General features: G+C 66.7%; 54 protein-coding genes (2 of these 54 cut by a window edge). 35 read left to right on the top strand and 19 right to left on the bottom strand.

Annotated features, from left to right (window positions below; all coding sequences use genetic code 11):
- Window positions 1-291, bottom strand: partial view of a helix-turn-helix domain-containing protein gene (locus BR47_RS0111990; RefSeq protein ID WP_029119669.1) — the start only. The gene continues 585 nt to the left of window position 1, outside the view; the window shows 291 of its 876 coding nt (coding positions 1-291); the start codon lies at window positions 289-291; its stop codon lies beyond the left edge, outside the window.
- 200 nt (window positions 292-491) lie between these two features.
- Window positions 492-2,255, bottom strand: coding sequence for an acyl-CoA dehydrogenase (locus BR47_RS0111985; protein ID WP_036427176.1), 1,764 nt, complete (start codon window positions 2,253-2,255; stop codon window positions 492-494).
- 124 nt (window positions 2,256-2,379) lie between these two features.
- Here BR47_RS0111985 and BR47_RS0111980 point away from each other — a divergent pair, with 124 nt between their 5' ends.
- The 3 genes from BR47_RS0111980 to BR47_RS0111970 all read left to right on the top strand — a co-directional run bounded on the left by BR47_RS0111980 (window position 2,380) and on the right by BR47_RS0111970 (window position 6,769).
- Window positions 2,380-2,964, top strand: a complete 585-nt coding sequence (locus BR47_RS0111980; RefSeq protein WP_029105473.1) for a TetR/AcrR family transcriptional regulator — start codon at window positions 2,380-2,382, stop codon at window positions 2,962-2,964.
- A 124-nt stretch (window positions 2,965-3,088) separates the two neighbouring features.
- A complete protein-coding gene (locus BR47_RS0111975; protein ID WP_081831269.1) occupies window positions 3,089-5,287 on the top strand; it encodes an adenylate/guanylate cyclase domain-containing protein in 2,199 nt (732 codons plus the stop codon).
- 3 nt (window positions 5,288-5,290) lie between these two features.
- Window positions 5,291-6,769, top strand: coding sequence for a mechanosensitive ion channel domain-containing protein (locus tag BR47_RS0111970; RefSeq protein ID WP_029119666.1), 1,479 nt, complete (start codon window positions 5,291-5,293; stop codon window positions 6,767-6,769).
- 6 nt (window positions 6,770-6,775) lie between these two features.
- Here BR47_RS0111970 and BR47_RS0111965 read toward each other — a convergent pair whose 3' ends face one another.
- The 3 genes from BR47_RS0111965 to BR47_RS0111955 are packed head-to-tail and all read right to left on the bottom strand — an operon-like array spanning window position 6,776 to window position 11,297.
- The gene (locus tag BR47_RS0111965) at window positions 6,776-8,272 is read right to left on the bottom strand and encodes a class I adenylate-forming enzyme family protein (RefSeq protein WP_029119665.1); all 1,497 of its coding nucleotides are present in this window, start codon (window positions 8,270-8,272) and stop codon (window positions 6,776-6,778) included.
- Complete coding sequence (locus tag BR47_RS30325) at window positions 8,269-9,747, bottom strand: FadD3 family acyl-CoA ligase (protein ID WP_036427120.1); 1,479 nt, start codon at window positions 9,745-9,747, stop codon at window positions 8,269-8,271. Before BR47_RS30325 ends, BR47_RS0111965 begins: the two co-directional genes overlap by 4 nt.
- Window positions 9,744-11,297, bottom strand: a complete 1,554-nt coding sequence (locus BR47_RS0111955) for an AMP-binding protein (protein ID WP_029119664.1) — start codon at window positions 11,295-11,297, stop codon at window positions 9,744-9,746. Before BR47_RS0111955 ends, BR47_RS30325 begins: the two co-directional genes overlap by 4 nt.
- 56 nt (window positions 11,298-11,353) lie before the next feature.
- Between BR47_RS0111955 and BR47_RS0111950 the strand changes: the two genes are divergently transcribed.
- Window positions 11,354-12,118, top strand: coding sequence for an enoyl-CoA hydratase/isomerase family protein (locus BR47_RS0111950; protein WP_029119663.1), 765 nt, complete (start codon window positions 11,354-11,356; stop codon window positions 12,116-12,118).
- On the opposite strand, the gene BR47_RS0111945 is transcribed toward BR47_RS0111950, so the two are convergent.
- From BR47_RS0111945 to BR47_RS0111925, 5 genes are read right to left on the bottom strand one after another with little or no spacing between them, the layout of a single operon-like run.
- On the bottom strand, window positions 12,110-13,576 hold the full coding sequence (locus tag BR47_RS0111945; RefSeq protein WP_036427172.1) for an AMP-binding protein: 1,467 nt from the start codon (window positions 13,574-13,576) through the stop codon (window positions 12,110-12,112). The two genes, BR47_RS0111950 and BR47_RS0111945, sit on opposite strands and share 9 nt — an antisense overlap.
- Entirely contained in the window at window positions 13,573-14,340 is a 768-nt protein-coding gene (locus BR47_RS0111940; RefSeq protein WP_029119661.1) for an SDR family NAD(P)-dependent oxidoreductase, read from the bottom strand. Before BR47_RS0111940 ends, BR47_RS0111945 begins: the two co-directional genes overlap by 4 nt.
- Complete coding sequence (locus BR47_RS0111935) at window positions 14,331-15,785, bottom strand: AMP-binding protein (RefSeq protein WP_029119660.1); 1,455 nt, start codon at window positions 15,783-15,785, stop codon at window positions 14,331-14,333. Before BR47_RS0111935 ends, BR47_RS0111940 begins: the two co-directional genes overlap by 10 nt.
- A gap of 7 nt (window positions 15,786-15,792) precedes the next feature.
- A complete protein-coding gene (locus BR47_RS0111930; protein ID WP_029119659.1) occupies window positions 15,793-16,524 on the bottom strand; it encodes a GntR family transcriptional regulator in 732 nt (243 codons plus the stop codon).
- Window positions 16,521-18,104, bottom strand: a complete 1,584-nt coding sequence (locus tag BR47_RS0111925) for an SMP-30/gluconolactonase/LRE family protein (RefSeq protein WP_029119658.1) — start codon at window positions 18,102-18,104, stop codon at window positions 16,521-16,523. The genes BR47_RS0111930 and BR47_RS0111925 overlap by 4 nt, the downstream gene beginning before the upstream one ends.
- Before the next feature lie 138 nt (window positions 18,105-18,242).
- On the opposite strand from BR47_RS0111925, the gene BR47_RS0111920 reads away from it, so the two are divergent.
- Genes BR47_RS0111920 through BR47_RS0111870 form a run of 11 tightly spaced genes read left to right on the top strand, consistent with a single transcriptional unit; the run spans window position 18,243 to window position 31,604 of the window.
- Complete coding sequence (locus BR47_RS0111920) at window positions 18,243-19,094, top strand: SDR family NAD(P)-dependent oxidoreductase (protein ID WP_029119657.1); 852 nt, start codon at window positions 18,243-18,245, stop codon at window positions 19,092-19,094.
- Entirely contained in the window at window positions 19,094-20,434 is a 1,341-nt protein-coding gene (locus BR47_RS0111915; RefSeq protein ID WP_029119656.1) for an aromatic ring-hydroxylating oxygenase subunit alpha, read from the top strand. Before BR47_RS0111920 ends, BR47_RS0111915 begins: the two co-directional genes overlap by 1 nt.
- The gene (locus tag BR47_RS0111910) at window positions 20,431-22,278 is read left to right on the top strand and encodes a flavin-containing monooxygenase (RefSeq protein ID WP_029119655.1); all 1,848 of its coding nucleotides are present in this window, start codon (window positions 20,431-20,433) and stop codon (window positions 22,276-22,278) included. Before BR47_RS0111915 ends, BR47_RS0111910 begins: the two co-directional genes overlap by 4 nt.
- Window positions 22,279-23,190, top strand: a complete 912-nt coding sequence (locus tag BR47_RS0111905) for an SDR family NAD(P)-dependent oxidoreductase (protein ID WP_029119654.1) — start codon at window positions 22,279-22,281, stop codon at window positions 23,188-23,190.
- Window positions 23,183-24,313, top strand: a complete 1,131-nt coding sequence (locus BR47_RS0111900) for a CaiB/BaiF CoA transferase family protein (protein WP_036427118.1) — start codon at window positions 23,183-23,185, stop codon at window positions 24,311-24,313. The genes BR47_RS0111905 and BR47_RS0111900 overlap by 8 nt, the downstream gene beginning before the upstream one ends.
- A gap of 2 nt (window positions 24,314-24,315) precedes the next feature.
- Window positions 24,316-25,464 (top strand): acyl-CoA dehydrogenase family protein, encoded by a 1,149-nt coding sequence (locus BR47_RS0111895; RefSeq protein ID WP_029119652.1) that lies wholly within the window; start codon window positions 24,316-24,318, stop codon window positions 25,462-25,464.
- Window positions 25,461-26,351 carry an acyl-CoA dehydrogenase family protein gene (locus BR47_RS0111890; RefSeq protein ID WP_029119651.1) on the top strand — a complete coding sequence of 297 codons (891 nt, stop codon included), beginning with the start codon at window positions 25,461-25,463 and terminating at the stop codon, window positions 26,349-26,351. Before BR47_RS0111895 ends, BR47_RS0111890 begins: the two co-directional genes overlap by 4 nt.
- Window positions 26,348-27,505, top strand: a complete 1,158-nt coding sequence (locus BR47_RS0111885) for an acyl-CoA dehydrogenase family protein (protein WP_020102550.1) — start codon at window positions 26,348-26,350, stop codon at window positions 27,503-27,505. Before BR47_RS0111890 ends, BR47_RS0111885 begins: the two co-directional genes overlap by 4 nt.
- Window positions 27,502-28,449, top strand: a complete 948-nt coding sequence (locus tag BR47_RS0111880; RefSeq protein WP_029119650.1) for an acyl-CoA dehydrogenase family protein — start codon at window positions 27,502-27,504, stop codon at window positions 28,447-28,449. The genes BR47_RS0111885 and BR47_RS0111880 overlap by 4 nt, the downstream gene beginning before the upstream one ends.
- Before the next feature lie 13 nt (window positions 28,450-28,462).
- Window positions 28,463-30,175, top strand: coding sequence for a thiamine pyrophosphate-binding protein (locus BR47_RS0111875; protein ID WP_029119649.1), 1,713 nt, complete (start codon window positions 28,463-28,465; stop codon window positions 30,173-30,175).
- A 10-nt stretch (window positions 30,176-30,185) separates the two neighbouring features.
- Window positions 30,186-31,604 (top strand): aldehyde dehydrogenase family protein, encoded by a 1,419-nt coding sequence (locus BR47_RS0111870; protein WP_029119648.1) that lies wholly within the window; start codon window positions 30,186-30,188, stop codon window positions 31,602-31,604.
- Window positions 31,605-31,685: 81 nt separating this feature from the next.
- On the opposite strand, the gene BR47_RS0111865 is transcribed toward BR47_RS0111870, so the two are convergent.
- Window positions 31,686-32,876: an amidohydrolase family protein gene (locus tag BR47_RS0111865; protein ID WP_029119647.1), complete on the bottom strand. Its 1,191-nt coding sequence runs from the start codon at window positions 32,874-32,876 to the stop codon at window positions 31,686-31,688.
- A gap of 85 nt (window positions 32,877-32,961) precedes the next feature.
- Complete coding sequence (locus BR47_RS0111860) at window positions 32,962-33,552, bottom strand: TetR/AcrR family transcriptional regulator (protein ID WP_020102555.1); 591 nt, start codon at window positions 33,550-33,552, stop codon at window positions 32,962-32,964.
- Window positions 33,553-33,697: 145 nt separating this feature from the next.
- On the opposite strand from BR47_RS0111860, the gene BR47_RS0111855 reads away from it, so the two are divergent.
- Window positions 33,698-34,984, top strand: coding sequence for a cytochrome P450 (locus BR47_RS0111855; protein ID WP_020102556.1), 1,287 nt, complete (start codon window positions 33,698-33,700; stop codon window positions 34,982-34,984).
- A 202-nt stretch (window positions 34,985-35,186) separates the two neighbouring features.
- On the opposite strand, the gene BR47_RS0111850 is transcribed toward BR47_RS0111855, so the two are convergent.
- Entirely contained in the window at window positions 35,187-36,392 is a 1,206-nt protein-coding gene (locus tag BR47_RS0111850) for a CaiB/BaiF CoA transferase family protein (protein WP_029119646.1), read from the bottom strand.
- Between the two features lie 246 nt (window positions 36,393-36,638).
- On the opposite strand from BR47_RS0111850, the gene BR47_RS0111845 reads away from it, so the two are divergent.
- From BR47_RS0111845 to BR47_RS0111825, 5 genes are all read left to right on the top strand, one after another.
- Window positions 36,639-37,340 (top strand): SDR family NAD(P)-dependent oxidoreductase, encoded by a 702-nt coding sequence (locus tag BR47_RS0111845; RefSeq protein ID WP_020102558.1) that lies wholly within the window; start codon window positions 36,639-36,641, stop codon window positions 37,338-37,340.
- Window positions 37,341-37,366: 26 nt separating this feature from the next.
- Complete coding sequence (locus BR47_RS0111840) at window positions 37,367-38,227, top strand: mycofactocin-coupled SDR family oxidoreductase (RefSeq protein ID WP_020102559.1); 861 nt, start codon at window positions 37,367-37,369, stop codon at window positions 38,225-38,227.
- Window positions 38,228-38,239: 12 nt separating this feature from the next.
- Window positions 38,240-38,434: a ferredoxin gene (locus BR47_RS0111835; RefSeq protein ID WP_029105477.1), complete on the top strand. Its 195-nt coding sequence runs from the start codon at window positions 38,240-38,242 to the stop codon at window positions 38,432-38,434.
- 43 nt (window positions 38,435-38,477) lie between these two features.
- Window positions 38,478-39,821, top strand: coding sequence for a cytochrome P450 (locus tag BR47_RS0111830; protein WP_029119645.1), 1,344 nt, complete (start codon window positions 38,478-38,480; stop codon window positions 39,819-39,821).
- 77 nt (window positions 39,822-39,898) lie between these two features.
- Complete coding sequence (locus BR47_RS0111825) at window positions 39,899-40,660, top strand: MerR family transcriptional regulator (RefSeq protein ID WP_029105478.1); 762 nt, start codon at window positions 39,899-39,901, stop codon at window positions 40,658-40,660.
- Between the two features lie 21 nt (window positions 40,661-40,681).
- Here BR47_RS0111825 and BR47_RS0111820 read toward each other — a convergent pair whose 3' ends face one another.
- Complete coding sequence (locus BR47_RS0111820) at window positions 40,682-41,860, bottom strand: acyl-CoA dehydrogenase family protein (protein WP_020102563.1); 1,179 nt, start codon at window positions 41,858-41,860, stop codon at window positions 40,682-40,684.
- Complete coding sequence (locus BR47_RS0111815; RefSeq protein WP_020102564.1) at window positions 41,844-42,842, bottom strand: acyl-CoA dehydrogenase family protein; 999 nt, start codon at window positions 42,840-42,842, stop codon at window positions 41,844-41,846. The genes BR47_RS0111820 and BR47_RS0111815 overlap by 17 nt, the downstream gene beginning before the upstream one ends.
- A gap of 102 nt (window positions 42,843-42,944) precedes the next feature.
- Between BR47_RS0111815 and BR47_RS0111810 the strand changes: the two genes are divergently transcribed.
- The 4 genes from BR47_RS0111810 to BR47_RS0111795 are packed head-to-tail and all read left to right on the top strand — an operon-like array spanning window position 42,945 to window position 46,458.
- Window positions 42,945-44,024, top strand: a complete 1,080-nt coding sequence (locus tag BR47_RS0111810) for an amidohydrolase family protein (protein WP_020102565.1) — start codon at window positions 42,945-42,947, stop codon at window positions 44,022-44,024.
- Between the two features lie 16 nt (window positions 44,025-44,040).
- Window positions 44,041-45,183 (top strand): amidohydrolase family protein, encoded by a 1,143-nt coding sequence (locus tag BR47_RS0111805; RefSeq protein WP_020102566.1) that lies wholly within the window; start codon window positions 44,041-44,043, stop codon window positions 45,181-45,183.
- A 1-nt stretch (window position 45,184) separates the two neighbouring features.
- Entirely contained in the window at window positions 45,185-45,574 is a 390-nt protein-coding gene (locus tag BR47_RS0111800; protein ID WP_029119644.1) for a Rieske (2Fe-2S) protein, read from the top strand.
- Entirely contained in the window at window positions 45,571-46,458 is an 888-nt protein-coding gene (locus BR47_RS0111795; protein ID WP_029119643.1) for an alpha/beta fold hydrolase, read from the top strand. The genes BR47_RS0111800 and BR47_RS0111795 overlap by 4 nt, the downstream gene beginning before the upstream one ends.
- A gap of 2 nt (window positions 46,459-46,460) precedes the next feature.
- Here the strand turns inward: BR47_RS0111795 and BR47_RS0111790 are convergent, their stop codons facing one another.
- Window positions 46,461-46,922 carry a hypothetical protein gene (locus tag BR47_RS0111790; RefSeq protein ID WP_029119642.1) on the bottom strand — a complete coding sequence of 154 codons (462 nt, stop codon included), beginning with the start codon at window positions 46,920-46,922 and terminating at the stop codon, window positions 46,461-46,463.
- Here BR47_RS0111790 and BR47_RS0111785 point away from each other — a divergent pair.
- The 10 genes from BR47_RS0111785 to BR47_RS0111735 all read left to right on the top strand — a co-directional run bounded on the left by BR47_RS0111785 (window position 46,921) and on the right by BR47_RS0111735 (window position 56,458).
- Window positions 46,921-48,192: an NADH-ubiquinone oxidoreductase-F iron-sulfur binding region domain-containing protein gene (locus tag BR47_RS0111785; protein WP_029119641.1), complete on the top strand. Its 1,272-nt coding sequence runs from the start codon at window positions 46,921-46,923 to the stop codon at window positions 48,190-48,192. The genes BR47_RS0111790 and BR47_RS0111785 overlap by 2 nt on opposite strands.
- Complete coding sequence (locus BR47_RS30320; protein WP_029119640.1) at window positions 48,189-48,446, top strand: ferredoxin; 258 nt, start codon at window positions 48,189-48,191, stop codon at window positions 48,444-48,446. Before BR47_RS0111785 ends, BR47_RS30320 begins: the two co-directional genes overlap by 4 nt.
- Before the next feature lie 5 nt (window positions 48,447-48,451).
- The gene (locus tag BR47_RS0111775) at window positions 48,452-50,095 is read left to right on the top strand and encodes a thiolase C-terminal domain-containing protein (RefSeq protein WP_177127320.1); all 1,644 of its coding nucleotides are present in this window, start codon (window positions 48,452-48,454) and stop codon (window positions 50,093-50,095) included.
- Window positions 50,092-50,973, top strand: coding sequence for an alpha/beta hydrolase (locus BR47_RS0111770; protein ID WP_029119638.1), 882 nt, complete (start codon window positions 50,092-50,094; stop codon window positions 50,971-50,973). Before BR47_RS0111775 ends, BR47_RS0111770 begins: the two co-directional genes overlap by 4 nt.
- Entirely contained in the window at window positions 50,973-51,791 is an 819-nt protein-coding gene (locus tag BR47_RS0111765; RefSeq protein ID WP_029119637.1) for an NAD(P)-dependent oxidoreductase, read from the top strand. Before BR47_RS0111770 ends, BR47_RS0111765 begins: the two co-directional genes overlap by 1 nt.
- Window positions 51,788-52,591 (top strand): NAD(P)-dependent oxidoreductase, encoded by an 804-nt coding sequence (locus BR47_RS0111760; protein WP_020102575.1) that lies wholly within the window; start codon window positions 51,788-51,790, stop codon window positions 52,589-52,591. Before BR47_RS0111765 ends, BR47_RS0111760 begins: the two co-directional genes overlap by 4 nt.
- Window positions 52,588-53,799: a cytochrome P450 gene (locus BR47_RS0111755; RefSeq protein WP_020102576.1), complete on the top strand. Its 1,212-nt coding sequence runs from the start codon at window positions 52,588-52,590 to the stop codon at window positions 53,797-53,799. The genes BR47_RS0111760 and BR47_RS0111755 overlap by 4 nt, the downstream gene beginning before the upstream one ends.
- Window positions 53,796-53,999, top strand: a complete 204-nt coding sequence (locus BR47_RS0111750; RefSeq protein WP_020102577.1) for a ferredoxin — start codon at window positions 53,796-53,798, stop codon at window positions 53,997-53,999. Before BR47_RS0111755 ends, BR47_RS0111750 begins: the two co-directional genes overlap by 4 nt.
- A 256-nt stretch (window positions 54,000-54,255) precedes the next feature.
- The gene (locus tag BR47_RS30315) at window positions 54,256-55,617 is read left to right on the top strand and encodes an NAD(P)H-dependent amine dehydrogenase family protein (protein WP_029119636.1); all 1,362 of its coding nucleotides are present in this window, start codon (window positions 54,256-54,258) and stop codon (window positions 55,615-55,617) included.
- A gap of 85 nt (window positions 55,618-55,702) precedes the next feature.
- Window positions 55,703-56,458: an SDR family NAD(P)-dependent oxidoreductase gene (locus BR47_RS0111735; RefSeq protein WP_029119635.1), complete on the top strand. Its 756-nt coding sequence runs from the start codon at window positions 55,703-55,705 to the stop codon at window positions 56,456-56,458.
- Between the two features lie 23 nt (window positions 56,459-56,481).
- On the opposite strand, the gene BR47_RS0111730 is transcribed toward BR47_RS0111735, so the two are convergent.
- The 3 genes in view from BR47_RS0111730 to BR47_RS0111720 are tightly spaced (at most 14 nt apart) and all read right to left on the bottom strand, a layout consistent with a single transcriptional unit that may run on beyond the window.
- On the bottom strand, window positions 56,482-56,772 hold the full coding sequence (locus BR47_RS0111730) for a DUF1330 domain-containing protein (RefSeq protein ID WP_020102581.1): 291 nt from the start codon (window positions 56,770-56,772) through the stop codon (window positions 56,482-56,484).
- Between the two features lie 14 nt (window positions 56,773-56,786).
- Window positions 56,787-56,981, bottom strand: a complete 195-nt coding sequence (locus BR47_RS0111725) for a ferredoxin (protein WP_020102582.1) — start codon at window positions 56,979-56,981, stop codon at window positions 56,787-56,789.
- Window positions 56,978-57,671: the 3' portion of a cytochrome P450 gene (locus BR47_RS0111720; protein ID WP_029119634.1), read on the bottom strand. Its footprint extends 596 nt past the window's final position; the window shows 694 of its 1,290 coding nt (coding positions 597-1,290); its start codon lies beyond the right edge, outside the window; it ends in the stop codon at window positions 56,978-56,980. Before BR47_RS0111720 ends, BR47_RS0111725 begins: the two co-directional genes overlap by 4 nt.

Raw genomic sequence — 57,671 nt, 5'->3', positions numbered from 1 at the left:
CTCGGCCGCGACGCTCTGAGCTACAGCATGCGCCGCATGCACAACAGACGACGGTTGATCAATCTGCGCGGCCAACCTCGCGAGTGCCATGCCGACCGTAAATGTCTTGTCAATCGGATCACGCGTCGCCCACCCCGCAGCGACAAGCTCTTTCATGATCATGTGTGCCGTCGCCTGATTAAGGTCCAATGCACTCACGATGTCACTGAGGCGAGCAGGCGCACCACCGCGTTCGATCAGCAATTCGACGATATCGATAACCCGGCGGGTGGGCGGCGAGGAACCCGGCACGACATGCACTCCCTGACATGGAAAGTTGAATATTCGAATAGTAGCCGGTGGCATTCCGAAGAGGTCGGCCAAACGGCGATACCCGCCAATGAATCCGAGTCCGAAGCAACCGCACTCGTCCGTCAGGGATCCCGGAACCAAAAACGTCGGACCCGAGGAAAACCTCGGGTCCGACGTCTACTTGCGGTTGATTCAGCGGATCAGAACCAGTCGACCTGCGCCTCGACGGTGGTGCGGTCCAGGCTCGCCAGCAGGTCCAGCTGGGTCGTCACCTTCGGCAGCTCGTAACGGAAGAAGTACTGCGCGGCAGCACGTTTCCCGTCGTAGAAGTTGCCGGTGTTGCCGCCGGCGGCAACCAGCTGCTCCAGCCAGATCCAGGCCATCACGATGTGGCCGGCGGCTTCCAGGTAAGCGGTCGAGTTGGCGAGCGTGGTCTCGGGATCGCCCGCGGCCCACAGCACCGCGGTGACCTCGGCGAGGCGGTCGGTCTGCGCCTGCAGGTCACGCGCGTAGCCGGCCGTCGCCTCCGACTGCAGTGCGGTCTGGACGGTGTCACCGATCCGGCTCTGCAGCAGCTTCAGGCCGGCGCCGCCCTGCATGACCACCTTCCGGCCGAGCAGGTCGATGCCGTGAATGCCATGCGTGCCTTCGTGAATGGCGTTGAGGCGGTTGTCGCGGTACTGCTGCTCGACGTCGTACTCGGTGGTGTAGCCGTAGCCGCCGTGAATCTGGATGCCGAGGTTGTTGGCTTCCAGGCACCACTGCGACGGCCAGCTCTTGGCGATCGGCGTGAGGACCTCGAGCATCAGCTCGGCCTCGTCACGCTCGGCCCCGGTGAAGATCTTGATCTGGTCGACCAGCCGTGCGCAGTACAGGCCGAGCGCCAAAGCGCCTTCCACGTAAGACTTCTGGGCCAGCAGCATGCGCTTGACGTCGGCGTGCTCGATGATCGCGACCTGTGCCCGCGACGGATCCTTGTCGCCGACCGGACGGCCCTGGGTGCGCACCTTGGCGTACTCCAGCGACGTCAGGTAACCGGCGTAGCCGATGGCGGTAGCCATGGAGCCGACGGCCACGCGGGCCTCGTTCATCATGTGGAACATGTAGGCCAGACCGCGGTGCTCCTCACCCACGAGGTAGCCGACGGCGCCGGGCTCGTCGGTGGGATGGTGGCTGCCGTCACCGAAGTTCAGCAGGGCGTTGGTGGTGCCGTGGTTGCCCATCTTGTGGTTGAGGCTGACGAGCGCGACGTCGTTGCGGGTGCCGTCGGTCAGGAACTTCGGCACGATGAACAGCGAGATGCCCTTCACGCCGGGGCCGCCGCCGGGGACCTTGGCCAGGACCAGGTGCACGATGTTCTCGGACAGCTCGTGGTCACCACCGGTGATCCACATCTTGGTGCCGGTGACGCGGTAGGTGCCGTCGGCCGCCTTGGTGGCCTTGGTGCTGATGTCGGCGAGCGACGAGCCGGCGTCCGGCTCGGAGAGGCACATGGTGCCGAAGTAGCGACCCTCGAGCATCGGGCGGACCCAGGTGTCGATCTGCTCTTCGGTGCCGTACTCGGTCAGCAGGTTCGCATTGCCGACGGTGAGGAACGCGTACGAGAAAGTGGCGGGGTTCGCGGCACGGAAGAACGCGGCCGACGACTGCGCAACCACGTTGGGCAGCTGCATACCGCCGACACGCTCATCGAACGAGCTGGCCATCAGGCCCGCGCCGTTGAAGTCGTCCAGCGCCTGCTTGATCTCGTCGATCAGCACGACCTTGCCGCTCTCGTCCACGAACGGCGGGTTGTGGTCGGCCTTCTTGTTGTGCGGCGCGAAGCGCTTGGTGGCGATGTCGGCGCTCAGATCGAGGACGGCATCGAAGGTGTCCCGCGAGTGCTCCGCGAAGTGCTCGTGCTTGGTGAGCTCGACGACGTCAAGCCACTCGTACAGCAAGAAGTCCAGGTCGCGCCGAGACATGAAATCAGTCACTGGGTTCTACCTTCCAATGCAGCCAGACATTAGCAGTCGCTCATTTCCTAAGCGATTGCTAATATCGCCTATCGGTCAGGCCTGTGTCAACTGTGTGTACGATCACGTGCACATGAAGACCGACCGGACGACCGACTCGGCCGCAGCCGAGCGCATCCGGCGGGCGGCCATCGAGGCGTTCGCGGAGTCCGGCTACGGCGGCACCTCGACCCGTCAGATCGCCAAACGCCTCAACATGAGCGCGACGGCCATGTACCCGCATTACCGCTCGAAAGAAGAACTGCTCTACGCCATTGCCCTGGAAGGGCACGGCAGCCTCCTGGCGACGCTGCGCGCCACCGATGATGCCGCCGCACCGAGCGCCGAACGCTTCCACACGGTCGTCGCGGCCTTCGCCACCTGGCATGCGGAAAACAGCAAGCAGGCCAGGGTCGTGCAATACGAACTCCACGGCCTGACCCCGGCTCACTACCGCACTATCGCCCCACTGCGGCACCAGGTCACCGCCGTCATCGCCAACATCATCGAAACCGGCATGGCGACAGGCGAATTCCATGTCGACAACCTCGACGACGTGGTGATGGCGATCTCGTCGCTGTGCGTCGACGTGTGCCGGTGGTTCCCCTCGCGCACGCACCGCGACCCCCACAAACTGGGCGAGATCTACGCCCAGGTCGCCGCCCGTCTGGTGCGCTGACCGCACTCTGCGGAGTTCCGCCGGAAGCGCCGTCGCGCCCCCGATTTTTCGGGTTCTACCTGCCATAACCAGCCAGTGACCGGCGGCCGTCGTGATGTACTTGCTGCCGACGACAGGAGGCCCGATGGTCAACCCTCCACCGGAGGACCGCGAAGAGGTCGCGACGGCGGCCGACGACAGCCCGTCCACCACGGGCGACGCGCCAACGACCGAGGTCCGGTTGCGCCGCGTGCGCGGCAGATTCAGCATCCAGTCGAAGCTCATCACGATGTTGTTGGCCGCGAGCATCGTCTCGGCCGCCATCGTGGGTTTCATCGGATATCAGACCGGGCAGGCCTCGTTGCGCAACGCCGCCTTCGACCGGTTGACGCAGGTCCGTGAGACGCAGGCCCGGCAGTTCGCCGTCCAGGTCACCAATCTGAAGAACGCGCTGCTCATCTACACCAGCGGGCCCGCGATGGCCGAAGCCGTGCAGGCCTTCAGCACCGGATTCAACGAATTGGCCAATGCCACAATCGATCCCGCTGAGCAGAACGCAATCGTCGATTACTACAACCAGGAACTGATCAACCCGGTCGAACGCGCGACGGGCGCCAAGTTGAACCTGAACGTGCTGTTGCCGTCGTCCAACGCGGCCAAGTACCTGCAGGCCCGGTACACCGTCGCCGCGGCTCGGCCGAACGGCCCGCCGCCGCCGCCCGATCCCACCGCCTGGGGCGCCGCCGCCAACCGCTACAACCTGTTCTTCCAAGAGGTCGTGCGGTTGTTCGGCTACGGCGACGCCCTGTTGATCGATGCCGCCGGCAATGTCGTCTACTCAGCCAAGAAGCACGCGGACCTCGGTACGAACGTCCTGTCCGGCCCGTACCAACAGGGCAACCTGCACGACGCCTACGCCAAGGCGATGGGCGCCGACCGCGTCGGGTACGTCGCCATCACCGACTACCAGACCTATCACCCGGCCGCCGACCACCCCATCGCCTGGATGGCAGCGCCGGTCGTTTCGGGCGGGCGCACCGTGGGAGTGGTGGCACTGCAGTTCCCGATCTCCGGGCTGAATGACCTGATGACCTTCAACGGCAAGTGGCAGGCGAACGGTCTGGGCGCCACTGGCGAAACCTATCTCGCCGGGACCGACGACCTCATGCGGTCGAATTCGCGCGTCTTCGAGGAGAATCGGCAGACCTATCAACGCGACGTCGTCGCGGCCGGGACACCGGCCGAGCTGGCGGAGCGGGCCGTCCGGCTCGGCGGTACCACGCTGATACAGCCCGTCGGTGGAGCCGCCACCCGCTTGGCGCAGCGCGGCCAGTCGGGGGTCCTCATCGCCACCGACTACCTCGGCCAGGAGACGCTGCAGTCATATGCGCCCGTGACCGTCGGTCCCGACGTCAATTGGTCGATCGTCGCGAAGATCAACACCGCGGAAGCCTTTGCGCCCGAACGTGTCTTCACCCGGACCATGGGCGTGGCCGTGACCGCGATCGTCATCCTGGACTGCCTGGCCGCCATGGCGCTCGCGCAACTGTTCGTACGGCCCATCCGACGGCTCGAGGCCGGTGCCCAGAAAGTCAGCCGGGGCGACTACGACGCGATGATCCCGGTGCGGACGCGCGACGAATTCGGGGATCTGACCAAGACATTCAACGACATGAGCCGGCTGCTCGGCATCAAGGACGACCTGCTGCGCCGCGAACGCCGGGAGAACGCCCAGCTGCTGCGCTCGCTGATGCCCGAATCGGTCATCGAGCGGTACCGCAACGGCGAGGAGACCATCAGCGAGAACCACCAGGACGTCGCGGTGCTCTTCGCCGACATCGACGGCCTCGACGCGCTCTCCAGTGCGCTGCCGGCCGACGAATTCCTCACCGTGGTCAACGAATTGGTCCGCCAGTTCGACGACGCCGCCGAACGCAGCGGGGTCGAGCCGGTGCGCATCCTGCGCAACGGCTACACGGCGAGCTGCGGTTTGAACGTGCCCCGGCTGGACAACGTCGAGCGCATCGTCAACTTCGCGATCGAGTTGCAGCGCATCGTGGCCCGCCTCAACGACGAGGACAATCTGCAGCTCGGTTTCCGGGCCGGCATCGACACCGGCACCGTCACCAGTGGCCTGGTGGGCGGCGCCACCATGATGTACGACATGTGGGGCAGCGCAGTCGATTTGGCCTATCAGATTCAGGCCGGCGGCGCCGAGCCCGGGATCTACATCACCGGGCGGGTGTACGACGCCGTGCACGACACCCACCGGTTCACACCGGCCGGGCAGCACACGGTCGACGACGTCGAAGAGCCCATCTGGCGACTGGCCGGGCGGCGGTAACCCGTGTACTCCTCCGGTTCGTCATGGTTCCTGTGGGTCGCAGCCATCGCCATCGGGCTACCTGTCGGCCTGATCATCCTGACCGAGTGGCGCCGCTCCCTGATCCGCCGGCGCAGCCCGCTAGCCGCGCCCGTCGGGCTCCTGCGCACGTATCTGCTGCCGGTGATCGCCGTGCTGCTGTTGATGCTCAAGGTCGCCGTCGTCCCCGCCCGCGACGTTCCCATCCGGATCGTGGCGACCGTCCTGGTGTTCCTGGTGCTGCTGCTGGTGCTGTCCGGCTTGAGCAACACGATGTTCGCGAACGCCCCGGAAACCTCGTGGCGCAGCCGCATCCCCCGCATCTTCCTCGACGTGGCCCGGATGGTGCTCATCATCCTGGGCTTGGCGGTGATCTCCCGCTATATCTGGGGCAGCAACGTCAAGGGCGTCTTCACCGCGGTCGGCGTCAGCTCGGTGGTCCTCGGCCTCATGCTGCAGCACTCCGTCGGGCAGATCGTGTCCGGGTTGTTCATGTTGTTCGAGCAGCCGTTCCGGATGGGCGACTGGCTGGACACCGCCGCGGCGCGTGGCCGCGTCGTCGAAGTCAACTGGCGCGCCGTGCACATCGAGTCCAGCACCGGCGTGCAGATCACCCCCAACTCGGTGCTGGCCGGCACGTCGTTCACCAACCTGAGCCGGCTGGCCACCTCGCACACGACCGTCACCACCACGTTCGCCGCCACTGACCCGCCCGATCAGGTGTGCGCGATGCTCACCCGGATTGCGGCCGCCCTGCCCAACCGCGGCGACGACGTCGAGCCCAGCACGGTGCCCATCGGCGATCACAAGTACCGCACCACCATCGGTCTCAAATCGCCCGGGGACGACGACGCCGTGCAGGCCACCTTCCTGCGCTGGGCCTGGTACGCGGCCCGGCGCGACAAGCTGCACCTCGACGGTGTGGCCGACGACTACTCCACCCCCAAACGTGTCGACGAAGCGCTCGAGGAGGCGGCGGCGGCCGCACTCCGGCTGAACAAGGCCGACCAGCAGGCTCTCGCCCCGTACGCACGCCTGATCCGGTACGGCACCGGCGAGCTCATCCAGGCGCCCGGCGAGGTCCCGAAAACCATCAACGTGGTGGTGTCAGGCCGGGTCCGGTTGACCGTGCCGACGGCCGATGGTTCGGTCGCCGGCGTGCGCAGCCTCGACAAGGGGGCGCTCATCGGCGTCGCCGCGTTCACCCACCAGGCCAACCTCGCCTACGTGCACGCCCTCGACGAAGTCACCCTGCTGCAGATCGAGCACGACGAAATCCAGCGCCTGCTCACCGACCGGCCCCAACTGTCCCGGGAGTTCGGCCGCCTCATCGACGAACGGCGGAGCGAGGCCAGGGCAACCATCAGATCCGCGGGGAAAGCGGACCGCGCCAAGGTGATTCGTGATGCCGGGGCCGCACAACTCGGCACTGCCGGTGGAGCCAAGGGGTTGGATTCCCCTTAGCCCCCGTCACGCGGTGCCGGCGGCGACGCTCAATTCACCGGCCAGCTCGCGCCGCAGCACCTTGCCCGTCGGCGAGGTCGGCAACTGGTCGCGGAACACCACGCGGTCGGGGGTTCGGGAGCCACGCAGGGCCGCCCGTACGTACTCGCGTAGTTCCTCGGGGTCGGGTGAGGTGTCCGCTTCCGGGACGACGACCGCGACCATGATCTGCCCCCATTCGGGGTCCGGCACACCGACCACCGCGACGTCGCACACGTGGGGATGTTCGACGAGGACGTCCTCCAGCTCGGCGGGCGCGATGTTCTCTCCCCCGCGGATGATGGTGTCGTCGGACCGGCCGTTGATGAACAGGAAGCCCTCGGCGTCCAGCCAGGCGAGGTCGCGCGTCGGGAACCAACCGTTCTCGTCGAGCACCGACCCGATGCCGGTGTACTTGCCCGACACCTGCTCACCCCGGATGAACAGCTCACCGATCTCGCCGTGGCCCAACGGCTTACCGTCTTCGGCGCGGATCTCCACCTCGATACCCGGCACCGGCCTGCCGACCGAACCCAAGCGCCGCTTGACGTCCGGGTCCGGTGATTCGTGGGCGTTGCGGTGGTCCTCGGGGGTCAGGACGGCGATGGTCGAACTCGTCTCGGTCAGCCCGTAGGCGTTGACGAATCCGACGTCGGGCAACAGGTCGAGCGCTCGCCGGACCAGTGGCAGTGGCACCTTCGACCCGCCGTAGGCCAGGTTGCGCAGGGAACTCGGGGCCGGCGCGCCGCGCACGAGTTCGGCGACGATGCGGTCCAGCATCGTGGGTACCACGGTGCCCGACGTGACGCTTTCCGCGTTCGCCAGGCGCAGCCATTCGGCGGCCTCGAATTTGGTCAGGTACACCATCTTTCGGCCCGCGTACAGGTTCGACAGCGCCGCGCTCACGCCGGCGATGTGATACGGCGGCACGCAGATCAGCGCGGCATCCTGCGCGTCTGCAGAATCGAATTCCACAGTCCCGGTGATGTAACTCGTCAGGTTGTGATGGGAGAGCTCGACGGCCTTCGGCTTGTTGGTCGTGCCGGAGGTGAACAGCACGATGGCGACGTCGTCCGGGTCCGCGAATTCGGCTGCGGGGTCCGCGGTGGTCGCCGCGTCGACGAAGGCCTTCGATTCCATTGCGCGACCGAAGGTCTCGGCGACATCGGCGAATTCCTCGTCATAGATCACCAGCGGATCGGGCAGGCGTGCGATGAGTTCGCGCAACGCGCCCGGGCTGAGCCGGTAGTTCAGCGGCGTCAGCGGACGGTTCGCCCGCGCCGCGGCGAAGATGAGCAGGGGCAGCATGGCGCCGCCGGTCCCGATGTACGCGACGCTGCCGGCGCCGGACTCGGCGACCACGCCACCACCGCCGTCGGCGAGGCGGTTCAATTCAGCTGTGGTCCAGCGGGTTTCGCCGGAGACGACGGCGGCACGGTCCGAATTGGCCGATGCCGCCATGTCGAGCAGGATCGCGAGACTCAATGAACACTCCTTGTCGTACGACGCGCCAACAGCGGCCCGGCCCGCGCAACCAGGGCATCCTTCGTGACCTTCCCGGTGGCGTTCTGCGGCAGCTCGGCGACGAACTCGACGAACCGCGGCGCTTTGAACCCCGCCATCCGCTGCCGGCTCCACGTCACCAACTGCTGCTCGGTGACCGGCGACGCCGGGACCACGAAGGCCATACCGACCTGCCCCAGTCGGTCGTCGGGAACGCCGATGACCGCGACCTGATCCACCGCCGGATGCTCGAGCAGATAGCCCTCGATCTCCGCCGGATACGCATTGAAGCCGCCGACGATGAACATGTCCTTCTTGCGGCCGACGATGCGCAACCGGCCACCGTCGTCGAACGATCCGAGATCGCCGGTGTGCAACCAACCATCGGCGTCGATGGCCTCCGCAGTGGCGATCGGATCGTCAAAGTAGCCGGCCATCACGGTATAGCCGCGAACCAGGACCTCCCCGTCATCAGCGATCCGCACCTCGACGCCGTCCGACGGTCGGCCCACCGTGGTGGCGATGTCTTCGAACGAATCGCCCGGCCGTGACATCGTGGCCGTGCCGCATTCGGTCAGGCCGTACCCGGTGGCGAGCGCCTCGAACGGCAACTCGTGCAGCACGCGGCGCACCAACTCCACCGGGATGTCGGCGGCTCCCGTGACGCCGGCCCGCAATGTCGCGAGCCTGGACTTGTCGGGTACGGCGAGCAGTGAGTGATACAGCGTCGGCGGTCCGGGCAGTACCGTGACGCGTTCCCGCTCAACGAGTTCCACCACAGTATCGACATTGAATACGGCCATGGGCAGCATCGTCGCGCCGCGGATCATCGCCGCGATGATGCCCGCTTTGTAGCCGAAGGTATGGAAGAACGGATTGATGATCAGGTACCGATCACCGGCGCGGAGACCGACCCGGTCACACCATTCGGCGTACTGGCGCAACGTCTGCCGGTGGTTCATCATCACGCCCTTGGGACGGCCGGTGGTGCCCGACGTGTAGATGATGTCGGCGATGTCATCGCCGTCGATGTCGCGGCACTCGAATGGCTCGGCGTCGTCGAGAAATCCCAACTTCAGGTCGATGGCCGGGACACCCGCGGGCACCGCGAAATCCTGTCCGAGGAAACCCTTCTCGACCAGTACTGCCTTGGCGCCACTGCGCGTGATGATATCGGCGGCTTCTTCGGTCTTGAACCGGGTGTTGACCGGGACCACTATCCCGCCCGCGGTCACCACGCCGAGCGCGGCGATCACCCAGTGAGCGGAGTTCGGCGCCCATATGGCCACGCGGTCACCTTTGTCGACACCCAGCGTATGGAAGGCCCCGGCCGCTCGCCGGATGCGCTGCGCCAGTTCGGTGTACGACAGCCGCAATGGCCCGTCGACCAGAGCCTCGGCGTCGCCGAATCTGTCGGCGGCGCTGAGCGCCATGTCCGGAATCGTGTGCCACGTCATGACCGAAGTCCTTGGCGCACCAGGAATTTCTGCACTTTGCCGCTGGCGGTCCGCGGATAGTCCGCCACCTCGCGCACTTCTTCCGGCCACTTCTGGCGTGCCACGCCAGCGGCCGCGAAGTGTTCGCGCACCTGCTGCAACGTGGGCAGGACGTGGCCGGGCCGCACCCGCACCACGGCGGCCACGCGCTCCCCCAACCGGACGTCGGGCGCGGCCACGACCACTGCATCGGCGATGCCCGTCATGCCCAGCAGCACCTCTTCGACCTCCACGGCGCTGACGTTCTCGCCACCGCGGATGATCACATCGGATTTACGGTCGGTGATGGTGAGATATCCGTCGTCGTCGAGGAATCCGATGTCACCGGTGCGGTACCAGCCCTCATCGTCGAACGCCTTCGCGGTGAGCGTGTCGTCGGTGTAGCCAAGGCACAGATCAGGGCCGCGGCTGAAAATCTCGCCGTCCTCATTGAGCCGAATCTCCACGCCGGGCCGGGGATCGCCATCGGTGAAGAGGCGCTTGTCCTCGGGTGCACTCGGATGAGTACCGGTGATCGACGGGTGTTCGGTGCTCCCATAGGCGCGGTAGACGAAGACGCCGAGATCCGAGAGCCGGCGCGTCACGGCCGCCGGCACCGACGACCCGCCCAGGCCAACGGTTTTCAGCAGCGAACGGTGTTCGTCGGTGCAGTCGGGATGGTCGAGCAGACTGGTCACGAAGTACGGCGGCCCGCCGCCGACCGAAAGCCCATCGCGCTTCATCAACGCCAGCACTTGGCCCGCGTCCCAGTTGTCGCAGAGGTTGATGGGCCGTCCCTCCAGCACCGGAATGAGGAACGCCCCGACCATGCCGATGAAATGGCCGACGGGAGCGACGGTCAACTCCTTGCCGCGCTTGGTGGGGTACCCGGCGTTGAGCTGGCGCGTCTCACAGACCAGCGACTGGTGGCTGTGCACGACGCCTTTCGGATTGCTCGTCGTGCCGGAGGTGTACGCGATGAGCGCCGGTGCCGAGGGCTCAACCGCCAACGTCCCTGCCATCGGTTCGTCGGCGAGCAGGTCGTCGAAGTCCCGGCCCACCACCGCGACGATCGGCACGTCGGCGCACAGGTCGGCGTGGTACGCGGGGCGGCCGGCATTGTCGGCCGTGATGAAGACGCGCGGCGCGGCATCGGCCAGGATGTGGGCCAATTCCTTGCGCCCGTAGAAGTGCACGATCGGCACGACGACCGCGCCCAGGAATGCCGACGCCCAGAACACCGCGGCGGCTTCCATCCAGTTCGGCAGTTGGAAAGCGACGACGTCGCCGGGGCCCACGCCGCGGGCCCGCAGGCCTGCCGCGAGCCGGCGGGCCACCCGCTCGGCCTCGGCGTAGGTACCCGACCAGCCCCGGACAGCCGAGTGGATCCGGAAGTCGGCGTCTGGCGCGGACCGCAGACCGGCGGCCAGCAGGTCGCCGACGGTCTCGCTGGTCCACCAGCCGTTGTCTCGGTAGCGGGCGGCGAGACCGGCCGGCACTGTGCGGTTTACGGGGCTGCGGAGACCAGTCATGACGCTGGTGATGTTATTCTCCAAAAGAGAGAATGCCAATATCAGTTAGGTGGCACATGCAGGGCGAGCGAAGCGACAGTGCCGTGAACGTGGAGTTCGACGGCGGGTTGGCGGTGCTGACCATCGACCGGCCGCACGCCCGCAACGCCATTTCACTGGACACGATGGACCAGCTGAATGCCGCGCTGGACACCGTCGCCGAGGCCCGGGTGCTGGTGGTCAAGGGCGCCGGTGAGCGCGCCTTCGTCTCGGGCGGTGACCTCAAAGAGCTGGCCGCCATCACGACGCACGACGGCGCCGCCGAGATGGCGTGGCGGATGCGCGCGATCTGCGACCGGCTGGTGAATTTTCCCGGCCCGGTGATCGCTGCCCTCAACGGTCATGCGCTCGGCGGGGGTGCGGAGTTCGCCACCGCTGCCGACATCCGGCTGGCGGCCGACGACATCAAGATCGGCTTCAACCAGGTGACATTGCAGATCATGCCGGCGTGGGGCGGCGCCGAACGGCTCGCCGCCCTGGTGGGCACCGGCCGGGCGCTGCTGCTCGCGGGCACCGGCGAAATCCTGACGGCCGGCGATGCCGAGCGAATCGGCTTGGTGGACAGGGTCTTCGAACGGTCACGCTTCGAAGACGGCTGGCGCCAGGTGGCCCAGGCACTGACAGCTGCGCCCGTGCGCGACATCAAGCGCGTCGTCCGCGGACTGCCGCCTGCCGACGCTGTCGACGCCTTCGCTCGGCACTGGGTCGCCGACGAGCACTGGGCGGCCGTCGACAACCGCACCAAACCGGTGCAGAGTCTTGACGCCGGACGCTCAGTCTGACGCGCCACCGGCTGTCAGCCGCGTCCGTAGTTCACGTTTGAGCACCTTGCCGTAGCTGTTCTTGGGCATCTCGTCGAGGTACACGTAGCGCTTCGGCCGCTTGAAGCGCGCGATGCGGTCGAGCAGGTGGGCATCCAGCTCGTCGGCCGGTGCGGCGCCGACGATGAACGCGACGACGATCTCACCCCACTCGGCATCGGGCGCACCGACCACCGCGGCCTCGGCGACATCGGGGTGCTCCAGCAGCACTTCCTCGACCTCCCGCGGATAGATGTTGCTGCCGCCACTGATCACGACGTCCTTCGACCGGTCGCGCAGCGTCAGGTACCCGCGATCGTCGAACGAACCCATGTCCCCGGTGTACAGCCAGCCACCCCGCAACGCGTCGGCGGTGGCCGCGGGGTTGTGCCAGTAGCCGGCCATGACAACGTCACCGCGACAGACGATTTCACCGATCTCACCGATACCGGCGCGGCTGCCGTCCGGCCGCAGCACAGCCACCTCGACACCGGAACGGGCGTAACCGACCGAGCCGAGGACCGCGTCGTCACCGGATTCGTGGTCGGTGCGGCGAAGCCCGGTGATCGTCATCGGCGCCTCCCCCTGCCCGTACAACTGCGCGAACACCGGGCCGAACGCGGCCGTCGCCTTCTTCAGACCGTCGAGGTACATCGGGCCGCCCCCGTAGATGACGGTCCGCAGATTGCGCGGCTGGGCGCGGCCGGTGCCGACGAGACGTGCCACCATGGTCGGAGCGAGAAACGCACTGCTGCCGGGGTGGTGGTCGCAGAGGTCGAGGAACTCGTCCGGGTCGAACGCGCCGGACTCGGGGATGACCTGGCGCGCGCCGCGCAGCACGTAGGGCGGTATGTACAGCCCGGATCCGTGCGACATCGGGGCCCCGTGCAGCAGGCTGCAGTTCTCGTCGGGGTCGTCGAGGTCGGCCAGGTGGGCGAGCGTCATGGCCATCAGGTTGCGATGCGACAGCATCGCGCCTTTCGAGCGTCCTGTCGTGCCGCTGGTGTAGAACAGCCAGGCCAGTGCTGCCGGGTCGGTGTCCGGTGGCGCGCTGGGCGGTGCGGCCAGGCGGCGCGAATAGCCCTCGGCACCAATGACTTCCGATGGCCACTCGAGGCGGGCCGCAATGGCCGGCGACGCGAAGACCAGCGATGCGCCGCTGTCGTCGAGGATTTGCGCCATCTCGCGCGCGTGCAGTTTGTAGTTGATGGGGACCGCCACACACTGCGCGGCCCAAATCGCGAACAGCAGCTCGACGATCTCGGGACGGTTCTCGCTGGCGATCGCGATCCGCGCACCGGGCGGGCCGAGACCGGCGGCCAGGCGTAACGCACGCTCCCGCAGCTCCTTCCAGGTGTACAGCTGCGACTGTCCGCGATACACCGCGCCGCGGTCACCGAATCGGGTGGCAGCAGAATCCAGCAGCGCGAACATGTTCACCGCGCGACCCACTCCGAGTCCAGTGCACGGTCCGACAGGTACTTGGTGGCGCTCCACCCGCCGTCGACGACGATGGTCTGGCCGTTGATGAAACTGCCTGCCTCCGAACAGAGAAAGGCCACAGTGCCGGCGATGTCCTCGACCCGGCCGAGCCGCTGGTGCGGCGTCATCTCGACATTGATCTTGCGGAACCGGTCGTCTTCCAGCCGGTGGGCGACCATCGGCGTCACCGTCACCCCCGGCGCCACCGCGTTGCACCGGATGCCCTGCGCGCCGTACTGGCATGCGATGTGTGTGGTCAGCGCGGTCAGCCCGCCCTTGGCCGCCGAGTACGCACCGCCGCGCAACCCGCCGACAACCGCGAAGGTCGATGTGACGTTGATGATCGCCGATCCGGGAGCCAGGTGCGGGATGACCTCACGGGCCAGGCGGAAGGGCGCGCGCAGCATCAGGCCGAGCGCATAGTCCAGCGCATCATCGTCGGTCTCGTGTAACGGTTTCGGGCTGCCGACGCCGGCGTTGTTCACCAGGAAGTCGATGCGTCCCCATCGGTTCAGTGCGGCCTCGACGATGCGGGACGGCGCGTCGTTGTCGGTGAGGTTCACCGCGACGGTGGCGATGCGCTCCGGGTCGGCCCGCTGCAGGTCCGCCAGGCGGTCCTCGTCCCGGCCGGTGCCGAGGACGGCGATGCCGGCCGCAGCGAGCGTTGTCGCGCACCCGAATCCGATCCCGCTGCTGGCGCCTGTGACTATCGCTACCTGCATGTCAGCCTCGCTCTGATCTGGTGCTTGAGTACCTTGCCCGCATCGTTCTTCGGCAACGTCTCCCACGTCTCGACCTGCTCAGGGATCTTGAATCGGGCAATCCCCTTGGCCGTGAGGAACGTTCGCAGATCGGCGATCCCCGGGCCCGAACCGGCGGCCGGCACGATCACCGCGCACGCGCGCTCCCCCGTCCGCTCGTCCGGCAACCCGACGACGGCGACCTCCGCGATGCCCGGGTGGCCGACCAGGATGTCCTCGACTTCCTTGGGCGCGATGTTCTCCCCGTTGCGGACGATGATGTCTTTCGCCCGACCCGTCACCACCAGGCAGTCACTGTCCCACCGGCCGAGGTCGCCGGTCCGGAAATACCCTTCGGCATCACGGAATTCATCCTCGGCGTGCCGATAACCGAGAAGCATCTGGGGACCCCGCACCCGGATTTCGCCGTCGACGAGTCTGATGTCGGCGATCCCGGCACGGCCGTCGGTGTCCGCGGCGGCATCGGGATCATCCAGCGCGCCGACGGTGGTGACCGGAACCTCGGTGGACCCGTAGACGCGGCTGACTTTGGCGCGCGCGAAATACGCAGTGGCTCTGCGGATCAACGACGGCGGTACCGAGGCGCCGCCGCAGATGAAGACCTTCAGATCGGGCAGCCGGGTGCCGGCGCGCTCGGCCGCCGCCAGAATCTGTTCGAGGAACGGTGTCGCGCCGGCGATGTGCGTGCAGCGCTGCGCGGTCATCAGCGCGACTGCCGCGTCGGCGTCCCAACGTTCCATGAGCACCGCGGTGGTGCCCAGCAACAACGGGCATTCGAACGCGTAGATGGAGCCGCCGATGTGGGCGACCGGCGAGGGGACCAGGAACGCGTCACCGGGCTCGATGAGCCAGTGGTCACGGAGTTGCCCGATCAGTGCGCCGATCGAATCGTGGCTGTGCAGCACGCCTTTGGCTCGCCCGCTGGTGCCCGAGGTATAGAGCAGCAGCGCAGGGTCCTCGGGCACGACCGCCGGGAACTCCCGTGGTGCCCCCGCCGGCAGTGCACCGTCGCCCACCACGACGATCTCCGGTGGCGCATCCATGTCCGCCGTCACTCGCGAGAGCATCGCGATATAGTCGTGGCCGCGAAACTCTTTGGGGATGAAGATCATCCGGCAGTTCGCATCGGCGAGGATGAATGCCAGCTCACGGTCGCGCAGCGACGGCAGGATCGGGTTCACCACCATCCCGGCCAGCAGCGCGCCGAGGTAGACGACGGCAGCCTCCGACCAATTCGGCAGCATGAACGACACCACACTGCCGCGCGGCAGGCGTTCGGCAAGGTAAGCGGCAAGCCCGAGGGCCTCGTCGTGCAACGCCGTGCCGGCGACGCGGTGCGCGCCGTCGACCAGGACGGTCCGGTTGTCGTCCGCGAGTGTGCGGAGACCATCGATGATCGTGCGCATCACCGCCTCAGCTCTTGACCCGCCGCATCGTCATCGAATGCCGGTACCGCGCCGCGGGATGCGTGTTGACGGTGACCTGGGCGACGTCGCCGTCCGACGTCCGGTAGGTACGCCGCATCTGCAGCGCCGCGGTCCCGGCCTCCACCTTGAGCTGCGCCGCCGGCTCCGGCGTCACGACCACCGCCGAAATCTCCTGGTGCACTTCGGCGATACTCACCCCGAACAGATCCTCGATCAGCGGGAAGATCGGTCCCGAGTGCCGGTGCAGTAACCGGCCCACGGCCGCGAACTCCCGGTTGATGTAGTACTCGGTCCGGCAGATGGGCGCATCATCACCACGGCGAAAGCCGTCCACCGCCAACCACTGGGAACCGGCGACCAGCCCGGTCCTGTTCTCGAGGCCGGGGTCGATGGTGACCATGGTGGTGGACACGATCTCGAACTGGGCGCCTTCGGCGAAGGCCAGCAGATCGTCGATCGACATCACGTCCTGTGCGTAGGTGTTCGCCACCGACCTGGGCACCACCAACGTTCCGGCGCGTGGCTTCGACTCGACCAGGTTGTCATCGCGGAGTCGTCGCAGTGCTTCCCGAACGGTGTAGCGGGACACCGCGAATCGCTCACAGAGTTCGTGTTCGGTCGGCAGCTGCGAGCCCACGGGATAGATCCCGTCGACGATCTCCTTCCGCAGGGTGCGGGCCACCTGCAGATAGCGGTGTTCGGTGGTGGCGGCGGTCATGAGAGCTCCCGAGACAGGGCCAGCACACTGCCATCGCCGTCTGCCGAAACGTAGAGCGTGCCGTCGGGCCCGACGGCGATGCCCGCGAACGGGCCCTGGGGCCCGGAGAACGGTGGCAACCCCTTGAGCGGTTTCGGCACGACACCGGGTGGCGCACCGATGGGCAAGTTCGTGGCAATGGTGTTGCACGACAGGTCGTTCAGGTCGATCACGACCACCTCCTTGGCGCCCGCGTCGACGAGGTACAGGAGACCTCCGGCGACAGCGATGCCCTGCGGAGCACTGAGTCCGTCGGCCACGACGTCGAGGGACGAGCCGCCCAGCTTCAGCACCCGGCCCGCCGCGGACTCCGCGACCAGCACGCCGCCGTCGGGCGCGAACGCCACACCCACCGGGTCGAGCAGCCCGGTAGCCAGCACCTCCACCGAGCCGTTGCGCAGCGCCAGCACCCGGCCGGTGCCGAGTTCGGCGACGACGACGGTGGCGCCATCGACCGCAACGCCGTAGAGCTGGTCGAAACCCTCTGCCAGGACCTCGGTTTCGGCGCGGTCGGGCGCATACCTGCTGACCTGACCGCCAGAGGTCGTGACCACGAACTCCCCTGCGCCACACGGTGCCAGGCCCCTCATGAACCCGGGATAGCCCGGCGAGAACAGCATCCCCACCGTGTTCAACGTGCCATCGGCGCCGACGGCATAGAAGTACGTGCCATCGGCGACATACAGCTGCCCGTCGGCGGCTACCGCGAGGTCCAGCGGCCAGTTCAACCCACCCGGCAGTAGAGCCCGAGTCGAGCCGTCAGCAAGGATCTCGGTGATCTCACCGGTGAAATTCGATGCGAACAAACGCCTTCCGACGAACGTCAGGTTGTCCAGGCCCGGCGACAACTGCGCCAGCACCTGCTGCTCACCGCTGCGCGGATCGATGCGGAGTACCTGGCCGGTCGCCACCTGAGTGGAGACGAGGAAGCCGTCTGCGTCGAACTTGACGGCGTCGGGCACCCCGAGGCTCGCCGCAACCCGCTGCGGCTCACCACCATCCGGGTCGATCCGCCAGATCTCATTGGCGCTCAGCAGCGGGAAGTACAGCATGCCGTCGGGACCGACTTCCATCGCGTTCGGTGACGGCAGGTCGTCCAGCAGGATTCGCGACACTCCCCCGGCGCGGTCGAGTTCCAGCAGCCGTCCGCCGTCACGGCATTCGTTGACGAACAAACGATCCTGATGCACGGTGATGCCGTTGGCACTGGGCAGGTCGTCCCGCAGCACGCGGGTCCGGCCGGCCGGTTCGAGCACGCTCACACGACCGTCCATCACCTCGGTGGCGTACAGGTTCCCGGCCCCGTCGAACGCGACGTCGTCGGGCGCGATGATGTCGCCACCTTTGGCGGCCACCGTCTCCAGCGCTCCGGTAACCGGATCGAGCGCGCTGATCTGGCTGCCTGTCACCTGCGCGACATAGATGCGCCCGTCCGGACCGGTGCGTAGTCCGTTCGCGCCGAACAGCCGACTCGACGCGGTCACCCGCTCCAGACGCCAGCCCTGCGCAACGCTCGGTTCGGTCGCGATGTAGCGGCTCATGCCGGGCGACGGTATCAAGCGACAGTAGTCCAGACAATAGGGCGATTGGTTCCCGCCGAACCTCTTGACTAGCCAATTCTCGCTGCGGAATAGTGTTCTCCAATATGCAGAACACGCTATGTTGTCCGGACAATTAGCATGTCGGCCACAGAACTCTTGAGGTTGGACGGCCGCGTGGTCGTCGTCTCCGGCGCCGGCGGCGGAGGCATCGGCACCGCCGTGACCCGGATGGCCGCGGAAGCCGGAGCCACGGTCGTCGCCGTCAGTCGCTCACGGGAGAACCTCGACGCGCACGTCGCCCCGCTGGCCACCGCAGGCCTCGCCGTTGTCCCCGTCGCCGCGGACGCGTCGACCGACGACGGCATCGCGGCGATCACCGACGCGGTACGACGCACCGACGGTGCACTGCACGGCCTCGTGAACGTCGCCGGCGGCGCCGATCCCGACACCTGGATGCCCTCGACGCGGGTGAGCCGCGCCGATTGGCGGGAGCTCTTCAGCCGCAACCTGGAGACGGCGTTCTTCATGAGCCAGGCAGTCAGCCGGGAACTACGCGCGGCACGCCGTCCCGGGTCGATCGTCTCCGTGTCCTCGGTCAGCGGCATGAACACCGCGCCGTTTCACATCGCCTACGGCACAGCCAAGGCCGCCATCGTCGCGATGACCCGGACCATGGCCGTGGAGCTCGCGGCCGACGGCATCCGCGTCAACGCCGTCGCTCCCGGCGTCACGCAGACCGTCGCCTCGGCCACCTACGTCGATGACGACCCGGAACGCGATCGCGCGGCCATTGCCATGGGACGCCGCGGCACACCCGAAGAACAGGCGGGCGCAATCCTTTTCCTGCTGTCGGACCTGTCGAGTTACGTCACGGGACAGACACTGCTGGTCGACGGCGGCCTGAACCTCAAGTGGAGCCACCTCGGCGCGGACCACACCTCGCTGTTCCTCAAAGACGAGACCTTCCGCGCGACGATCAAGGAGATGTGATGGAGGAACTGTCACAGCCGACCACGATCGGCGTCGAAGCCTATGTCAGCCCCGAGTACGCGCGTGCCGAACGGGATCGGCTGTGGCGCAAGGTCTGGCAGCAGGTGGGACGCGTCGAGGAGCTGCCGGAGGTCGGCAGCTACCTGACCTACGACATCCTCGACGACTCGATCATCGTGGTGCGGACAGGACCCGATGAGTTCGCCGCCCACCACAACGTCTGTGTGCATCGCGGGCGCCGGCTGATCGACACCCCGGCGGGTGCGAAGAACGCCTGCGGGCGCAGCCACAAGAGCTTCGTGTGCGGATTCCACGGCTGGACCTACGGGCTCGACGGTGCCTGTACCCACATTCGCGAGCAGGATGACTGGCAGGGGGCGCTGACCCCGGAGAACACGCACCTGGCGCCAGTGCGCGTCGACACGTGGGGCGGCTGGCTGTTCATCAACATGGACAGCGACTGTGAACCGTTGGCGGACTACCTCTTTCCCGCCGCGAAGATCCTCGACCCGTTCCGGCTGGACAACATGCGCTACAAGTGGCGCAAATGGCTGAACTTCGACTGCAATTGGAAAGTCGCGATGGAGGCCTTCAACGAGACCTACCACGTGTTCACCACTCATCCGGAATTCAACCGGTTCGGCGAGTTCAAGGGCTGGGCCAAAGCGCAGGGCCGGCACAGCAACATCGGCTACGACGCCCCCAAGGGCATGGACGAGACCAAGTCCAAGATCCGGCTGGGCATCGGCGACCCCCGCGTCTCGACCGCCGAAATGCAGGTCTACACAATGGAAGAGACCAACGCGACCACCACGCAGACGCTGGTGGAGGCCGCCAAGCGGCTGGTCGACGAACTGCCGGAGGACACCCCGGCGGACAAGGTGCTCGAGCACTGGCTGTCCTCGGCGCGCCGCGATGACGCGGCGCGCGGCGTCATCTGGCCGACCATCCCCGCCGATGTCCTGGGCCAGAGCGGCACGGCATGGCAGATCTTCCCGAATTTCCAGATCGGCCAGGGCCTGACCAGCGCGCTGTGCTACACCGCGCGGCCGGATCCGGGCTATGACCCGAACAAGTGCATATTCGAGGTCGCGGTGTTCGAGCTGTACCCGAAAGGCGAAGAGCCGCAGACGCAGTGGGAGTACACCCCGAAGGACAGCCCGAACTGGCTGTCGGTGCTGCCGCAGGACTTCTCGAACATGGCCGCGGTGCAGCAGGGCATGAAATCCGCCGGCTTCCCGGGCACCAAGCCCAATCCCTACCGAGAGCGCAGCACCGTGAATCTGCACCACCAGCTGTCGAAGTACATGGGCACCGGCGAACCGCAGGAGTTGCGATGACGTTGTTCGACACCTGTGGGCCCACCCAGACGCCCGACGACGTGGACATCGACGCGATGCGCGAGAAGTACGCGTACGAGCGCGCGAAGCGGGTGCGACCGGAGGGCTCGGCTCAATACCTGGAAGTCAAAGACGATTTCGCGGATTTCGCGGACGTCGATCCGCACACGCCGGTCACGCCGCGCGCCCCGATCGATGCGGACCTCGAGGTGGCGATCCTGGGCGGCGGGATCGCCGGGCTGCTGGCGGGCGCCTACCTGACCAAAGCCGGCGTCGAGGACATCCACGTCATCGAGGCCGGCGGCGACTTCGGCGGGGTGTGGTACTGGAACCGCTTCCCCGGAATCCAGTGCGACAACGACGCCTACTGCTACATTCCGTTGCTCGAAGAGCTGGGCTTCATGCCGTCGAAGAAGTTCGCCGACGGCGCCGAAATCCTCGCGCACTGCCAGCACATCGGCAAGCACTTCGGGCTCTACGACGGTGCCCTCTTCTCGACCCAGGTGCGCACCGTGCGCTGGGATGAGGACATCAAGCGGTGGCGGCTGTCGACCAATCGCGGCGACGACATCCGGGCCCGTTTCGTGGTCATGACGCAGGGCTCGTACAACCGGCCGAAACTGCCGGGCATCCCCGGGATCAAAGACTTTCGCGGGCACGTCTTTCATTCCGCGCGTTGGGATTACCAGTACACCGGCGGAGACGCGAGCGGTGGGCTCGACAAGCTCGCCGACAAGCGCGTCGCCCTGGTCGGCACAGGCGCGACGGGAGTGCAGCTGGTCCCGCACCTCGCCCGGGATGCCCGGCACCTCTATGTCTTTCAGCGCACGCCGTCGTCGGTGGACTTCCGCGGCAATCAACCCACCGATCCGGCGTGGGCACAGTCGCTGCAGCCCGGCTGGCAGGCCGAACGCAAGCGGAACTTCCACCGGTGGTCACCCTTCGAAGGCGTGGTGTTCGATGCTCCGGACCAGGTCTGCGATTTCTGGACCGAGCTGGGCCGCAATCTCACGGCCCGCATCGCGGCGAGCCCCGACCCCACCGCCCTCGGCGTCGAACAGATCATGGCGATGCGCGAGGAAGAGGACTACAAGATCATGGAGCGGCTGCGCCGCCGCATCGCCGATGTCGTGGACGACCCCGGCACCGCGGAGGCGCTCAAGCCGTACTACCGATTCATGTGCAAGCGGCCGACGTCCAGCGACGAGTACCTGCCGAGTTTCAATCGGGCCAACGTCACGCTGGTCGACGTCTCGGCGTCGCAGGGCGTGGAGCGACTCACCCCGGCCGGAATCGTCGCCAATGGCGTTGAGTACGAGGTGGATTGCGTGATCTTCGCCAGTGGCTTCGAGATCTCCACCGAGATCAGCCGCCGCTACGCGATGGAGACGATCGAGGGCCGCGGCGGCGTGTCTCTGTTCGACCACTGGCGTGACAGCTACCAGACGCTCCACGGGATGACGAGCCGCGGCTTTCCCAACCAGTTCCACACCGGCTTCATCCAGGGCGGTGTGTCGGCCAACACCACCGCCATGTTCGAGCAGCAGGCCGAGCACATCGCCTACATCATCGCCGAGGCCATCAAGCGCGGCGCCGCGACCGTGGAGCCCAGCCAGGCCGGCCAGGACGCGTGGGTGGCCACCATCCGCGAACTCGCCTTCGACAACTCGGCCTTCGACAACAGTTGCACGCCTGGCTATTACAACAACGAGGGCCGCGGGTTCGGCGCCGCCACCCGATCCTTCCTGGGCGAGGTGTACACGCCCGGCTTCTACGCCTTCGACGACCTGCTGAAGGCCTGGCGCGACGCCGGCGACCTCGACGGCCTGGAGTTGGGAGACTAGATGCCCGACTCGAGATTCGAGGGTCGCGTCGCGATCGTCACCGGTGCGGGCCGGGGACTCGGGCGCGCATACGCCCGGTTACTGGCATCTCGCGGCGCGCGTGTGGTGGTCAATGATTCCGGCGGTGCCCTGTCCGGCACCGGGGTCGACGCAGGCCCGGCCCAGGACGTCGTACAGGAGATCGTCGCCGCCGGTGGCCAGGCCATCGGCTGCACCGAGTCGGTGTCCACGCCGGACGGCGGTCAGGCGATCATCGATAGCGCGCTGGGTCACTACGGACGGGTCGACGTCCTGATCCACAACGCCGGCAACGTCCGGCGGGCTCCGCTGCGGGAGATGACGTCCGACGATTTCGACGCGGTCCTCGACGTGCACCTGCGCGGCGCCTTTCATGTTGTGCGAGCGGCATTTCCGGTGATGTGCGACGCGGGCTACGGTCGCATCGTACTGACGTCGTCGATCGGCGGGCTGTACGGCAACCACCAGGTGGCGAACTATGCGGCGGCAAAAGCCGGCGTCATCGGGCTGTCGAATGTCGTTGCCCTCGAAGGCGCTTCGGCGGGAGTCACCTGCAACGTCGTGGTCCCGGCGGCTGTCACCCGCATGGCCGAGGGCATCGACACCTCGGCCTATCCGCCGATGTCACCCGACCTCGTCGCACCTGTCGTCGGCTGGCTGGCCCACGAATCCTGTTCGGTCACCGGCGAAATCTTCGTCGCGTTGGCCGGCCGGGTGGCGCGTGTCGTTGTCACCGAAACACCCGGGGTGTACCGGCCGTTGTGGACCATCGAGGACGTGGCCGCGCAGTCGACCGCGATCCGCGATGCCGGCGATCCGGTCAACTTCCCCGTCGTCCCCGACGGACACGGCGATCACATCCGCTACAGCTTCGCGATGGCCGCTCATGGCTAGCGGGCCGCTGGCAGGAGTACGCGTCGTCGACCTCACCGCCATGGTCATGGGGCCCTACTGCACGCAGATCATGGCCGACATGGGCGCCGACGTCGTCAAAATCGAACCGCCGCAGGGGGATGACACCCGGTTCATCTCGGTGGGGCCGGCCCCCGGCATGAGCGGGGTGTTCGTCAACGTCAACCGCGGCAAGCGCAGCGTGGTGCTGGATCTGCGCACCGACACCGGCAGAACGGCGCTGCGGGCCCTGTGCGAGACGGCCGATGTGTTCATCCATTCGATGCGGGCCAAGGCGATCGCCCGGCTGGGTTTCGGCTACGACGATGTGGCCGCGCTCAATCCCCGCATCGTCTATACGAACTGCTACGGCTATGGACGCCGCGGACCTGATCGCGACCGTCCCGCCTACGACGACACCATTCAGGCCGAATGCGGGCTGCCCGCCGTCCAGGCACAGCTCACCGGACAGGCCGACTACGTCGGCACCATCATGGCGGACAAGATCGCCGGGTTGACCGCGCTCTACGCCACCACCATGGCGCTGTTCCACCGGGAGCGCACCGGGGAGGGGCAGGAGGTCGAGGTCGCGATGTTCGAGACCATGGCCTCCTTCATGCTGGTCGAACATGCCAACGGCGCCATGTTCGACCCTCCCCTGGGTCCTGCCGTCTACCCGCGCACCGTGGCACCCAACCGCCGCCCCTATCGCACGAGCGACGGTGAGATCGCCGCGCTGATCTACAACGACCGGCATTGGAAGGCATTCATCGACGCCGTGCAACCGCCATGGGCCGGCGACCATTACGCCACGTTGGAACAACGCGCCCGCAACATCGACATCGTCTACGGGCTGGTGGCCGAGACCATGAAGGAACGGACCACCGACGAATGGCTGGCGCTGTTCCGTACGTTGGAGATTCCGGCTGCACCGCTGAACACCCCCGACGCCCTGTTCGACGACCCCCACCTCAATGCCGTGGGCCTGTTCGAAACGGTGGACACGCCGCACGGCCCGGTGCGCTTTCCGGGTGTGCCGACGTGGTTCTCCCGCACGCCCGGCCGGGTCGCGGGTCCGGCACCGTTGTTGGGCGCCGACACCGATGAGGTGTTGAGCGAACTGTGAGTATGAACTTCGAGATGGGCGCCGACGCCACGGCGTTGCGCCAGCAGCTCCGCAACCTCGTGAAAGAGCATGTACCGGAAGACTTCCTGGGCGCCTTCACCGACGATCCGGCAGATCTCGCGGTGGCACAGCGGTTCTGCCGCACCCTCGCCGAACGCGAGCTGCTGTGCCTGGCCTGGCCGGAGGAGTTCGGCGGCCGCGGTGCCTCGGTGTGGGAACAGACCGTGGTGCGCGAGGAGATGTGGGCGCACCACGAACCGCGCGGGGCACAGTACATGGGCGTCAACTGGGTCGGGCCGATCATCATGCGCCACGGCACCCAACAGCAACGGCAGCAGCACCTGCCACTGATCGCGCGCGGCGAGGTGATCTGGTGCCAGGGTTTCTCCGAGCCCGAAGCCGGATCCGACCTCGCATCGCTGCGCACCACGGCACGTCCCGACGGCGACGGCTGGCGGATCACGGGTCAGAAGATCTGGACCTCCTACGCGACCATGGCACAGTGGTGCTTCCTGCTGGCCCGGACGTCCCGGCAGGAGAAGAAGCAGCGGGGGCTCACGATTTTCCTTGTGCCGATGGATGATCCGGCCATCCAGGTGCGGCCCATCCGCACCATGCTCGGCCCCCACCATCTCAATGAGGTGTTCATCGACGAGCTACGTGTCAGTCGGGCCGATGTGCTCGGCACGGTGGATGAGGGCTGGTCGATCGTGCGGGATGTGATGTCGTTCGAGCGGGTCGGCATCGCCCGCTATGCGCGCTGTGAACGGTTGCTCGCCGCGGCGCCGACGGCTCTCGGCGACCGCTGGCGGTCACTACCCGACGAATTGCGCAGCCGGTGGGTGCGCATGGTGACGCACTGCCGGCGGGCCCGCCTGATGGCCTACCGGGTGGTGGCGCTGCAGGCCGACGGACAGGTGCAGCCTGCCGATGCGGCGGCCTACCGCATCGCCGTCACCCGGCTGGATCAGGACAGTGCCGAGGTGCTGACCGATCTGGCCGCAGAGGTTACCGACGACACCCCGTACACGCGCTGGTTTCAGGCCGAAGTGGCCGACCACTGGCGCTATTCGCAGGCGTCGACGGTGTCGTCGGGCAGCATCGAGATGCAGCGAATACTGCTGTCGCGCGCCCTGTTGGCGGCACGATGATCCTCGATCTCGGCGAGCAGGCGAAAGAGTTCGGCCGACAGGCACTTCGGGCCTTCGAAGCGGCCGGCGGCGACGCGCTCGTGCAGCAGGCGGAGGCCAAGCCGGATACCCGTGCCGAGCTCGTCGACGGCGTGCTGCGCGAACTGGGCACCTGGGAACTGAGCCCGCGATCCGACGCCGACGAGCTCGAAGCCGCGGCCGCGCTCTGCCGCAGCGCCGGGTACTGGGCACTGCCCTATCCGGTGGCCGAAACCCTCTCCCGGCCCGACGATCTCGAGGTCGACGGCTTGTCGGTGGTGGCCGACGTCAACCCCGCCGCCCCGGTCGCCGGACTCGACGGCCGGTGGGCGGCCGTCACCGTCGCCGGCATCCGCAGCGAGGTGGCCGGACACGGACCGGCCGCACCGGCGTTCGTGGCTCCCCTCGAGCTGTCGGCTGTCGACGACCGCGGCGCGGCAGATGTGGCGCTCGCCTTGATGCTGCCGTGCTGGACCCTGCTGGGCATGCTCGACCGCGCGCTGGAGCTGACCATCGCGCATGTCACGATGCGCAAGCAGTTCGGTGCGCCCCTGTCGTCATTCCAGGGTGTGCAGTTCCAGCTGACCGAAGCCGAGGTGGAACGCAGTGGACTGGACATCCTCGCCAAGCACGCACTGTGGAGCGTCGGGACTTGCCGGTCAGAAGCACTGAATGACGCCCTGGCGCTTCGGATGTCGGCCATCGAAGCCGCCGATGTCGTGTTCCGGGTCTGCCATCAGCTGCACGGCGCCGTCGGCTTCTGTGACGAGACCACCCTGTCGTGGCTGTCGCGCTACAGCCAACCGCTGCGCCGCCTGCCGCTCGGACTGTCTGCGACGAAAGCGGAACTGACGCGGAGGATGTCATGACCGCCGACTTCCGCGACCATGTCCGCCGTTGGTGCGACGAGTATGTCCCCCGGGACTGGCGGCGGACCCAGACCGGCGTCACAGAAGCCGAATTCGTCAGGTTCCAGAAGGCGTGGTTCGCCGAGCTGCATGCCGCGGGCTTCGCTGTCCCGCACTGGCCCCGCGAGTGGGGCGGCGGCATGAGCGTCGCCGACCAGATCGTGCTGTACCAGGAGCTGGCCGCGCACGACGCACCGCGGCTGGTGCTGGCGTTCGTCGGCATCCACCACGCCGCGGCCACCTTGCTGGCGGCGGGCACCGAAGCGCAACGGCGGCGCCATCTTCCGGCGATTCTCGACGGCGAAATCTGGGTGCAGGGATTCTCCGAGCCCGAGGCAGGCTCCGATCTGGCGAGCCTTCGGACCTCGGCCCGCCGATCCGGCGACTCGTACGTCGTCAACGGCCAGAAGCTGTGGGCCAGTGGCGGCGCGCATGCCGACTGGTGCCTGCTGTTGGCCCGCACCGATCCCAATGCCCCGAAACGCAAGGGCATCTCGTACTTCCTGCTCGACATGCGCAGCCCGGGCGTGGACGTCCGGCCGATCCGCAACGCGATGGGCGACTCGCACTTCTGCGAAATCTTCCTGACCGACGTGGTCATTCCGGCGGCCAATCTCGTCGGCCCGGAGAACGCCGGCTGGCAGGTGGCCCAGTCGACGCTGGGCGCAGAGCGTGGTCTGACGATGCTGGAGCTGTCGGAGCGCCTGTTCCACAACGGCTTTCGCCGCCTCGTCGAGTCCTGCGCCGCCGAGGATCCGGTGATCGCCGACCGGCTCGCCCAGTTCGAGATCGAGATCACCGGGCTGCGTGGTCTGTGCCGCCGGCTGGTGGAGAACGCAGAAGAAGGAACCGTGGGACCGGCCGGCGCGTCGATCGTCAAACTCTTCTACAGTGAACTGCTGCAACGCCTCACCGATTTCGGCGTCGAGGCCGGCGGCCTCGACGCCCACACCGACCTGGCGAAACCGATGTCGAGCGGCTGGGAATCGGGTTCGTGGCTGCTGGACTTCATCGGCTCGTGGGAGTGGACCATTCCCGGCGGGGCAAGCGAGATTCAGCGCACCATCATCGGCGAACGGGGCCTCGGGCTGCCGCGGGAACTGAGTGCGCCGTGACCGAATTCACCGAATTCCATGACGAACTGCGGTCGGTGGCCGGCGAGCTGCTGGCCAAAGGCCGCGACGTCGAGTGGCCGGCCGTCGTCGAGGCCGGCTGGGCGGAGCTGGAGGTACCGGAGGAGTTCGGCGGCGCTGGCGCGACGTTCGCCGAAGTCGCCGTCATCTGCGCGGAGATGGGCCGGGCGGCCAGTGCCACCGCCTACCTCGGCAGCGCGGTGCTGACCGTCGGCGCGCTGAACATGCTGGCGCCCAGCGCGCTTCGCGACGAGCTGTTGACCGGCGTGGCTGCCGGCAGCATCCGACTCGCCGTGGCGATCGATTCGTGCGACTTCGTACCCGATGCTGACGGCGCCGACCGCATCCTGCGCGTCACCGACAGTGGCGTCTGCATCGCCGACTCACGTGCTGTGCCCCGACCCGTGCTCGATGAGACGCGTCGGCTGGCGAACGTAACCACTGACGGCCAGGGCGCCGAAACCTTGTGCTACGAGGACGCTTCTGCAGACCCGGTCGGGCGCCTGCGGGACCGCGCCGCCGTGGCGGTGGCCGCCGACAGTCTCGGTATCGCCGAAGCGATGCTGGCCGCAACGGTGGACTACGCCAAGGTGCGCCATCAATTCGGCCGGCCGATCGGCTCGTTCCAGGCCGTCAAACATGCCTGCGCGGACATGCTCGTCCAGGTCGAGGTGGCGCGCCAACTCGTCAGCGCGGCAGTCGAATCCGTGGTGCAGGGCCGGGCGGATTCCGCCCCGTCGATGGCCAAGGCGTACGCCTGCAGTGCGGCCGTCGATGTCGCGGGCAAGGCCATGCAGCTCCACGGCGGCATCGGCTACACGTGGGAAAGCGGCATCCACGTCTACCTCAAACGCGCTGCGCTCAACCGTTCATTGTTCGGCTCCCCTGCGGCACATCGCAGACAACTGGCCAAGCGCTACCTCTAGAAGGAGTTTTCAGATGGGTGTACCGGTCTACAAGAGGATTCTCGACCTGTTCGAGGCCGAGGGCGTCAACACGTTGTTCGGCATCCCGGACCCGAACTTCGTGCACATGTTCACCGAGGCCGAGGCCCGCGGCTGGTCCGTCGTGGCACCACACCACGAATTGAGCGCCGGCTTCATGGCCGAGGCCGCCTCGCGGATGACGGGGAAACCGGGTCTGTGCATCGGCACACTCGGTCCGGGCGTCGCGAACATCGCGGGCGCGATGATGTGTGCCCTCGTCGAGAACTCGCCGGTCATCTTCCTGGGCGGACAGCGTGCCCGCATCACCGAACGCCGGGTGCGCCGGGGACGGATCCAATTCGTCCAGCAAGAAGGACTTTTCGCGCCGTCGGTGAAGTACAGCAGCTCCATCGAATACGCCGATCAGACCGACGAGATCATCCACGAGGCAATCCGCCGGGCGATGTCGGGCACCCCGGGACCGGCCTACGTCGAGTTCCCATCGCATGTCATCCTCGACGAACTCGAGGTGGCAGACGCACCGAGCCCCGCGTCCTACCGCCTGGTCAACCAGGGCGCGGGCGCGCGTGAGGTCGCCGACGCCGCGAAGCTCATCCGGGAGGCCGCGAGCCCGATCCTGCTGGTCGGTCACGGCGTGCACACCTCGCGCACCCAGCGGGAGGTCAAGGAACTCGCCGAGCTGATGAACTGCCCCGTCATCCAGACCTCCGGCGGCACGTCGTTCATCCCCGGCCTGCAGGACCGGACGTTCCCGTACCTGTTCTCGCCGGCCGCGAACCAGGCGGTCGAGGAATCCGATCTGTGCGTCGCGCTGGGCACCGAACTCGGTGAACCCATGCACTACGGCCGGACCCAGCACTGGGCGGCGGGCAACGCCGATCGCAAATGGGTTTACGTCGAACAGGATCCGACGGCCATCGGCGTCAATCGCTCGTTCGACGTGGCGCTGGTCGGCGACCTGCGCGGAGTCGTCCCGCAGCTCGTCGAGGCCCTGCGCGACACCCCGCGGGCTCCGTCTGCGAACCTCGACGCCCTGATCGCGTCCGACGCCGCCGAACTCGCGGGGCTCGCCGAGAGCGCGCCGACCGGACGGGCGCCCATCCACTCTGCGCGTTATGTCGTCGAGGCGACCAAGGCGTTCAACGAGCTCGATGACGGCATCCTGGTGCGCGACGGCGGCGCGACCGTGATCTTCCAGTGGACCTATTCCCAGTCCAAGCCGCGCGACGTCATCTGGAATCAGAACTTCGGCCACCTGGGCACCGGTCTCCCCTACGCGGTCGGCGCCTCGATCGCCGAGGGCCGCCAACGGCCGGTCATGCTACTGACGAGCGACTCGGCGTTCCTGTTCCACATCGCGGAGTTGGAAACCGCTGCGCGCGAGGGCCTTCCACTGGTATGTGTAGTTGGTGTCGACCATCAGTGGGGCCTGGAGGTCGGCGTCTACAAGCGGACCTTCGCACAGCCGTCGCCGCAACCCGGAGTGCACTGGAGCAAGGACGTCCGGATGGACAAGATCGCCGAGGGCTTCGGCTGCCACGGCGAGTACGTTGAGAAAGAAGACGAGATCGGCCCGGCCATTGCGCGTGCCTACGCCAGCGGCAAGGTCGGAGTGGTGCATGTGTGCATAGACCCGAAGGCAAACTCTGAGGAGATGCCCAAGTACGACCGATTCCGCACCTGGTACGCCGAGGGCACACAGTAAAGGAGAGGCAATGCGCGAGTATCTGCAGTTCTATATCGACGGACAGTGGGTCGACCCGGTCGGGCTGTCGCCACTGGACGTCGAGAACCCCGCCACCGAAGAGGTTGCGGGCCGCATTGCCCTGGGTTCGGCGGCAGACGTGGACAAGGCGGTCGCGGCCGCACGTCGTGCGTTCGGGTCGTGGTCGCAGACCAGCCGCGAAGAACGCCTCGACCTGCTGCAGGCGATCAGCGCCGAATATCTCAGGCGCCAAGGCGATCTCGCCGCGGCCGTGAGCGAGGAGATCGGTGCCCCGCCGGCACTGGCCGCAGGTGCGCAGGTGCAGCTCGGCATCGGACATCTGATGACCGCCATCGAGGTGCTCAAGAATTTCGAGTTCTCGCGTCAGCTCGGCAAGACGCTGGTGACGAGCGAACCGATCGGTGTCTGCGGCCTCATCACGCCATGGAACTGGCCGCTCAACCAGATCGCCGTCAAGGTGTTCCCCGCGTTGGCGACCGGCTGCACCGTGGTCCTCAAGCCGTCGGAGGTCGCCCCGTTCTCGGCGCAGATCTTCACCGAGGTCATCGACGCCGCGGGAGTGCCCCCCGGCGTGTACAACCTGGTCTACGGCGACGGAGCCGGTGTGGGAGCGGCCATTTCGAGCCATCCCGGCATCGACATGGTGTCCTTCACCGGCTCGACCCGGGCCGGAATCGAGGTCGCAAGGTCCGCGGCGCCGACCGTCAAGCGGGTCAGCCAGGAGCTCGGCGGTAAGAGCCCGAACATCGTGCTGGACGACGACGCCTTCGCCACCAGCGTCGCGGCCGGCGTTTCGGCGATGATGCCGAACTCGGGCCAGAGCTGCAATGCGCCGTCACGCATGTTGGTGCCGAACTCCCGGATGGCCGAAGCCATTTCGATCGCCGCGGAGACCATCGACAGTGTGCGGGTCGCCGACGTCGACAACCCGAGAGCCATCGGGCCGGTCGCCTCGCGCGCCCAGTTCGAGCGCATCCAGGGCCTCATCGCCAAGGGGGTCGCCGGCGGCGCCAAGCTGGTCGCCGGTGGCGAGGGACGTCCTGATGGCGTGGACCGCGGATTCTACGTCCGCCCAACGGTATTCGCCGATGTCACGAACGACATGACCATTGCCCGCGAGGAGATCTTCGGACCGGTGCTGTGCATGCTCGGATACGACGATATCGATGACGCCGTCGACATCGCCAACGACACCGAATACGGCCTGGCCGGCTATGTTTCTGGCGCCGACATCGACGCCGCCCGTGCGGTGGCCCGCAGAATCCGGGCCGGCTGGATTTCGATCAACCATGCCTTCGACATGAACGCGCCGTTCGGCGGCTACAAGCACAGCGGCAATGGCCGCGAGTGGGGCGAGGCGGGTTTCCACGAGTACGTGGAGACCAAGAGCGTCCTCGGCCACGGCTGACATTCCGATCCGAAGAAGGGGCCGCCGGCAATATCGCCGGCGGCCCCTTCTTCGTCTCGAGTTTGCGCGGTTCGCCCGGAGTTACACCGTGACGAGCCGGGCGAGGTTGCCGCCCATGATCTTTGCCTGATCGTCGACCGGCAGGTGCTGCAGCGCGGTCACGTAGTGCGTCGGCTCGGCCAGGCCCTCGGGGTGCGGCCAGTCGGATCCGTAGAGCACCTGGTCGACACCGACGAGGTTGATCAGGTCGTCGATGCCCTCCTCGTAGAAGGGGCTGACGTGAATGCGGTTCTTGATCTCCTCCATGGGATTTCCGAGGAAGGACTCCGGGGCCTTCTTGTAGACCTCGGCCATCTGATCGAGCAACGGGAACATCCATTTCGACCCCGCCTCGACGATGCCGACCTTCAGCTTCGGGTGGCGGAACAGCGCGCCGTGGATCACCCACGAAGCCACCGCATCCTGGATCGGGCGCCATTCGTTGAGGATGGCCATTGCGTTGGTCTGGAACGGCAGCATCTCCTGCGCCGCGCCGTCCCACTCGGACGTGTAGCGGGAGTAGCCGCTGTCGGAGGAGTGCATCCCGATGAAGACGTCGTACTCGACGCACTTCTGCCAGAACGGATCGAACTCGGGCAGCGCGAACGACCGGGGACCACGGAATCCGGGCACCGGCGCCGGCCGGATCAGGATGGCGCGCGCACCACGCTTGACGCACCATTCGAGCTCCTCGATGGCCTTCTCCACGATGGGGAGGGTGATCACCGGCGTGGTGAAGATGCGGTTCTTGTAGTTGAACCCCCACACTTCGTCGAGCCACTGGTTGAGCGAGTGGATGAGGACGTGGATGGCGACCGGGTCGTCACGCAGCCGCTCTTCGATCAAGCTGGCAAGCGTCGGGAACATCAGTGTGCGATCGAGGCCCAGTTGGTCCATGAGCTCGAGCCGCGGAGCGGGCTCGAAGAACGCCGGGATGGCCTTCATCGGCTCACCGAAGAGCTCGCGCCGGGTCTTGCCCTCGGGGTTGCCGTACTTGAAGTACTCCTCCCAGGCACCGGGCCGGGCCACCACGGAGAACGTGGGGTTCGGGATGTAGTTGCTGATCTGGCCTCGGATCGCGATCTTGGTGCGGCCGTTGACCTCGACGTACTGGACGACGTCCTTGTACTCCTTGGGCAGGTACTTGGTCAGTGCCTCGGGCGGCTCGTAGAGATGGTTGTCCGCGTCGAACAGCGGAAACGGAATATCGACCCGATGCGACAGTTGTCCCATGAAATTCTCCTTCGCGATTCATGAGAATCTTATTCTCATATGGCGCGAACACGCAATCACTTCACCGTGGTTACTGGTCGGAGGCCTAGTTGTCGGCGGCCGGATCGAGCTTGCGCAGGTACCGGTCGAAGTAGGCGAGAATCTCGTCGTGGCCGACGGAGACCCCGAGCGCGGCCTCCATCGTCAGAAGCTGTGACATCCCTACGATCAAGGAGATCGCGACGATCGGCGGCAGCTCATCGGCATCGACGCCGTGTTGCGCGAGGACCGAGCCGACCAACTCCGCCTGCCCTTCGAGGAATTGCTGTGCGGCGCCGGCGATCTCGGACCCGAGTTCCTTGCGATGGTTGGCCAGTGCGGCATATTCCATGATGAGCGCGGTATCGCGGTTCTCGATGAGGAAGGTCCACAGCGCCCGCAACGGGTTCGGCGCCAACAGGATCATCGACTGGGCCGCCAGCCCCTGCTCGGTCCGGCGCCGGAAGGCGGCCAGGAACAGGTCGTCCATGGTGCGGAAGTAGTAGTGGACGAGTTGCGGCTTGAGACCGGCTCTTTCGGCGACCCGGCGGGAGGTCACCGCGGCGTAGCCCTCGTCGAGCATCAGCGCCTCGGCGGCATCCAGTAGGGCCCCGCGGTTCTTCGCCTCGGGTCCGCCGATCCTTCGTTCCGATGCCATGCCGTCACAGTCCGTTCTCGATCGCTGCCGCGCCGATCGTAATTGTCCACATCCCGCCGTGTGACCTTGACCACGCCACAATCCAGATGCTAAGCAAGTGCCCAGCACTTTGGTTGCAAATCGATGCCTGGAGGCCAGCCCACACATGACGAACTTCGACGAGGTCGACTACTACACCGACCAGTCACTCGTAGCCGACCCGCACCCGTACTTCGATCACCTGCGCAGCAAGTGTCCGGTGACGCGGGAGAACCACTACGGTGTCGTGGCCGTCACCGGCTGGGAAGAGGCCAACGCGGTCTACAAGGACGCCGACTCGTTCTCCGCATGCGTGGCGGTGACCGGGCCGTTCACCCCGCTGCCGTTCACGCCCGAAGGCGACGACATCTGCGCCCAGCTCGCCGAGCATCGCACCGCCATCCCGATGTTCGAGCACATGATCACCATGGATCCGCCGGAGCACACGCGCGCCCGCTCGCTGCTGTCCCGGCTCCTGACGCCCAAGCGCCTCAAGGAGAACGAGGACTTCATGTGGCGGCTCGCCGACCGCCACATCGACGAGTTCATCGCAGACGGCAAGTGCGAGTTTCTGGCCGCCTATGCGCGGCCATTCTCGCTGCTCGTCGTCGCCGATCTCCTCGGCGTCCCCGAAGAGGACCACGAGGAGTTCCGTGAGGCGTTCGGCGCCGAGCGCCCCGGCAGTCGTGTCGGCGCGCTCGACCACGAACCGCTGGCGTCGAACCCGCTGGAATGGGCCGACGAGAAGGTCGGTCAGTACCTCGAAGACCGGCGCAGCCATCCGCGCGACGACGTGCTGACCTCCCTTGCCACGGCGAAGTACGAAGACGGATCCACTCCGGAGATCAGCGACGTCGTCAAGACCGCGACGTTCCTCTTCGGCGCCGGACAGGAGACGACGGCCAAGCTGCTCACCGCCGCGATGCGCTTCCTCGGCGAGCAACCCGAGTTGCAGCAGCGGCTGCGCGAGGATCGCAGCCGGATTCCGAACTTCGTCGAGGAATGCCTGCGCATGGAAAGCCCGGTCAAGACATTGCACCGGTTGGCGCGCAAGTCTACGAAGGTCGGCGACATGGACGCCCCGGCCGGCACCATCGTCATGATCAGCCCGGGCGCGGTCAACCGTGATCCGCGCCGGTTCGAGCAGCCGCACGAATTCCAGTTGGACCGCAAGAACGTTCGCGAACACCTGGCCTTCAGCCGCGGCGTGCACTCGTGCCCTGGTGCCCCACTGGCCCGCGTCGAAGGCCGGGTGTCACTGGAGCGGATCCTGGACCGCCTGGGTGACATCCAGCTCGACGAGACCGCGCACGGCGCCGACGGCGACCGGCACTACAACTACGAGCCGACGTTCGTCCTGCGCGGCGTCACCGATCTGCACATCAACTTCACCCCATTGGCCGCCAGGGCCTGAGCCTGCGGCGACGGCGGCGACACCGCGAATGTGCGTACAGATCAAGAAATGCGGCCGGAAGGCGATCTGTGCGCACCGTCGGGGTGGCCGCCGCCCACCGCCTGCCAGTGGCATGTTCGATCTGGAGACGTCAACTTTCCCTAACGGCCAAGGAAAGTTGACGTCTCCAATTCGCAAGTGCCACAAGAGGACCGGTGCGGGCCTAGGTGACCGCCCCGGCCGACTTGAGCTCGATGATCCGGTCCCAGTCCAACCCGAGTTCCAGCAGGATCTCCTCGGTCTGCTCGGCGAAGCCCGGCGCCGGGCCGGTCTGCGGCGGGGCCACGTCGAATTGCACTGGGTTGGCGACCAATTCGAGCTCGCCCGCCTGCACCAGGTAGTCGTTCGCCCGGACCTGCGCGTCGTCGGCAGCCTGCAGCGTGTCCTGGACCGGGGCCCACGGGCCGGAGAGGGTGGCGAATCGCTCTCGCCACTCCGCCAGCGTCTTGGTCGCCATCGCCTTGCTCAGAATCTCCACGGCCGCCGTGGTGTTGGACGCGATGTCCTGCGCCGTCGCGAAGCGCGGATCGTCGATGTACTGATCCAGTTCCATGTGCCGGCACACGTCGGCCCAGAACTTCGTCGGCTGCATCATGACCAGCGAGATGATGTGCCCGTCAGCCGTTTCATAAAGGCCCACAAGAGGATTGATGGGCGAACCGTGCACGCCCGGGGGCGGCGCCTGCATCAACTGGCCGAGGTGGGACGTCAATGCGATGGTGTGGCCCATCGACCACAGTCCGCTGCCCAGCAGCGAGACGTCGACGATCGACGGCTCACCGGTGCGCTCGCGCTTGAACAGAGCGGCGGCTATGCCGCCGGCCAGGTTGGTCCCGGAAATGGTGTCGCCGTAGGCCGGTCCCGGCGGCCCGATCATGCCCGGCGTACCCGGCGGCGTGATCGTCGCGGCAGTACCGGCCCGGCACCAGAATGCCGTCATGTCGTAGCCGCCCTTTTCGGACTCCGCCCCGCGCGGGCCGAGCGCGCTACCGCGCGCGTAGATGATCGCCGGGTTGACGGCCCGGATGTCGTCGACGTCGATGCCGAACTTCCGGCGATGACCGGGCAGGAAACTCGTCAGGAAGACATCGGCGCGCCGCGCCAGTTCCAGCAGGACCTCGCGCCCCTCGGGAACCGACATGTCGAGCCCGATGCTCCGCTTACCGCGGTTGGCGTGCTCGATGTTGGGATTGGGGTCGCCCTCGACGCGCAACACGCCGGTCTGGCGCAGGCCGCGCTGCGGGTCGCCCGTCACGGCATGCTCGACCTTGATCACGTCGGCACCCCACTCGCCGAGCACCGCGCCACCGGACGGCACGAAGCCGTACATCGCGACCTCCAGGACTCGGACACCATCCAAGGGCCCCATCCGACCTCCTCTGTTGGGAAAGCTCATTCTTCAATTTCGGTAATCCTACTCGCACAGCACGTCTTTTCCGATGGGTATCCGACATCCAGGCCGACCGCCGCCTGGCGACCCGCGGCGGCGGACCGGACAGTCCGCGCAGGTCGACTCCCCTATCGGCGGTTCTATTGCGGGATGCCAAACGCGGAGAGTATCGTTCTCAAAATCGGAAGGGAGATTTCTCCAGGTGATCTACATCGGTAGCCAGTCGTGAAGAATGCCGTCGTTACCGGAGGTGGGTCCGGCATCGGTCGCGCCATCGTGGCACGCCTGCGGGCCGATGGCCTGAACGTCGCGACCCTTGATCTCAACCCGTCGGACGACGACGACTTCGGCTTCACGGCCGATGTCACCGACCGCACTCAGGTCGATGCCGCGCTCGACGGCATCCGCGCGAAGCTCGGGCCGATCACCGTGCTGGTCAATTCCGCCGGGCTCGAGAAGTTCAAGCGGTTCACCGACCTCGAATTCGCGGACTGGCAGCGCGTCATCGACGTCAACCTCAACGGTGTCTTCCACTGCATCCAGGCGGTGCTGCCGGACATGCTGGACGCGGGCTGGGGTCGCATCGTCAACATCTCGTCGTCGAGCACCCACTCCGGGCAGCCGTACATGTCGCCGTACGTCGCCGCCAAGTCGGCCGTCAACGGACTGACGAAATCGCTTGCGCTGGAGTACGGGCCCGCGGGCATCACGGTGAACGCGGTCCCGCCCGGTTTCATCGACACTCCCATGCTGCGCAAGTCCGAGGAGCGCGGATACCTCAGGGTCCAGCAGAGCATCGACGCGACACCGGTGCGGCGCATCGGCCGCCCCGAGGACATCGCGGCCGCATGTGCGTTCTTGATCTCAGAAGAAGCCGGTTACATCACCGGGCAGATCCTTGGCGTCAACGGCGGACGAAACACCTAGCAAGGGAGAGCTTTTCAATGACTTCAGTGGGACGGGTAGCGGGCAAGGTCGCCTTCATCACCGGCGCGGCACGCGGCCAGGGCCGCAGCCACGCAGTCCGGCTGGCCGAAGAGGGCGCCGACATCATCGCCGTCGACCTGTGTGAAGACATCGAGTCCATCGGATACCCGATGGCCACGCCCGAGGATCTCGACGAGACCAGGAACCTCGTGGAGAAGACCGGTCAGCGCATCGTCACCGCCCATGCCGACGTCCGCGAGGTGACGCAGCTGCGGACGGCGCTCGAGGCCGGCCTGTCCGAGTTCGGCAAGGTCGACATCGTCCTCGCGCAGGCGGGCGTCGCGGGCATGAAAAGCGATATCCCGCTGCAGGCCTGGATCGACACCATCAACACCAACCTGATCGGCACCATCAACGCCATCCAGGTGTGTCTGCCCCATCTGCGGGAGGGCGCCGCGATCGTCGCCACCGGCTCCACGGCCGCTCTGATGGACACCCATCTGAAGATGGACCCCGGCAACGACATCGGCGGCTTCGCCTACATGACGTCGAAACGCCTTCTGTCCCAATACGCACACGATCTCGCCACCGAGCTGTCGCCACGCGGTATCCGTCTCAACGTGGTGCACCCGACCAACGTCAACACCGCGATGTTGCAGAGCCCGCCGATGTACAAGTCGTTCCGACCGGACCTGCCGAATCCGACGCGCGAGGACGCCGAGCCGGTCTTCGGTGTCCAGCAGGCCATGAAGGTCAACTTCGTCGAACCCGAGGACATCAGCAACGCCATCCTGTGGCTGGTCTCGGACGAGGCTCGCTACATCACCGGCACCCAGTTGCGAGTCGACGCCGGCGGCTACCTCAAGTGGTACGACTACCACGTCTGATCGGGAGTGACAGTGAAGGTTTGGGTTGACGGGCAGCGCTGCCAGGGACACACGTTGTGCGCGATGATCGCGCCGGATGCGTTCGTACTCAACGACATCGACGGTACGTCGTCACCGGTTCACGACGTCGTGGCGCCGGGGCTCGAAGACGCGGTCCGCGAGGCTGCGCAGTCCTGCCCCGAACAGGCCATCACGATCGAAGAGTAGCGGAAGCCAGACCGCACATGAGACCAGCAGGGAGACAGGAACTTTGAGCGTCCAAGACGAGCGCAAGAAGGACACCTTCCACTTCGACAGGCACACCCCGGAATACCGGCTGCAGTTCGAGCAGATCACCGAGGAGATGCAGGCACAGTGCCCGGTGGCCTGGACGGACACCTACAACGGTCACTGGGTCGCCGCCGACAGCAAGCATGTCTTCGAGTTGGCGCGCTGCCCCGCCGTGTCCAACCACCACGACGTCAGCGGAGATACGCCGTTCCAGGGCATCACCATTCCGAAGGCGAGCCGCGCCAGCGCCGTCCGGGGCGGCATCCTCGAGATGGACGAGCCCGAACACAGCACCTACCGCGGTGCGCTGAACCCCTATCTCTCCCCCGCCGCGATCAAGCGCTGGGAGCCGTTCGTCGACGAGATCACCCGCGCCGCATTGGATGAACACATCGAGTCGGGCCGCATCGACTTCGTCGAGCATCTCGCCAACGTGGTGCCCGCCGTGTTCACACTGGCGATGATGGGCATCGAGCTGAAGAAGTGGAACGTCTACAGCGAGCCCACTCACGCGTCGGTGTACACCCCCGAGCACGCGCCCGAACGCGAGAAGATCAACGAACAGCACCGCGCGATGGGCATCGACATCATCAACAACATGATGGAGATCCGGCAGCATCCGCGGCCCGGGCTGGTGAATGCGATGCTGCAGTTGCGGATCGACGGCGAACCGGCGCCCGACCTGGAAATCCTGGGCAATCTGGGGCTCATCATCGGCGGCGGCTTCGACACCACGACCGCGCTCACCGCCCATGCCCTGGAATGGCTCGGGGAACACCCCGACGAGCGGGCACGACTCAGCCGCGACCGGGCCACTCTGCTCAATCCCGCCACCGAGGAGTTCCTCCGCTTCTTCACCCCCGCCCCCGGCGACGGCCGCACGTTCTCCGACGACGTCGAGGTCGAAGGTCATCGGTTCAAGCGGTACGAGCGGCTGTGGCTGTCGTGGGCGATGGCGAACCGCGACCCCGCGGTGTTCGAAAAGCCCAACGAGCTGATCATGGACCGGAAAGGCAACCGGCACTTCAGCTTCGGCATCGGCGTGCACCGCTGCGTCGGATCCAACGTGGCCCGCACGGTGTTCAAGTCAATGCTGACGGCGGTCCTGGACCGGATGCCCGACTACGTGTGCGACCCCGAGGGCACGGTGCACTACGACAGCATCGGCGTCATCCAGGGCATGCGAAATCTGCCGGCGCACTTCACCCCGGGCAAGCGCCTGGGCCCCGGCCTGGACGAGACGCTGGAGAAGTTGCAGCGCATCTGTAACGAGCAGGAGCTGGCCCGCCCCATCACCGAGCGCAAGGAAGCGGCCGTCATCTAGGCCCGTCGTCTAGGTTTGGACTTGACCCTCACGCGACGTGAGGCACCAACCTGATCGATGTGACGCAGGAGATGCCGGTGGACGGACTCACCGTGGGCGAAGTCGCGCAGCGCTTCGGCATCACGGTCCGGACGCTCCACCACTATGACGAAATCGGGTTGTTGACCCCGAGCCGGCGCGGCGCCTCGGGGTACCGGGTGTACACGCCGACCGATCTGACGCGCTTGTCGCAGATCATCGTCTACCGCAGGCTCGAATTCCCTCTCGAGGAGATCGCGAGCCTGCTGGATGAGGGCGACGAGGTCAGCCACCTGATTCGGCAGCGCGAACGCGTCATGACCCAACTCGACGAGATGAAAGCACTCGTCGAGGCCATCGATCAGGCATTGGAGAAGGCGATGACGAACACCCCCATGACGGACGACGACATGCGCGAGCTCTTCGGGGACGGGTTCGACGACTATCAGGCGGAAGCCGAGGAGAAGTGGGGCGAAACGCCGGAGTGGAAGGAATCGCAGCGCCGGGCGAAGTCCTACGGCAAAGAGGACTGGGTACAGATCAAGGCCGAGGGCGAGGCCGTCGAGAAGGCGTTGTCCGATGCTTTTCGCGCCGGGCTCCCGCCCGACTCGGTCGAGGCGATGGATGCGGCCGAGCAGCACCGGCGCCACGTGAACCGGTGGTTCTACGACTGCCCGCCGGCCTTCCACCGCAATCTGGGCGACATGTATGTCAGCGACCCGCGGTACGTCGCGACCTACGACGAATCATTCGGGCTCCCAGGCCTTGCGGCCTACTGCCGCGCGGCCATCCACGCGAACGCGGACCGAACCGGCAACTGACCGGTTCGGCCCGCGCCGGCGTCAGCGGGCTCGCGGCAGGCCCAGCACGTGCTGGGCGATGATGTTGCGCTGAATTTCGGAGGTGCCGCCGGCGATGGTGCCGCCGAAACTGCGGGCATAGCGTTCGAACCAGCTGACGAAGTAGTGGTCGAGGTTCATGTGCTCATACCGCCCCGACGTCGCGGGGTGGTTGAGCCCCTCGATTCCCGCCGCGGACAACGCATTTTCGAGTGCGGTGCGCTCGGCCTCCGACCCCAGGAGTTTGAGCACCGACACCGACTGGGTGTCCATCTCGCCGCGCGAGGCCCGGGCCAGCGCCGCGGATCCCATGGCGCGCAGGGCGTGGTAATCCATGATGGTCGTGGCGTACTGGTCGCGCTCGAGTGCCGTGCGCGGCCGGAAGTCCGCGATCATGTTGGCGATCCGGTCGGCGAAACCCAGCCACATCATGGTGCGTTCGTGACCGAGTGAGCCGTTCGCGACACCCCAGCCACCGTTGAGCGGACCGACCAGGTTCTCCGCGGGAACCCTTGCGTCCGTGAAGAACACCTCGTTGAAGTCCAGGTTCTCTTCACTGCACAGGTCCGCGAACGGACGGCACACCACGCCGGGTGTATCGGTCGGGATGATGAGCACACTGATGCCCTTGTGCTTTGGCGCATCCGGGTCGGTGCGGACGAACGTCAGCAGGAAGTCGGCGTCATGTGCGCCCGACGTCCAGACCTTCTGACCGTTGACGACGAAATGGTCACCATCGCGCACCGCGCGGGTGCGCAATGACGCCAAATCGGACCCGGCGCTGGGTTCGCTCATGCCGAGCGACGCGGTCTTCTCGCCCCGGAGCACCGGCACCGCCCAGCGATGCTTCTGCTCCTCGGTGCCGAACGTGAGCAGCGATGCCGCAATGATGTTCACGCCCTGTGGGTTGAAGCTGTGGTAAATCCGGCGGCGGCACAGCTCATCGAGATGGACGAACTGCTGCACCACGGTGGCGTTGCGGCCGCCGAACTCCGGCGGCTGGGCGGGCAGCAGCCAGCCGTTGTCGAACAGCAGCCGCTGCCAGTCACGCGCCCACTGCGGCATGTGCGACACCGACCGGGGCCGCTCCAAAGTGTCTGTCTCCGTGGGCAGATGCTCGTCGAGGAACGCCGCGAACTCGGCGCGGAATGCTTCGACGTCGGCGTCATACGAGAGTTGCACGGTACTCCTCTGCGATCATCGCGCGGTGTTCTGCGGCGCCGCCGAGCATCAGTTCGCCGGCCTTGGCGCGCTTGAGCGCGAACTGCAGGTCGTTCTCCCAGGTGAATCCCATGGCGCCGAACGACTGCAGCCCCTGCCGGAACACCAGGGCCTGGCACTCCCCCGCCGATGCCTTGGCCATCGCTGCGGCCAGGCGCCGGCGCGGGTCGTCGACGCTGATGGTCAGCGCGGCGAAATAGGACAGCGCCCGGGCCCGCTCGATGGCGACGTGCATGTCAGCCGCCTTGTGCTGGATGGCCTGGAATGAGCCGATCGGGACACCGAACTGATGGCGTTCCTTCACGTACTCCAACACCAGGTCGAGGATGCGCTGGCACGCTCCGACCATGGTGATCGCCATGCCGGTCAGTGCGACGTGACGGGCCCGTCCGGCGTCGGTGCCGAGGCGTGCCGAATCGGGTACTCGAACCCCCTCGAACGACAGGTCCGCGATGTGCAGCACCGGGTCGAACACCAGGTCCCGCCGGACCCGCACCGCCCGTGCGTCGACGAGGAAGACGCCGGCCGCGGTCACCACGGCGACGCTTTCGGCGCGGTCGCCGTCGAGCACGTAACGCGCGGTCCCGTCCAGCGCCCAGCCGCTGCCGTCCCGGCGCGCCGAAACTCCTTGGTAGACAGCGGCACCCGCGTGCTGCGGATCGAATCGGTCACCGGCCAGCGGCGCGAACTGGGTCATCGTGGCCAGGAACGGCGTCGGGTCCGTCGCGCGGCCCAGTTCCTCGAGCACGATCGCCAATTCGACGGCGTTATCCGGGTCGGCCATCTCGGTCCAACCGGCATCGACCCATGTTCCCCAGAGCGGAGCCGGGTCGGCGTCCCTCTCTGCAATGTCCCGAATCAGGGTGGCTGGACACTGCTTGGTGACGGCATCGCGGACCGTCTCCTGCCATAACCGCTGATCAGCGTCGAACTCCAAAAGCATGCAGCGCCTCCTACGGCTAAATTCGGTCGCGAAGTGAGAATAGCATTCTCTTTTGAGGTAATTAAGATTTACACTGGGTCGAGAGCTCGGGAGGGCAGCCAAGTGATCGACCACGGCGACGGGACGCGTACCCCCGTCATCGATGCCAGCGTGCACATCTTCTTCGGATCGAACCGGGACCTGCGCGACGTGCTGCGGGAACCGTTCAAGAGCCGGGGCTTCCCGGACTACGAAATGGATTGGTACGGCGCGCCCGGCGGCGAGTACGCGTCCGGTACCGAGGGGCCTGACGGCCAGTACCCCGGCTCCGACCCCGCGGTCGTCGCCCGAGACCTGTTCGAACAGCGCGGCGTCGATGTCGCTGTGCTGCATCCGATGTCGCGCGGCGTCATGCCCGACCGTCACCTCGGCAGCGCGCTCGCCGCGGCGCACAACGAGATGCTGGTGTCACGCTGGCTGGACCACCCGGAATTCGGCGACCGCTTCCGCGGCACGATCCGCGTCAATCCCGACGACATCCCCGGCGCGCTGCGCGAGATCGAGAAGTACAAGGACCACCCCCGCGTGGTGCAGCTCGGCATTCCGCTGCAGTCGCGGGAATTGTTCGGCAAACCGCAGTTCTGGCCGTTGTGGGAAGCCGCCATCGACGCGAAGCTGCCGGTGGCCGCGCACATCGAGGTCGGCGCCGGCATCGCGTCCGCACCGACGCCGTCGGGCGTGCCGAACACCTACGAGCAGTACGTCGGCTTCATGGCGCTGAACTACCTCTATCACCTCATGAACATGATTGCCGAGGGCGTGTTCGAGCGGATGCCCGAGTTGAAGTTCGTCTGGGCCGACGGCGCCGCCGATCTGTTGACCCCGTTCATGTGGCGCATGGACTGTTTCGGCAGGCCGCACCTCGAGCAGACACCGTGGGCGCCGAAGATGCCGAGCGACTACCTGCCCGGGCACGTCTATTTCGTCCAGGGCGCGCTGGACGGCCCCGACGACGCCGAAATCGCCGGCGAATGGCTGGGTTTCACGGGCAAGGACGACATGGTGATGTATGGGTCCAGCTATCCGCACTGGCAACTCAACGACCTCACGGTGCCGAGTTCTTACAGCACTGGGCAGCGCGACAAGCTCTGCTGGCGCAATGCCGCCGACCTGTACGGCATCACGCTGCCGGTCGGCGTGTGAGGAAGGAACGATCGCAATGAGTGTGACTGTCACAGAACGCAAACCGGCCGCTGAGCGGATCGCCGTGCGGTGCGTCGATTCCGATGTCCACCCGGCCCCACGTCGGGGCGAGTTGATCCAATACATCCCCGAACCCTGGCGCACCAGGTACTTCTTGAGCCGCAATGTCGGCGAGCAGATCTACTACGACGCCCCCGACTACGCGCACACGTACGCGATGCGCGCCGACGCCTTCCCGCCGGACGGTGAATTCGCCTGCAGCGACCCCCATCTGGCTTTCCAGCAGCTGATCATGCAGGCCGGTGCCGACATCGCGATCCTCGAACCCGCCGCGTACCCGGCCCGTATCGGCGGCGCCAACCACGCGCTCAACGTGGCGCTGAACGAATGGCAGCTCCACCATTGGCTCGACAGTCACAACAACTGGCACGAACGCTGGCGCGGCTCGATCTGCGTGGCGATCGAAGAACCGCTGGCCGCGGCCGCGGAGATCGACCGGCTGGCCGGCCACCCGTTCCTGGGACAGATTCTGATCAAGGCCGAGCCGCGACCAGCTTGGGGTGATCCGAAATACGACCCGATCTGGGCCGCGGCCACCAAAGCCGACATGCCGGTGAGCTGTCACCTGTCCCGCAGCCATCACGAAGAGCTCCCCATGCCGCCGGTCGGCATGCCGAGCTACAACCACGACTTCATGGTCACCTATTCGCTGCTCGCAGCCAACCAGGTGATGAGCATGGTGTTCGACGGGCTCTTCGATCGATTCCCCACGCTGCGAATCGTTTTCGTCGAGCACGCGTTCACGTGGATCCTGCCGCTCATGTGGCGCATGGACAAGATTTATGAGGCGCGCAAGCCCTGGCTCGACATCAAGCGCAAGCCGAGCGAGTACGTCAAAGATCACATCAAGTTCACCACGCAGCCGCTGGACTACCCCGAGGACAAGACCGAACTCACCCGGGCCCTCGAGTGGATGGAGTGCGAGAAGATCCTGCTGTTCAGTTCGGACTACCCGCACTGGACCTTCGACGACCCCCGCTGGCTCGTCAAGCACCTGCCCGAGCGCGCGCGGGAAGCCGTGATGTTCCGCAACGGCATCGAGACGTACAAGCTTCCGACCACGGTGCCGGCGCTCGAGGGACAGGTCCGGGTGTTCTGAATTGACTGAGCCCAAAGAACCCCGGCTCGCGCAGGGACGCGAGCACGTCGTCGCCACTGTCGACGAAATCCCGCCAGGCACACACAAGTTGGTGCCCATCGGACGCCACGGCGTCGGCGTGTACAACGTGGGCGGCACGTTCTACGCCATCGCGAACTACTGTCCGCACGAAGGCGGTCCGTTGTGCTCGGGCCGGCCACGCGGCCGGACCATCGTCGACGACAGCGTGCCGGGCGACTCCGTGATGGTGCGCGACCTGGAGTTCATCTACTGCCCATGGCATCAGTGGGGCTTCGAATTGGCCACCGGGACAACAGCGGTGAAGCCCGAATGGAGTATCCGGACCTACCCGGTCCGGGTCATCGGCAACGAGGTGTTGGTACAGGCATGACGCAACTCAAGCGCGGCGAGAAGGCCATCGAGATCAACGGCGGCAACGTCGTCTACGAAATCCTCGGCAAAACCGGCGATTTCATCGCGCTCACGCCCGGCGGCCGGTTCAGCAAGGACATTCCGGGTCTGCGTCCGCTGGCGCAGGCCCTGGCGAAGGGCGGCTACCGGGTGCTGCTGTGGGACCGGCCCAATTGTGGCAAGTCCGATGTGCAGTTCTACGGCCAGAGCGAATCGCACATGCGCGCCGAGACCCTGTACACGCTCATCTCCAAACTGGGCATCGGGCCCTGCATCCTCGCCGGCGGATCGGGCGGGGCGCGGGATTCCATGCTCACCGCGATGCTCTATCCCGAGGTCGTCACCAAACTCGTGGTCTGGAACATCGTCGGCGGTGTCTACGGCTCGTTCGTGCTGGGCTCGTACTACATCGTGCCGAGCATCCTGGCCGTTCGCGGGGCAGGGATGAAAGGGGTTGCCCAAGTGGATGAGTGGCGTGAGCGCATCGCTGACAACCCGGCGAATGCCGCGCGCCTTCAGTCCTATGACGCTGACGAATACCTCAAACTCATGCTCCGATGGTTGAACGCGTTCGTACCCAAACCCGGCCAGACGATCCCGGGCGTCGAGGACGAGATGTTCGACAACATCACGGTGCCGACCCTGATCATCCGCGGCGGCGAGAACGACCTCGATCATCCGAAGCGGACGTCACTGGAAGTCAGCTGCCTCATCAAAGGTTCGCAACTGATCGACCCGCCGTGGCCGGAAGACGCCTGGGAACGCGCCAACGAGGCCCGGGCCGCGGGAAAGGTCAAGCACTTCAACATGTTCGACACCTGGGTGCAGGCCGCTCCGCCGATCCTGGAGTTCCTCCGCCGATGACATCACACCGGGCGGATGTGCACCTCACAATTCAGCGACGCCTCCAGCGCCGTGTGGATGCGGCTCTCCGGAATCCGTTCCAGATCGACTCGGGCCACGGTCACGGTGACGATGTCGAAGCCCTCGGAGCCGGGTTCGCGTGCCACCTCTCCGGTGATCCCGAATCGCGCCAGCACGCCGTGTGCGTCGTCATCGGTCCCACGGCTGACGTAGGTCACGACGCCGAGCCGCGGCGCGGTGCCGAACGCCTTGGCGCACAGGGCAACACCCGTATCCGGCTGGCTGCCCGCGATCAGCAGCTGCACCTGGCGGCGCCGGGGCGGCATCGCGGCGAGATCCACCTCGAGCACGTCCTGGCCGACCGCCGCGGCAAGCTCCTTGAGGGCCGCCATGCCGTCCGCTAACTGCTCAGGCGTGAGTTCACCCGCCGGATCGACATCGACCCGTACCACCGCAGTGCGCATGCCTGTCAGCCTAACGGTGGCCGCCTGGCCGGGGCTCACCCCGCGACTGCTGCGGGTCGACGACGAGACGTACGACGACTACGTAGCGGCCGGGGGCTACCGCGATCTCACCGACCCCGATCGCCTGCTCGACGAGGTGGAACGCTCGGGACTGCGCGGCCGCGGCGGCGCCGCATTCCCCATGGCGGTCAAATTGCGTTCGGTCCGCGACAACGGCCGTGGGCGCGGCGGGGCGGTCGTCGTCGCGAACGGTGAGGAGGGTGAGCCCGCGTCGATCAAAGACCGCTGGCTGTTGCGCAACCGCCCCCACCTCGTGCTGGACGGCTTACGGCTGGCGGCGGCCATGGTCGCCGCCCAGCGGACGTACGTCTACGTCTCGGACCCGGCGGCCGCGGCCAGCGTGGAAGCCGCTGTCGCGCAGCGGAACCCGGGCCCTGCCGTCGAGGTGGTCATTGTCGCGCCCGGATACGTCGCCGGCGAGGAGACCGCCGCGGTCCGCGCCATCAACGGCGGCCCGGCCAAACCCACCGACAAACCACCCCGCCCGTTCGAGCAGGGTATCGGCGCGCTGCCCACGCTCGTCAGCAATGTCGAGACCCTGGCCAACCTCCCCTACATCCAGACGCACGGCGCCGAGGACTACAGGTCCGTCGGCACCGCATCGTCACCCGGCTCATTCCTGGCGACCATCACCGGAGCCGGCCGGCCGTCTGCTCTCTATGAGTTGCCGCACGGCGTCAGATTCGCCGATGTGCTCGAACTCCATGGTGTGCCAACCGAAATGGCGACGGGTGCCCTGATGGGCGGCTACTTCGCCGGTTTGCTGGGCCCGGGTGTACTGGACGCGACGCTGGATCACGAAGCCTTGCGCGGGTTGGGCAGCGGCCTTGGCTGCGGCGCCATCTCGATCCTGAACGGTGACTGCCCCGTGGCCGTGGCCGCGTCGGTGCTGGCGTACTTCGACCGGGAGAACGCCGGGCAGTGCGGCTCGTGCTTCAACGGCACCGCGGCGATGGCGGCGGCCGCAGCGGGGCTGCGCGACGGCGTCGCGACTGCTGATGACCTTGCACGACTGCGCCGGTGGTCGCGCGAGCTGCGTGGGCGTGGCGCATGTGGAACGTTGGACGGCGCCGCCAACATCGCAGCCAGTCTCCTTGACCAATTCCCCGCCGAGGTGGCACGCCATCTGGAGACTGGTTGTCCGGCATGCCAATCCGGTGAGTTCCGCACTCTGCGGCCCTACGAAATCGAGGCGGTGATGACGGCATGAGGATCCGCCTGGACCGGACGATGTGCGACGGGTTCGGCATCTGCGCCAAGCACGCGCCGGCGTACTTCTCCCTCGACGACTGGGGGTACGCCACCCTAGTCGGTACCGGCGAAGTCCCTGAACCGGACCAGCCCGCCGTCACGCGCGCGCTCTTGGACTGCCCGGCGCACGCCATCGTGGAGATGGCCGGCGGGACAACCGAACTCAGCCCAGACACCGACACCCACGAACCAGAATGGGGAATTGTCCGTTGACCCGCATGCCGCTGCCACAGGTGACGCCCGAGAACGAGTTCTATTGGACCGCAGGGGCCGACGGCGTGCTGCGCATCACCGAATGCGAGAACTGCAACGCGCTGATCCATCCCCCGGCACCGGTCTGCCGGTACTGCCGAGAACGCAAGATGGGCACCCGCACGGTGTCCGGGCTCGCGACGCTCATCGGCTTCACACTCAACGAACGATTCAGCCTTCCCGGACTGCCGGCCCCCTATGTGGTCGCCCAAGTGGCGCTCGTCGAAGACCCGCGAGTTCGCCTGACCACCAACATCATCGACTGCGATCCCAAGCAGCTGGCACTGGGCCAACAGATGGAAGTCGTCTTCGAGCAGCACGACGACGTCTGGCTTCCGCTGTTCCGGCCGGTCGCCGACCAGCCGGCACTGGCCCCGCTGCCGGCCGACGCCATCGAACCGCAGGACTTCGCCAAACACGTCCGGCCGATGATCACCACCGACAAGTTCGAAGACAAGGCGGCCATCACCGGTGTCGGTGCCTCGCAGATGGGCCGCCGCCTGATGGTGGACCCGCTCTCGCTGACCATCGAGGCGTGCGAGAACGCCATCGCCGATGCCGGGCTGACCATCGACGACATCGACGGACTGTCCACGTGGCCGGGCGCCGGTCTCCCCGGTCCTTTCGGCGAGGGCGGGGTGACTGCGCTGGAGACCGCTCTGGGACTCAAGCCGACCTGGTACAACGGCGGTCCCGAAACATTCGGGCCCGGCGGCTCGGTGATCGCGGCCATGCTGGCCGTCGCCGGCGGATTCGCCCGCCACGTGTTGTGCTTCCGCACGCTCTGGCAGGCCACCTACGACGAACTCATGAAGCAGGGCAAGGCCGCGCCGATGGGTGGGGCCCGGACCACCAGCTGGCAGATCCCGTTCGGTGCCACGTCCGCCGCACACACGCTGGCGCAGAACGCGCAACGCCACATGCACCGCTACGGCACCACCAAGGAGACGCTCGGCTGGATTGCGCTGAACCAGCGCGCGAATGCCGCACTGAACCCGACGGCGATCTACCGCGACCCGATGACCATGGACGACTACCTCAACGCTCGGCCCATCACCACGCCGTTCGGGCTCTACGACTGCGACGTGCCGTGTGACGCGTCGATCGCGGTCATCGTGTCGGCCGTCGACGTGGCCCGCGACCTCGCCAAGCCGCCGATTCGAGTCGAAGCGGTCGGTACCCAGATCCTCGAACCGATCGAGTGGGACCAGAGCACGCTGACCCACGAGCCACAGGTGCTCGGCCAGGCCGCACACCTGTGGACCCGAACCAGCTTGACGTCCAAGGACGTCGACGTCGCCGAGCTCTACGACGGGTTCACGTTCAACTGTCTGTCCTGGATCGAGGCGCTCGGCTTCTGCGGTATCGGGGAAGCCAAGGACTTCCTGGACGGCGGCGCCAACATCGCCCGCGACGGCGTGCTACCGCTCAACACACATGGCGGTCAGTTGTCGCACGGCCGCACGCACGGCATGGGCCTGGTCCACGAGGCGATCACCCAACTGCGCGGCGAGGCGGGCGAACGACAGGTCGCGGACGCTCGCGTGGCGGTGGTCAGCAGCGGCGGCCTCACCCCCAGCGGGGTGCTCCTCCTGCGGACCGACTCATGACGGTCACCCCGCGGATCGTCCGCGTCGGCGACATCATGATGTCAGGGCTGCTCGCCGAGGCCGAAGCGCCGCGCGCCGTCATCGTCGCGGCGCACGGCGGTGGCAGCAGCGCAGCGTATTTCGATTGCCCCGGGCACCCACGACTGTCGCTGATGCGCACCGCGGCGGCGCTCGGCTACACCGTTGTCGCATTGGATCGCCCCGGATACGGGGCGTCCGACGCCTATCCCGATGCGGTCGTTCGGCCGGAACAACGGATCGCCCTGGCGTACGGTGCGGTCGACGCGATACTGGGGGCGCGCGACCGCGGCGCCGGCGTCTTCCTGCTCGGCCACTCCAACGGGTGCGAACTGGTCCTACGCATGGCCACCGACGAAAGAGCCGAGCGGCAGCAGGTTTTCGGTATCGGACTGGCCGGTACCGGACTGCGCTACCAGGATGCCGCCGTGGAGATGCTCAAGTCGGCGTCGGTCACCCACCGCCCGCCGGGGCTGCGCGAACTGCTGTGGCACCCGGCGGATCTCTATCCGCCGCTGACCAACACTCCCAATGCGCGCAGCGGCGCCCGGTACGAGGCCGCGATGGTCCAGGATTGGCCCCGCAGTGAATTCCCGGCACTGGCCGCCGAAGTCCGGCTGCCAGTGCACTTCACGGTCGCCGAGCACGAACGGGTCTGGCACTCGGACCCGGATGCCGTTGCGGAGATCAGCGGATTGTTCACCGCCGCACCGCGGATGACGGTTCATCGCCAGGTCGACACGGGCCACAACATCAGCGTTTCGGTGGGAGCCGCGGCGTACCACCTCACGGTCCTGGCGTTCATCGAGGAATGCCTGGCCAAGCAGCGCAGCACCACAGTCACATTGGAGGTCGGTTAGTGCGAGTCGGATTCATCGGTCTCGGCAGCCAGGGGGCGCCGATGGCGCGCCGCATCGTGGAGGCCGGATATCCGCTGGCGTTGTGGGCCCGGCGGGCGGCCTCCGTCGAACCGTTCGCCGACACCGCGGCCAAAGTCGTCGACACGCCCGCCGCGTTGGCTGCCATCAGCGATCTGGTCTGTGTGTGCGTGGTCGGCGACGACGACGTCCGTCAGGTGCTGAACGGTGACTCAGGCGTCTTGGCCGGACTGGCACCCGGCGGCACCGTCGCCATCCACAGCACTGTTCACCCCGACACCTGTCGCGAACTCGCCGAAACTGCGGCAGCCAAGGGCATTTCATTGCTCGATGCGCCGGTCAGCGGCGGTGGCCCCGCGGCGGCCGCCGGCCGGCTCCTGGTGATGGTCGGCGGCGACCCCGACGTCGTCGAGCGCTGTCGGCCAGTGTTCGCCACGTACGCCGAACCGGTCGTCCACCTCGGGGGTGTCGGTTCCGGCCAGGTGACCAAACTGCTGAACAACCTGCTCTTCACCGCCAATATCGCGACCGCGAAGACGACGCTGGACCTCGGCGAAGCGCTCGGTGTCTCGGTGGACCGCCTCGCCGAGGTGATCACCCAGGGCTCTGCCAACAGCTTCGCGCTCGGCCGCATCGCCCAGTTCGGCGGCAGCCTCGACATCCTCAAGTCGGTGGCCGCGGACCTACTGAAGAAGGACGTCAGCCTGATTGCCGACCTCGCCGAGGCCGCCGGCGCCACACCGGGCGCAGTGCTCGAATCCGCCGATGCTGCACTGGGTTTGATGGGCCGCACCCGGTGAGCACGGTCGGCTTCGTCGGAGCGGGGCGCATGGGCAGTGCCATGGTCCGCCGGCTCGTCGCGGCCGACGACCATGTGAATGTTCTGGCACGCTCTCCCGAGAAGAGCACCGTCATAACGGAACTCGGCGCAACACCGGTCCCCGACTTCGCCGCTGTGTGCGCCGACGCCGATGCCGTCGTCATCTGCGTCTTCACCGACCAACAGGTCCGCGAGGTCGCCGCTGCGCTGGCGTCTGATCTGCAGCCCGGCGCCGTCCTGGTCATTCACACCACCGGCAGCCCGCACACCACGGAGGCCATCGCCGCCCGCGGGGTGGACGTCGTCGATGCCGCGGTCAGCGGCGGCCCGCACGATATCGCGGCGGGCCGGCTGACGCTGTTCGTCGGCGGGTCCGACGCCGCGGTCGGGCGGGCCAAGCCGGTGCTGTCGTGTTACGGCGACCCGATCATTCACGCCGGGCCGCCGGGCGCCGGTCAGCGAGTCAAACTGATCAATAATGCACTGTTCGCCGCGCAGATCGGATTGATCAGCGCCGCAGCCGAACTCGGCGAACAGCTGGGCATTCCGGAATCGACGCTGCTGGCAGCCCTGCCCCACGCCAGCGCGGGGGGCCGCGCGCTCGACAGCGTCGCGCGGGCAGGTTCTGCCGCGTCGTTCCGCGCGGTCGTCGGCGAGTTCCTGACCAAGGATGTCGCGACGGTCCGCGCCACCGCAGCTGAGTTGGGCACCGGACTGGGCGTGCTCGACGCCGTCATCGATGTTGGCCTGGCGCCAACCGGAGGGAGCAATACCGCATGACCGCAACGAAACTCGTGTTCGACCCATTCTCCGAGGACTTCTTCAACGGGCCGTGGGATACCTACCGGCGAATGCGCGCTGAGGCACCCGTCTACTACAGCGAGGAACACGATTTCTACGCGCTGTCGCGGCACGAGGACGTCGCTCCCGCCTACCGCGACTTCGAGACCTATTCATCGGCGTACGGCGCGGATTTGGCACAGGTACGCACCGGAGTCGAGTTGCCGGGCAACATGCGGATGATCATCTTCATGGATCCGCCCGAACACCGCCACATCCGCAGTCTGCTGAACAAGGTGTTCACGCCGCGCGCGATCCAGTCACAACGCGAGATGGTCCGGGCGAAGATCGAGAAGTACCTGAACCGCCTCGACCCCAATGGATTCGATGCCGTGCAGGACTTCACCGGACCGTTCCCGGTCGAGGTGATCACCAACATGATGGGTGTCCCCGACGAACAGGCCCAACAGGTCCGGTACTGGATCGATGAATCGCTGCACCGCGAGATCGGCCAGGTCGAAACCTCGGAGCAGGGCATCCAGGCCTACCTCGACAGCGCGGCTTTCTATTTCGACCTGGCGCGCCGGCGCAAGGACGAACCCGGTGACGATTTGATCAGCCGCCTTCTCGCCGCCGAGACCGAACGCGAAGACGGGACGGTCACGAAGCTGGAGGATTACGAGATCGCCGGATTCGCCTCACTTCTGGGCGGCGCTGGCGCTGAGACGGTGACCAAGCTGGTCGGTAACGCCGTCTACCTCTTCGCCCGGTATCCGGAACAGTGGCAGAGGCTGCTGGACGATCGCGGCAAGATTCCCGCAGCCGTCGAGGAACTGCTGCGGTACGAGGCGCCGTCGCAGTACAACGTGCGTCGCAGCATGAAAGACGTGCACCTGCACGGCACGACGATTCCCGAGGGTGCGCCGGTCTTCCTGCTCGGCGGATCGGCCAACCGCGACCCCGAAGCGTGGACCGACCCTGATGCCTTCGACATCGACCGCAACCACACCGAGGCCCAGAACCTCGGATTCGGGTACGGCATCCACAGTTGTCTGGGGGCGGCACTGGCACGGATGGAGAGCGCCGTCGCACTGGAGGCCCTGCTGGACTTCATGCCGCGTTATGAAATCGACTGGGACGGTTGCAAACGCGTCCACATGCAGAACGTCATGGGCTGGCAGAACATTCCGGTGCGGGTGCTGCGGTGAGCAAAGTACACGTCGACTTCGGGCTGTGCGAGAGCAACGGCGTCTGCGAGGGCCTCATCCCCGACGTGTTCCATCTCGACGACCAGGACTACTTGCACGTCTTGCAGGACGAGGTAACCCCGGACAACCACGACCGGATCGCCGAAGCCGTTCGCCAATGTCCCCGCCAGGCCATATCGATCACGGAGGATCCCGTATGAAGCCCTACCGCGTCGTTCAGTGGACGACCGGCAACGTCGGGGCGAGTTCGGTCAAAGCCGTTGCCGCACAACAGGTCGGCTCCCGGAATTGAAGCCGCCGTCCTCTTGGGGCAGGGCATCGCTTCAGTCGACAACCCGGGGTACTCGCGGCTCCGCGGCCTCAGCCTGGCTCGTCCTCGGAGCCCGGCCGCTGGTCTTACACCCTCATCCGCGCCAGATCCTGGAGCACTGAATGACTTCTCCCCCAATCCGTCTGGTGCAGTGGACGACCGGCAACGTCTCGCGCGAAGCGGTCAAGGGCATCCTCGAACGCCCCAGCCTTGAACTCGTCGGTGTCTTCGCCTATAGCGCTGACAAGGTCGGGAGGGACCTCGGCGAGCTGTGCGGGCTCGACCGCACACTCGGCATCGCGGCGACCAATCGCATCGAGGACATCGTTGCGCTGCAGCCGGACTGCGTCGTCTACATGCCGTTGCACCCTGAAATCGAACATCTGGAGACGCTGCTTCGAGCGGGCATCAACGTCGCGACGACTGCGCACTTCATGACCGGCCGTGCCTATGGCGAGGAGGCGCGAGCGCGGCTCGAGGCCGCCGCCGTGGAAGGTGGTGCCAGCATGTTTGGCAGCGGCATCAATCCCGGATACATGCAGCATCTGGCGTCGGTCGCGACCAACGTGTGCCGTACCGCCAGCTACGTCAGAATCCTTGAGTCGTTCGACATCGGGCCTTGGGCCGGGGACGCGAACCAGGACGAGCTGGGCTGGGGGCGTGCTGCGGGTGACCCGAACCACGCGGCGGACATCAAGCACGCCACCATCCCGTTTGGCGACGCCTGCGAGGCCCTGGCCGAGTTGCTAGACGTCTCCGTCGACGGAATTCGGTGCGATGTGGAGTTCACCTACGCAGGCAAAGATCTCGATATCCCCGGACGTGACGTTCGCGCAGGCACCGTCGCAGGAGTCTACGCACGCTGGATCGGCTCAGCGGGCGGTCTCGATGTCGTGGAGACCGCGGTGAAGTGGACTATCACCGCGGACCTCGTCCCAGCATGGGACATCACGATGGACTACGAAATCGAGATCCGCGGCCACCCCAACGTCACCCTCCGCGCCGGAGTGTTACCCGAGTTCGGCTCGATGACGATGGACGAGATGGTCGGCATCGGTTCAGTGATCACGGCGATGCCCGTTGTTAACGCCATCCCGGCCGTCGTCGCGGCGCGGCCCGGCATCGTCGGTTACTCCGACCTTCCAGCCGTCGGGACCCGTCTGATACCGGCCTCGCCGCCTGCACAGAGTGCTGCGGTCCCGCCACCCTCGCGTCCACATTTCACGCGCCAATCGACCCTGCAGGAACTCACCGCCTCGCCGGTCGGGCGGCTGCTGAACCGAATCGTCGCCAGGCAGGCCAAGAAGACTGCCACCACCGACCGTGACGTTGCGATGTTCGTCGGCATGGCCGCATACCAGAGCATTGAGCAGTTGGTCTTGATGAGCGACGGCAAGATGTCCTGGCCGGTCGCGGACTCGATCATCGATCTGGCGAACGGTCAACCCCATCGTATCGCTGGGCGCGCCGTCGCCGGGGTCCGGAAACGATGGCGAGCAACCTCGTAAACGACCCCGGGGAGTTTCGATGTCGCGCCGGTATCGCCACCTACAATGACCTGCCACTGACCTTGCCCCGCATGAAAGGCCTTGCATGAAAGAAGGATTCGAGGAAAAGGTTGCTCTGATCACCGGCGCGGGCTCGGGCATCGGACGCGCCACCGCCCTGGCATTCGCCAAGGCGGGTGCCCGCGTCGTCGCCACCGACATCAACGGTGATGCGGCCGGCGAAACCGCAGCCTTGATCGGTGACGCGGCCATCGCCATCGCCGCGGATATCGCCGACGAGGAGTCCGTGGCGCGTGCGGTGACCGCGGCCCTCGACGCCTACGGCCATATCGACGTGCTGTCCAACAACGCGGGCGTCATCGACACCATGGCGCTACCGGCCGATACCACGCTCGCCGAATGGGACCGGGTCATCCGGATCAACCTGACCGGCACCTTCATCGTGACGCATGCGGTACTCCCCCACATGCTCGGCCGGCAGCGCGGCGTCATCGTCAACACCAGCTCGGCCGCCGGCGTGCGCGGTGGATCGGCGGGCGCCGCGTACACCGCCTCCAAGCATGGCGTCATCGGATTGACCCGAAACATCGCCTGGTCCTACGCCAAGGACGGGATCAGGTGCAATGCGATCCTGCCCGGCCCCACGTTGACCGGAATCACCGGCAGCATAAGCGGATTCGACGAGACCGGTCAGGCCCGACTGACGCCCATCATCTCTGCCGCGCCCAACATCGCCCTGCCGGAGCAGATGGCCGACGTGATCGTCTTCCTGGCCTCCGACGCCGCCGCGTTCGTCAACGGCGCAATCGTGGCAGCCGACGGCGGGTGGTCAGCGGGCTGAGGCCCGCTGAGTGTCAGGCCCCGTCAGGCCCCGAAGCCCGACAGGATCACGGCGTTGCAATCCGCGGCGGACTGGCGGACCTTGGCCGCCGCCTGGTAGGCGTCGGATTCGTACCAAGCTCGGGCGGCATCCACCGACTCGAACTCCAGCACGACGGTCTGGTTGCCGTGCCAGCTACCCTCGAGCACCTGGGGATTCTGGTCCACCGACACGATGGTGGCCGACGACATCGCCTTGCCGGCCAGCTTGGCGTACTCCGCCATGCCGGCGGGGTCCTTGACGTCCTCGGTGAGGATCACATATCCCTTGGCCACTCGAATCTCCTTGACTAGTCGTTCGTTTCGACGATTGCTTGTTCCGGACAGTTCGTCATGGCATCGCGAACCGCGTCCTCGAGGCCGGGGCCGATCTCCGAGGGGTCGGCGACCGCATAACCGTCGTCAGTCATACTGAAGACATCTGGGCACAACGTCAGGCACATGCCGTGCCCGCGGCACCGATCCTCATCGACAACAACCTTCATGACGCGCTCCCGGCCGGATCGAATTCGAGATGGAGGTCGATGATGCCACGCAGGATGTAGGTCGGAATGTATTGGTACCGGCGATTTCCCGCCGGTCCGTGGTGGGCCTCGGAGATTCTGATATCCGATGTCCGGTCGAGGAGCCGCTCCAGCGCCACGCGGGTCTCGGCCCGCGCCAGCGGCGCACCCGGGCAGCTGTGGATACCGCGGCCGAAGGCGAGGTGTTGACGCGCGTTCTTGCGTTCGGCGTCGAAGGTGTCGGGATCCTCGAAGCGTCGCGGATCCCGGTTGGCCGCACCATTGATCACCATCAGCGTGCAGCCCGCACCGATCGCCTCGTCACCGATCGTGGTCGGCACACGCGAGAGCCGGAAGTCGCCCTTAACCGGACTTTCGATGCGTAGGCACTCCTCGATGAAGTTCGGCAGCAGGCTGCGATCCGCGCGGAGCTTGGCCTGCATGTCGGGTTGCTCGCCGATAACCTTCAGCGCCGTGCTGAGCAGTCGGACGGTGGTCTCCTGCCCGGCCGAGAACACATTCGTGGCCACGCGCACCACGTCGTCCACCGTCGGCATGGTGCCGTCGGGGAAGGTCGCGGTCGCCAGGCCCGTCAGCACGTCGTCGCGGGGTTCGCGGCGGCGGTCTTCGACGTAGACCGCGAAGGCCTCGTAGAGATACTCGAAAGGCGTT

Origin of the sequence: Mycobacterium sp. UNC410CL29Cvi84, from assembly GCF_000686745.1 — a bacterium.
Classification (GTDB): Bacteria; Actinomycetota; Actinomycetes; order Mycobacteriales; family Mycobacteriaceae; genus Mycobacterium; species Mycobacterium mucogenicum_B.
The sequence above is the reverse complement of the archived record's forward strand: the minus strand, read 5'-3'. Positions and strand labels throughout refer to the sequence as shown.

Coding starts and splice junctions, on each gene's coding strand:
- BR47_RS0111855 (WP_020102556.1), top strand. CDS start 33,698: ATGACGAACTTCGACGAGGTCGACTACTACACCGACCAGTCACTCGTA.
- BR47_RS0111885 (WP_020102550.1), top strand. CDS start 26,348: ATGACCGCCGACTTCCGCGACCATGTCCGCCGTTGGTGCGACGAGTAT.
- BR47_RS0111805 (WP_020102566.1), top strand. CDS start 44,041: ATGAGTGTGACTGTCACAGAACGCAAACCGGCCGCTGAGCGGATCGCC.
- BR47_RS0111890 (WP_029119651.1), top strand. CDS start 25,461: ATGATCCTCGATCTCGGCGAGCAGGCGAAAGAGTTCGGCCGACAGGCA.
- BR47_RS0111790 (WP_029119642.1), bottom strand. CDS start 46,922: ATGCGCACTGCGGTGGTACGGGTCGATGTCGATCCGGCGGGTGAACTC.
- BR47_RS0111865 (WP_029119647.1), bottom strand. CDS start 32,876: ATGGGACAACTGTCGCATCGGGTCGATATTCCGTTTCCGCTGTTCGAC.
- BR47_RS0111870 (WP_029119648.1), top strand. CDS start 30,186: ATGCGCGAGTATCTGCAGTTCTATATCGACGGACAGTGGGTCGACCCG.
- BR47_RS0111900 (WP_036427118.1), top strand. CDS start 23,183: ATGGCTAGCGGGCCGCTGGCAGGAGTACGCGTCGTCGACCTCACCGCC.
- BR47_RS0111755 (WP_020102576.1), top strand. CDS start 52,588: ATGACCGCAACGAAACTCGTGTTCGACCCATTCTCCGAGGACTTCTTC.
- BR47_RS0111985 (WP_036427176.1), bottom strand. CDS start 2,255: ATGTCTCGGCGCGACCTGGACTTCTTGCTGTACGAGTGGCTTGACGTC.
- BR47_RS30320 (WP_029119640.1), top strand. CDS start 48,189: ATGAGGATCCGCCTGGACCGGACGATGTGCGACGGGTTCGGCATCTGC.
- BR47_RS0111920 (WP_029119657.1), top strand. CDS start 18,243: ATGTCGGCCACAGAACTCTTGAGGTTGGACGGCCGCGTGGTCGTCGTC.
- BR47_RS0111925 (WP_029119658.1), bottom strand. CDS start 18,104: ATGAGCCGCTACATCGCGACCGAACCGAGCGTTGCGCAGGGCTGGCGT.
- BR47_RS0111935 (WP_029119660.1), bottom strand. CDS start 15,785: ATGCGCACGATCATCGATGGTCTCCGCACACTCGCGGACGACAACCGG.
- BR47_RS0111775 (WP_177127320.1), top strand. CDS start 48,452: ATGCCGCTGCCACAGGTGACGCCCGAGAACGAGTTCTATTGGACCGCA.
- BR47_RS0111915 (WP_029119656.1), top strand. CDS start 19,094: ATGGAGGAACTGTCACAGCCGACCACGATCGGCGTCGAAGCCTATGTC.
- BR47_RS0111930 (WP_029119659.1), bottom strand. CDS start 16,524: ATGACCGCCGCCACCACCGAACACCGCTATCTGCAGGTGGCCCGCACC.
- BR47_RS0111785 (WP_029119641.1), top strand. CDS start 46,921: ATGCCTGTCAGCCTAACGGTGGCCGCCTGGCCGGGGCTCACCCCGCGA.
- BR47_RS30325 (WP_036427120.1), bottom strand. CDS start 9,747: ATGACGTGGCACACGATTCCGGACATGGCGCTCAGCGCCGCCGACAGA.
- BR47_RS0111940 (WP_029119661.1), bottom strand. CDS start 14,340: ATGCAGGTAGCGATAGTCACAGGCGCCAGCAGCGGGATCGGATTCGGG.
- BR47_RS0111815 (WP_020102564.1), bottom strand. CDS start 42,842: ATGCTTTTGGAGTTCGACGCTGATCAGCGGTTATGGCAGGAGACGGTC.
- BR47_RS0111980 (WP_029105473.1), top strand. CDS start 2,380: ATGAAGACCGACCGGACGACCGACTCGGCCGCAGCCGAGCGCATCCGG.
- BR47_RS0111860 (WP_020102555.1), bottom strand. CDS start 33,552: ATGGCATCGGAACGAAGGATCGGCGGACCCGAGGCGAAGAACCGCGGG.
- BR47_RS0111905 (WP_029119654.1), top strand. CDS start 22,279: ATGCCCGACTCGAGATTCGAGGGTCGCGTCGCGATCGTCACCGGTGCG.
- BR47_RS0111770 (WP_029119638.1), top strand. CDS start 50,092: ATGACGGTCACCCCGCGGATCGTCCGCGTCGGCGACATCATGATGTCA.
- BR47_RS0111795 (WP_029119643.1), top strand. CDS start 45,571: ATGACGCAACTCAAGCGCGGCGAGAAGGCCATCGAGATCAACGGCGGC.
- BR47_RS0111895 (WP_029119652.1), top strand. CDS start 24,316: ATGAACTTCGAGATGGGCGCCGACGCCACGGCGTTGCGCCAGCAGCTC.
- BR47_RS0111910 (WP_029119655.1), top strand. CDS start 20,431: ATGACGTTGTTCGACACCTGTGGGCCCACCCAGACGCCCGACGACGTG.
- BR47_RS0111735 (WP_029119635.1), top strand. CDS start 55,703: ATGAAAGAAGGATTCGAGGAAAAGGTTGCTCTGATCACCGGCGCGGGC.
- BR47_RS0111955 (WP_029119664.1), bottom strand. CDS start 11,297: ATGACTGGTCTCCGCAGCCCCGTAAACCGCACAGTGCCGGCCGGTCTC.
- BR47_RS0111725 (WP_020102582.1), bottom strand. CDS start 56,981: ATGAAGGTTGTTGTCGATGAGGATCGGTGCCGCGGGCACGGCATGTGC.
- BR47_RS0111875 (WP_029119649.1), top strand. CDS start 28,463: ATGGGTGTACCGGTCTACAAGAGGATTCTCGACCTGTTCGAGGCCGAG.
- BR47_RS0111975 (WP_081831269.1), top strand. CDS start 3,089: ATGGTCAACCCTCCACCGGAGGACCGCGAAGAGGTCGCGACGGCGGCC.
- BR47_RS0111850 (WP_029119646.1), bottom strand. CDS start 36,392: ATGGGGCCCTTGGATGGTGTCCGAGTCCTGGAGGTCGCGATGTACGGC.
- BR47_RS0111950 (WP_029119663.1), top strand. CDS start 11,354: ATGCAGGGCGAGCGAAGCGACAGTGCCGTGAACGTGGAGTTCGACGGC.